Raw genomic sequence first — 57,018 nt, forward strand, 5'->3', positions numbered from 1 at the left:
TATCTCACCACAGCGCGAACCGAGTACGAAGTCGTCCTCGACCTCCAGCGAAAGACGCTAAGCGAGGACCACCCCAGCACCCTTGCCACCCGACACAGTCTCGCCAGGGTGCTGCAGCATCTGGGCGATCTCACCACAGCGCGAACCGAGTACGAAGTCGTCCTCGACCTCCAGCGAAAGACGCTAAGCGAGGACCACCCCGATACCCTTACCATCCGACACAACCTCGCCGGCGTGCTGCATGAGCTGGGCGATGTTGCCGCAGCGCGAACCGAGTACGAAGTCGTCCTCGACCTCCGACGAAAGACGCTAAGCGAGGACCACCCCGATACCCTCACCACCCGGCACAATCTGGCCGGCGTGCTGCGGCATCTGGGCGATCTCACCACAGCGCGAACCGAGTACGAAGTCGTCCTCGACCTCCAGCGAAAGACGCTGAGCGAGGACCACCCCAGCACCCTTGCCACCCGACACAATCTGGCCGGCGTGCTGCATGACCTGGGCGATCTCACCACAGCGCGAACCGAGTACGAAGTCGTCCTCGACCTCCGACGAAAGACGCTGGGCGAGAATCACCCCAGCACCCTTACCACCCGGCACAATCTCGCTGGCGTGCTGCAGCATCTGGGCGATCTCACCACAGCGCGAACCGAGTACGAAGTCGTCCTCGACCTCCAGCGAAAGACGCTGAGCGAGAATCACCCCAGCACCCTTGCCACCCGACACAACCTCGCCAGCGTGCTGCATGACCTGGGCGATCTCACCACAGCGCGAACCGAGTACGAAGTCGTCCTCGACCTCCGACGAAAGACGCTGGGCGAGGACCACCCCAGCACCCTTGCCACCCGACACAACCTCGCAGTGATTTATGCAAGTTTACGTCGGTACCGAGAAGCCGAAACTGCAATGCGGGCAGTCTTAGCCGCGCGTCAACGGGTTCTGGGCGCCAGCCATCCCGATACTCACGCCACCGAAAAGCTTCTCAAAAACATCAGAGCCAATGCCGCCAAAGCCAGGCAGCCGATCCTGTCGCACGGCCCAGGAAAACGCGGAAGAAAAAGAAAGAAGAGATAGAACAATTGACCTCTTGAGAGACTGAGCACTAGCCTTTTCCATGCGTTCAGCAGAACTCCGAACACACTCACAAGCGTGAGTCGAACACATTGCGCAGGTGATTCGAGAGCAAGCGAACATCCGCGCGTTCCGCTGGCTGTACGTTGGTTTTCCAACAGACCGACGAGCTGGGCAAGCATGCAACTCGAGGAGAAGGGGCGGTCACGATGCACCTCTACTGTGCTGGGATCTGTCGCCTCGGTCGCTAGTCCGGTGAATGATCACCTCGCCCTTGGTGAATCCGTCGGCATAAAGCTGCTTGTCGAGGTTGGACAACGTGAGGCGCCGGTTCCCGGCCTGCACGGTGACCTTCGGCCCCACCGGTGCTGACGTGGCCGGGGCTGGCTTGGTAGGACGCTGAGTCGGCCGCCGACCGGGAGCTGGCGCAGTCTCGGCGTCGACGCGTTCACGGGCGCGTGCGGCGAGAACCTCGTCGGGTTTGCGGTCCTCGCGCAAGCCACGCCACGCGGTGTGGCGCAGCCGGCCGGCGCCGCGGGTGAACTGCCGGAACACCACCTCGCCGACGAGTTCGGGCTGCACCCAGTGGGCGCGGGCGGTATCTTCGCGTGGCGGTGTCACCGCGAACGGGTGCTGGCGTTGCTCGAGGACCTCCAGGCGGCTGAGCAGCTGCGCGCGGGCTGCCTCGCTGAAGCCGGTGCCTTCACCGGACTAGAGATCGACGCGCCAGACTTAACACGTCGCAGGTCGGCTGTCTGAGCGAACTCGAATGCACGACCTGCGGCTATGGATGTCCGCACGGCATGAGTCTCTCTCTTTCGGGAAGGATATGAGTGCTGCCGGTCGGGGATGTTCAGCTCCTGTGCCGACATCGCCCATGCCCGGCAACCGGGGGCGCAGTCCTGGCGGTAGAGCACCACGGGGCATCACCGGCCTGCTCCCAGGTGGTCGTGACCTGCCAAGTCACCTGTGGGCAAGATGTCGACGATGTCGGCGGCCTGGATCTCGTTGACGTCGCGCGCACCGGTTAGCCCCGGGCGACTTCAGCGGTGTGCGCGGGGGTGTAGCGCTCGCCCATCACCTGGTCGCTCAGCGGGTCCAGTGCGGCCAGCGCCTCGGCATCCGGGGTGAGCTCGAGCGCGGCGGCGTTCTGCTCCAGCCGGGCCGGGCTGCGGGTGCCCGGAATGGCCGCCACCGCGCCCCCGAGCCGTTCGGCCTGGGCGTACACCCAGGCCAGCGCGACCTGGGCCGGGGTGGGCAGCCGGTCGGCGACGTCGCGCACGGTGTGCGCGATCTTCTCGTTGCCCTCCCCCGCCTCGCCGGCGAAGCGGGGTGATTTCGGCGAGTCGAATTGGCCCCGGTTCGGCATTCTTATCTGGCCCCGGTGGCTGGGTTGCGGGATCGGTCGGCATCTTGATGTGGCCCCACCTGCTGTCGTCGGCGGAGGGCGGCACTCTGATTTGGCCCCACTTCGTTCGGGTGTTTGACTGGTCGAGCGCGTGCCCACTGGTGACGATGGTGTGGTGAGTGAGCGTGAGCCCGGCCCGATGGTGACGCTGGTGTGGGCCTTGGACGAGGTGTTTTCATCGGGTTCGCGGGCCAGCCGGTCGCGGTGGTCCGTCGTGAGCTGGAGGACGCTTGCGAGGTGTGGGACTGCCGGCTGGACGAGGACACCTTGGACGCGTTCGCGGCCGAGCTCGCCGCAGGTGAGCGGGTCGAGATTGACGCGGGAACGACCCGCGTTCCGCAGGGCGCCCTGGCCGAGGCAGACTGGCGCGAGGTGCCGTTCTGAGCTCGTTGTCTATCCTGCCCCCGGTTGTGTTTCCTTCTGCGGCAAGAGGAATGGTCGATCGAACGACCTCGGCTCAAGCGGACAAACGAGTGCTCGGCGCCCGTGAACTGCCGCTGGGTTTCAGATGGTGTGACGCGCGGGTGAGGCGTTCTTCGCAGCCAGCTTCAGGCCGGTTTCGATGAGAATCCATCCGAGGCGTTGCCGTCGCGTACCCTTCCTCCGAAGGCTTTTCGGGTGGTCTGCAGCGCGCCGCAGTTCCGTCTCGCGTTCGCGGACCAGGTCTTCTGCCATGAGAAAGTGCACCATGTTCGTCCCCCTCAGTCGGACGTCGCTGTATCTGGTTTCTCCGGTTGCGCTTGCCGAGGGAACGCTGACCAGTGCGCGATCACGTTGTGGTCGCCCGGTCGCGTGTCCCGGCGGTAGCGGTCGATCACCGCGTCGACCTCTGCGCTCATCGCCGCCGCCTCTTCGGGTGTCAGGGATAGCCGTGCGTCGGTGAAAACAGCGTGGTCGTGCCACTGGTCCATCCATTGCGCGACTTCGCTGGCGAACTGCGACTCTGCCTGGTAGCGCTGCTCGATCACCGACCGCAAGAACATGTCCAGCGGGGCGGCGAGGTCCGGGTCGTTGATGAAGTCGGCGGCTCGCATGCGGGTCGACTTCTGGACGGACCGCCACCAGCGTTCGCGTTTGTTCCCGCGTTCGCTGTCCTCTTCGACCAAGCCGGCCTCGGCCAGCAGCCGCAGGTGCCAACTGGTGGTCCCCGAACTTTCGCTGACCCGCTTCCCCAGTCCGGTCGCTGTCGCGGGGCCGTCTGCCTGCAGTAACTCGAGCATCCGCATGCGCAACGGGTGGGCCAGGGCCCGAAGCATCCGGGCGTCGAGCGGTCGCGACGCCTGATCCCGTCGGTCCTTGGTCATGCCGCCCACCCTAGACCACAGAGCATCCTTTGCAAAGAATCCTCTGCGATCCGGTCGCTCTCGCCGTACTCGGCTGACGAGAAAGTTGCGTGGTCAGCCGGCCCGGCTGGTGCGGCGGCGTTTGGTGGTGCGCAGCCGGAACGACTCGGTGCCGGTCTCGATGATGGACGCGTCGAACGTCAAGCGATCGACGATCGCGGCACAGAGCCGCGGATCGGTGAAGGTGCGGGCCCACTCGCTGAACGCCGAGTTGCTCGCGATCGCGATGCTGGAGCGTTCTTCCCGCTCGGTGAACACCTCGAACAGCAGCTCCGCGCCGCGGCGGTCCAGCTCGAGATAGCCCAGTTCATCGAGGCAGAGCAGGTCAACACGGCCGTAGCGGGCGATGGTCTTGGACAGGTGCTTGTCGTCGGCGGCCTCGACGAGCTCGTTGACCAGGGCGGCGGCGGTGACGTAGCGGACCTTGAATCCGGCTTCCGCGGCGGCGGTGCCCAGCCCGATGAGCAGGTGGGATTTGCCGGTGCCGGAGTCGCCGATCAGGCAGACTGGCTGCCAGGCGCGGATCCACGCGCCTTTGGCGAGGGTGTGCACGAGTGCGGGTGGGACGTTCGGGTTCGCGGCGAAGTCGAAGTCCTCGATGCGTTTGGTGCGCGGGAACCCGGCCTGTTTGACCAGGCGGGCTTTGCGGCGGACCTCGCGGTCCTCGCACTCGATGAACAGCAACTCCGACAGGAAGCTCTTGTAGGTGGCCTGCTGGCGGGCCGCGGCGGCGGCCTGGTCGCCGAACCGGTCGCGGATCGTGGGCAGCCGCAGGATCCGGCAGGCCTGCTCGATCGCGACGGCGGCGGCTTCCCCGGTCATCTGGTCCCGGCCGCGGCTGGTGGTGCGGGTCATGACGCGTTCCCCTTCTTCGGAGTGTTGCTGAGCAGCTGGTCGTAGGCGGCGACCGACGGTGCGGGGCGGGAGTCCGGTGGCAGGTCGGCGTCGCGGCGGCGTTCGGGCAGGGACACGACCTTGCTGCGGCTGCGCTGCGGTTGTGGCAGCTCGGTGCTGGGTTCGCCGGCCGCGGCGGCGTGTTTGCGGGCCTCGATCGCCACCACATCGGGCGAGACCGACCCGGCCTCGAGTGTGGTGCGGATCCCGGCGATCACGTGCGCGTGGCTCATGCGCCGGTGCAGCAGCAGAACCTCGATCAGCAGCCGGGTGCCGGCCTGGTCGCCGTGCTTGGCGCGGGCGGCGGCCCAGAACGCGTCGTGGGTGGCGGTGAACCAGCCCTTCTGCCGTGCGTGGACCAGTGCGGTTGCCCCGCGCAGCGCGCCGGGCTTGCCGGCCAGGACCTCGAGATAGTGATCGAGCACGAGGTGCTGGCCACCCTTGGTGGTCAACCGGGGATGCCGGGCGACTTCCGTGGATCCGTGCAGTACCACCAGCTCTTCCGCGTCGAGCTTCGCCCGGACCGTCTGCCCGATCAGCCGGGCCGGGACTGAGTAGAGCGCCTGGCGGACGGTGATCCTGGCGTAACGATCCACTCGCGGTGTCGTGGTCAGCGCGATGTCGAACTCATCCACCGGCAACGCCGCCAGCAACGGCGCCTCGAGCGCGAAGTCCTGCCCGATCGTAGTCGCCCGCGCGTCGATGTGGCGGGCGTCCTCCGCGCGGTCCGCCGCAGCGAGCCGGTCGTTGATCCCGGCCAAACCGGAGATGTCGGCGATCTTCGGGACCGGGACGAACCAGCGGCGCCGGAACCGGCCGCCTTCGCCCTCGACACCGCCCTTCTCGTGAGCGCCTTCTTTGCCGGGCATGCAATAGAAGCTCGTGACACCGTAGGCGGATTTGAAGAGGATCCATTTCTCGGTTTCCACCCGTGACCGTCCAAAGCAGACCCGCCGGACCGCCGAGGACAGGTTGTCGTAACGGATCTCCCCGGCCGGGACGCCGCCGAGTTCGGTGAACGCGGCGACGTGACCGGCGAAGAATGCCTCCTGCCCTTGCGAAGAGTAGACGCGGTGAATTGCCTTGCCAGAGAACGACATTCGCAGCGTGAACAGGAAGCACTTGGTGCCGACACTGCCGACGTTGACCCATACCTCAGCGAAGTCGACCTCGGCATCCTGTCCCGGAAGATGTGTCTGCGGAACAAATCCGTCCATCACGCCCGCCCGGTTTCTGGCTTCCAGCACGATCTCCGGCCGTCGCTTCGCGACATACTTTGACACCGTGCGGTAGGCGATCTCGGCGTCGTGCTCGTCGACCAGCCGCTCCCAGATCCGGTGCGCGGTATGCCGCTGCTTGCGCGGCGCGTCCAGATCCGCCCGCAGCATCTCGTCCATCGCCGCGCGCAGTGGACCCGTCACCGGCGAGGACCGGGCTGGTGTCTTCCGCGGCGGCGGGACAGCCGCGCCGAGCGCCTGACGCACCGTCCGGCGATGCACCCCGTGCCGTTCAGCCAACGCCCGAACAGACAGGCCTTCCACCCGGGCATCTCGCCGGATCAGCGCGAACAACTCCACCCTGGACACCATCCCGGCTCCCACGCGGACGGCCCCTCACCGGCACTGTCCACCCAGGACCCTCACCTCGAACCGCCGACTCGCACACCACGAGCAGGAATTCGCCCGATCGGTGGGGCCCGCTAGCGGTGCCGAACCGGGGCCAAATCACGATGCCACGGCCAGCGGGGGTTGGTGCGCCGGAAGTCCTTCTCGCCCAGCGTGGAGCGGTCCAGGATGCCGGTCAGGCCCCGTTACCTTTTTCGTAGTTCCTGTTCAAGGAGCTGTGGTCACCAGGTCCGGCATGACTAACGCCCCCAGTCGAAGGCATGATCCGGGGGGTGGTGTCACCGGGTCTGGTGGCATCGACCGACCGCTGATAGGGACACGGCCACCGACTGGTAGGTCTCGTCGTAACGTGGGTGCCGGCACTCGATGCCTGATCGGTGACCACATCCGACGAGCGAATGGCATGGTGGATGAGCAGCAGTTTCGGGGTGTTCCTCGGCCTGGACGTCGGCAAGGATGCCCATCACGCGGTCGGCCTGGACCCGGACGGGACGCGGCTGCATGACGGGCCGTTGCCCAACAGCGAACCGAAGCTGCGGGCACTGTTCGACAAGCTCGCCCGGCACGGAACGCTGCTGGTCGTGGTCGACCAGCCCGCCACGATCGGGGCGCTGCCGGTCGCGGTCGCCCGCGCGGCCGGACACCAGGTGGCCTACCTGCCCGGCCTGGCCATGCGCCGCATCGCCGACCTCTACCCCGGCCGCGCCAAGACCGACGCCCGCGACGCGTTCGTCATCGCCGACGCCGCCCGCACGCTGCCCCACACCCTGCGGCCGGTCGATGTCGGCGACGAGGCGCTGGCCGAGCTGGACGTGCTGGCCGGGTTCGACGACGACCTGGCCGGCGAGGCCACCCGCCTCAGCAACCGCATCCGTGGACTGCTGACCGGCATCCACCCCGCTCTCGAGCGGGCGATCGGCCCGAAGATCGCCCATCCCGCTGTTCTGGAGATCCTCTCCCGCTGCGGCGGACCGGCCGGCATCGCCAAAGCCGGCCGCCGCAAACTGACCGCGATCGCCAAGGTCCACGCGCCACGCATGGGTGAGCGACTGGTCGAGGCGATCATGACCGCGCTCGCCGAGCAGACCGTCACCGTCCCCGGCACCGCCGCCGCGGACACCGTCTTGCCGCAGCTGGCCGACAGCCTGAAAACCGTTCTGCAGCAACGCAAAACCATCGCTGAGCAGGTCGAGGGGATACTTGATGCGCACCCTCTTGCCGGGGTCCTGACCTCGATGCCCGGCATCGGAGTCAGGACCGCCGCCCGGATCCTGCTCGAAGTCGGCGACGCCTCCAACTTCAAATCCTCCGCGCACCTGGCCGCCTACGCCGGCATCGCCCCGGTCACCCGCAGCGAACACCCCGCCCGCACCGGCAACCGCCAGCTCAAACGCGCGTTCTTCCTCGCCGCCTTCGCCTCACTGTCCGACCCCACCAGCAGGACCTACTACGACCGCAAGAGGGCCGAGGGCAAGAAACACAACGCCGCCCTCATCTGCCTCGCCCGCCGCCGCTGCGACGTCCTCTACGCCATGCTCCGCAACGGCACCCACTACCGCCATCCCGAGGCACCCCTCGCCGCCACGGCTTGACAACCACATAGGGACACCCCCCGGCCGACGCGGCAACTTCCGCGGCCCCCTCCTCCTCACCTTCTGCTGCGCGAAGACGAGTGCGGCCGCCGGCCCTTACCACCGGCGAGCCGATGGTGGCCTTCCGTCATCAGCGACGTTGTGGCGAGATCCGGCACGAGTCTCCCCATCTCGAGTCAACACGCACCAGGCCGAGCCAGCCGAACACACTCAGCACTATTGCCCACATAGATGCACCCTTGATGGTGATTTACAAACGTCAGCACAGACCGCCGATCGCCAACACTTAATTGTCAAGGTCCATTTGACCCTACTATTTCACGCAAGGGAAGCTCAAAGTCTAAAGTTGATAGATGAATTTCACTGTTCTTTAGAGATAAATTTGATATCGATAATATCACCCCTGGAGCTTGGTCGCGGACGAGACGATCTCCCCAAGCGACCTCGACGAGGTGTTCGATGGGCAGGCGGCTGAACCGAGCAACGGTGCTGACAATGTCGATCTTCGCGCTGAGCGGGATCGCAGCACCCGTCACTGGGCGGATTCTGTCGAATCTGCGGGTGGACCCGTTGCATCAAAATCCCGGCGGTCAGGTAACCGTGATCGGAACCGACTTCGGCTGTAAGAACGACGACCGCGTGGTCACCGTACGACTGAGGGGAAAGGTAGTCGACACCAACCCCGCGGTCCCGAAGGCTGACAAGCAAAACGAAGTAAACTTCACCCTGAACGTCCCGAAAGACGCCAGCGCCGGTGATCAAGAACTCACCGTCGACTGCCCGGGCGGCAATGGCGCAACTACTCTGCACATCGTCTGGACAATCAGCTTCACGGCAGACCCGAACTCGGGCCGCCCAGGGGGCGACACAGACCTCGTGGGCAAGCGGTTCGACTGTGACACAAAACCGGACTCCGCCACCGGCCTGCTAGACATCTCGTGGGACGGTGACGTGATCGCCAGCGGCACCGCAAAGGACGGTGCATTTGCGACCACCATCACCGCCCCGGCGGACGCGGTTGAGGGCCCGCACGAGATCACCGCACGCTGTGTATCAACCGGGGAATCCGCGAGTGTCCGCTTCACCGTCGTTCCTGCCCCGCCCTCGCCATCCACAACGACTGCTACGCGATCGCCGTCGCCGTCCGACACGACTATCGCGCCAAGCAGCGAGCCGACGGCCACCCCACCATCACCGACGAACGCGCCGACCGTCCGCACGCCGGCCCGGATGGACCCGCAACGTGCCCACCTCACGGCATCGCTCGCCGCACCGAACGACTTCGCCCCGGGTCTGCTCCTGTACGTCATTCTCCTCGTCGTCGCCGGGGCCTTCGCATTGATGCTCTGCTTACCGTTGCTCGCCTTCCCTGCCGAAATCTTCAACAAGGCCCTTGAAGAGCGACACGAGCGGCACAATCCACCGCGCTGGCCTCCGTCTGTGCAGATCACCATATTCGGGGCGCTCTCAGCAACGTTGCTGGTGCTCGTCGAACCGGACGTCGCTTTCGACCGGAAGACGCTAGCCCTGGGCGTCGGGTTGATGATCGCGGTACTCATAACGACCTTAAGCTACTGCGTCCCCGGAGAACTACTTCTTCATCAAGTCTCCCGGCGCCGAAGCGTGTTGCGCACGCTTCCAGTGGCGCTCGCGATCGGCTGCGTGTGTGCGATCGTCTCCCGGGTACTGGATTTCCAGCCCGGATACGTCTACGGCCTGGTCGCCGGGTACGCACCTGTCGCGCGCAACTTGGGCGCCAACGCCGACGACCTGCGGCGCTACGAAGGTCACGCCGTCCTGGCAGGCGTGATCGCCACATTGGGCGCCAGCGTGCTGGCGTGGTCGGCTTGGACCACGATCACGGTGACACCCACATCGAGCTTCGGGACACAGGTGCTGGACTCGACGTTAGGCGCAATCGCGCTCATGGGCGTCGAAACCGTTCTTTTCGGGTTGATGCCGGTCAAGCTGCTCGACGGACTGAAGCTGCTGGCCTGGCGCCGTCGCGCCTGGGCGGCCGTCTACATCCCCACGACCGTCGCCTACCTAGTTCTGCTGATGCATGATCAGAAGCCGGCAACTCCTGCAGCCCTGATCCGCGCGATGACCCTGTTCATTGCCTTCGGCCTGGGTTCAATGGCGTTCTGGAGCTACGTCGTGTTTCGCCAACGTCATCGACGCGGTCCAGCCAAGTCAGACCGAGCCCGTCTGCGTCGTCGCGAGTGGTGAGTAAGACCAGTGCGTGATCCCGCGACACTGCATCTACGCGGCTTTGATCAGTGGCCGAAACGAAGCACCGTGGTGGGGAACCTGAGGCAGTAGCTCCGCAACATCGACGGCGAGCGCGCAATGGCCGATCACTTGACTTTGACTAGCTCGATCGTGTCGCGCCGGAACTTCTCGAAATACTTCGACGAACGTGACACCAGGACGCCCTCCCTCCAGACCGCCGTCTGGAATCAAGGTGCCCGCCCCCAAAGGGCAACCCCACACCGGAGATCCAGCCGACGCTCGTTCACTCCCGCAGTTGCTCGTTCAGTCGGTTCAGCAGTTCGCGTTCCGACAACGCGAGGACCGAAAGCGCCGGCGCGCTTCCGTCATCGGTCGCCTGGCACAGGAACCTGCGGACTCCGTCTCGGCCCGTCCACGTCCAGACGGGGATCGTGACCAAAATCGCCCCGTCGACCGCAAGCAGGGCGCCGAGGACGGTCCAGTCGTCGGCGGGGTGGTAGCGCTCGCCGCCGAACTCGTACCGGTCGAGGAACAAGCGCTGGAAGACGTCTCGCGACATCACGCCCTGCGTGACGATCTCGGCTGGCTCCCGAGCGAACGAGATGACGGCATAAACGGTCATGGATTCGTCCTGACCGTGGTCGCCTGGGCGACGGTGCCGCTCGGAGTGCAGTTCCACTCCGAGGTCAACGTGTGCGCCGCGCCCCCCAGGGTGCCTGCGAAGGCTGCCGGTTCCGACCTCGTGTAGGGCAGGGCCCAGGCGGGAGCCGCGTTCCGCACCGTCATACCGGGTGGCGGGGCGAACCCCACAATGCCCTTGACCTCACCGGTGACGGTCTTCCTTCCCTTCGTGCCCGGCCCGTAGTCGGACCCCGAGAAGGTGTCACCCGAGTGACGGGCGCCGCCCACGGCCGGCCCGACCCACACGTTCTGCCCGGCGGTGAACTCCCATGCCTCCCAGAACGGATACCCCGCCGGGTCGTCGAACGCCACCGGCGCCACCGGATTGCCGTTGCTGTCACTCGCCTCGAACGTCTTGGTGACCTTCTGGACGATCCAGCCGGACGATCCCGCCTCGCCGGCCGGTATCCCCCACTGGACTTTGTAGGCGTAGCCACCGCAGTCACTTATCTTGGCTCCGGGCGTCACCACCGTGATGGTGGGGTGGAACGACGAACTCCTGGCTATGCCGGGCTGCAGCGGCCCGACGAAGTCGTGCGGCACCGCCCGGGTGTCACCGGGCTGGAGCGGGCCGATGAAATCGGCCCGGAGCTCGGCCTCGCACAGCCGGCCGTTCCCGTCCGTGTCCACCACGGGTTCGGTGACGGCTTCCCCCGCCATCAGCCGGGAAACCGCTTCGTTTCCCACCACTCGCCGCAGGTCGCGAGCCAGAGGCGCGACGACGCGGCGGCTGCCAGGCGCCGTCGACGGGGTCCGTTGAGCCTTGCTCGGCTGCGGTGCCAGAGTGTGCATGGAAGGCTCCTCGCCTGAGACGGTGGGTCCAGTGTTCGCCGGGTCCGGCGGCTCGTCCACCGGACCCGGCTTTCGTGCGCTCGGTTCAGTCGTCGTGATCCCGGTCGTCGTCCTTGCCGACCTTGCGCGCGCCGACGCCGCGGATGCTGACGCCTGGGGTCTCCAGCGGCTTCAAGTCCGGGCCCCGGGTCCGCCCGCTGGTGTCGGTGATCCGGATCGCCGACGCCGACTTCAGGTGCGCCGCGCGCAGGCTGAACGACTGGGTGACGCCGATCGACGTCCCCAGTAGCACCCAGCCCTTGTGCTCGCGCGTCTGCGCCTCCACGCGGTACGAGCGCAGATCGGCGTCGGGGGTGACGAACACCGTGATGTCGACGGGACCGCCACAGTCATGGACGACCTGCTTGTGGAACGCGACGGTCAGCTGGCCGGCCGCGCCGAGCGACACGAACGTGCCCTCCGGCTTGCCGACGACCGTGCCGAGCGCGGCGCGCGGATCCGTGTGCCGGTTGGCGTCCTTGATCTGGCCCGGGTCGAACTTGACCACCTGGTCCACGTAACGCAGGTTGCCGAGGTCGGGAATCGGGGCAGGCGTGATCACCGCGGTGCCGCCGGACTGGAACCCGATGGACGGCGGCTTCTTCGGGTCGAACGTGACCGTCGTGCCGTAGCTGCCGTCGAGGTTGCTGGTCAGGGGGCCGAGCCGGGCTCCGGGCGCGAGCAGGCCGAACCCGCCCGGGGTCACCGGATCGATCTGCACCACGTTGCCGAACCGGTCACGCGGGATGATGGTTACGTCGAGCAGACCGGGCTGGAGCTGGCGGATGTCGAGGCTGGTGTGGTCCGGATCCGGACGCACCAGGACGGTGGTCTCCAGCTTCGCCTCCCGGCGGAACGCGACCCCGTCGGCGTCGATTCCGGTCGCCGTCACGTAGAACGTGTAGTGCTCCGGAACGGACGTGTCGGTGATGGTCGCGGTGTACACCCCGGTGCCGTCCTGCGCGGTCATCGGGATGGTGACCTGGCGCGTGCCGATGTCGAACACGAAACCCGCCAGGCGCGCGGCCAGCTGCCGCACCAGGAGCGGGCTGGCGTCGCGGTCGGCGAGCTGCTCCTGCGCACGGGCGAGCGCCTCGGCCGGGATGTCCAGCGCGGCCAGGAAGTTGGCCACCGAACCCTCGGGCAGCGTGGTCGACAGCGACACCGCCGCGCCGGTGACGGGCAGGCCGTCCGCCGTCAGGGCGGCGGACAGGGTGACCGGGTCGCCGGCGAAATAGGTCGGCCGGTCCTGGCTCAGCGCCAGCCGCAGGCCCGAGTCGACCATCACGTCGTAGACGTAGTGTTCGATGTCCACCGACCCGCCCTCGGCCTCGGCCTCGGCGCCGATGATGATCTGCGGCGGGCTGGTGACGCGGAAGGTCCAGGTGCCGAAGCGGTCGCGCGAGCGGCCGCCGTCCGAGCCGCCCTCGAGGTCCCCACCACCCCGCGGTCTCAGGAAATCCGGGTCGATCAGGTAGGCCTGCGAGCGGTCGCCGCCGCGGAACGTGACGTCGGCGAACCGGCCGTAGCCCGCGTTCTCCGGGGTGATGACCTCGCAGCTCGGGGTGATCAGCTCCAGACGCAGCCGGGTGGTGTCCGGGGTGTTCCAGCTCAGGACGAAAGCCGCTTTGGTGTCGAAGCGGGTGAGCACGACGTCGTGCAGCGCCTCGCCGTCGCCGATCACGAAGTCCGCGGCCGGGTCCAGCGGTGACGTGGCCGCCGTGAGCCCGGCCTTGATGGCGTCGCGCAGCGCCGTCGCCAGCTGCGTCGCGGTCGTCTTCTCATCGTCCACGTTGCGGACCTGTCCGCCGGCCAGCGAGCCGCTCGAAAGCTGTTTCATCAGAACGTGGTTGACGTCGCTGTGCCCGTCGATGCCGTAGGCCACCGCGAACAGCTCGACCTGGCGCTCGGCCAGCGAGGTCCCGGCCGCGGCGGTGCCGACGGGCGGCGCGAGGAACTCCAGCGGGTTGTGGGTGCCGGAGTTGTGCGCGCCGTCGCTCATCAGCAGCAACCAGCGCCGGTTGAACGCGTTCGGCCCGAAGTAGGTCGTGGCCGGTGCGAGGACGCGGTCGAGGCCGTCACCCATGGGCGTGCTGTTTGTTGGCACGATCAGGCTGACCGCGTTCTGCGCCGCAGCCATGCCCGCGACGGTCGGGATCTCGGTCATCGGCACGATGTCGAACGTCGACGGGTTGAGCGGGTCGCCCGCGGGGAAGCGGGCGATGCCGAACCGGCCGCGGTTGTTGCCGAAGTGGGCGAGGAGATCGAGGAACTGGTTGGCCGCCGACACGAGCTCGCCCCAGCGCGCGTGCGGATCGCCGACCCCGAGCGGGGTGCCGAGCGGGTCCCAGCCCATGCTGCCCGAGTCGTCGAGCAGCAGCACGACTTCCAGCTGCTGGGTTGTCGCGGTGACCGAGACGTGCTGGTTGTGGCCCGCGCTGGTGCCGGCGGTGGTGTCTGCCGGTGACGCGACGAGGTCGACGGCGCCGGTGGTCAGGCCGCCGGCAGGCGGGGCGGCCGGCGCGACGAACCGGAAGGCGAGGTTCTGCGTCTGGCCCGGCGCGACCGCCAGCGGCAGTGGCGTGTTCACCGAAAACCCGCCGGGCAGCGCGGGGTTCACGGACGTGACGGTGAGGGTGCCGGTGCCCTTGTTCGACACCTGGACGCTCTGGTCGATCGTCTCGTTCACCAGCGACGCGTACGGCAGGGCGGCCGGTGCGGTCACGATCCACGGCTGTGCGGTCTCGGCGATCGTCTCCGCCACCACCCAGGTGAAGTCCCTGGCGACGACGTCGTTGTTGAGGATCCCGATCTGCCAGGTCTCGGTGGTGTCCTGGTCGAACCCCATCCGGAGCTGGAACACGCCCGTGGCCTCGCCGGTGGTGACCAGCTGGATGTCGCCGACATAGCTGGTGGTACCGGGGGTCCGGTACACCGCGGTGGTGAAGTTCGTGGCGGGCACGGGGTCGCCGGTGCCCGCCTTGACGAACAGCGCCGGCGCCGTCGCCCCGCCGGACATCGCCACCCGGATGAACATCATCTTGCTGTAGAAGACCCCCGCCGGGGGTGGCCCGGTGAGCTGGGTGATCGCGGCGAACGTGGTGGCACCGGGTGCCACCGTGAGTGCCGCGGTCTGCGGGTCGGGGTACACGTGGAAGGTCATGGAAGGCTCTCCTCCTAGCCGGTGACGGTGAACGTGTCGGAACTGGTGACGGTGCCGCCGGCGGTGGTCACCGAGATCTTGATCTGTTTCGGTGTCCCGGGCGGGGTCAGCCCCGCGGGCACCTGCGCCGCGATCTGCGTCGCGGAGGGCGTGCCGACGATGGTCGCGGTCGACGTGTCGAACTTGACCGTGACCGGTGGGAAGTTGAAGTTCTGCCCGTTGAGCGTGATGGTCTGGCCGCCCACCCCGCTCTTGGGCGTGAACTGCGGCGACGGCGGGGTGACGAACACCGGGGCCGGGATGGCGAGCTCGGCGCGGAACAGGTCGTCGGACAGGATGCTGCCCGCGCTCGTGGTCACCGTGACCCGGACGTCGGAGCTGGTCCCGCCTCCGGTCACCAGCCCGGCCGGCACCTGCACCACGATCTGGGTGGCCGTGGGAGTGCCCACCACCGTCGCGTTCACCGAGGCGAACTGCACCTGCGGTGTGCCGACGTTGAAGTTGAACCCGGTGAGCGTGACCTGCGTGCCCGGCGTCCCGTTGCCGGGGCTGAACTGCCCGCCGGGTTCGGCGAACGCGGGCGCGGGCTGGACGGTGAAGATGTCGTCGCTGACCACCGCGCCCCCGGCGTTGGCCACCGTCACCTTCACCTGCGCCGGCGTGCCCGCCGGGGTGAGCCCGCCCGGCACGCGGGCCGCGATCTGGCCCGGCGACGGGGTTCCGACGATCTTCGCCGCCACGTCACCGAAGCGCACGGTCGGCGCGCCGACGTCGAAGTTGACGCCGTTGAGCGTGATCGCCTGGTTGATCACGCCGCTCTTGGGGACGAACTGCGGCGACGGCGAGACGGCGAAAGCAGGCAGCAGAAGGGTTTTCTCCACCAGGCTGAGCCGGCGTTCCATATCGGACACGGTGAGCCGGCGCTGTCGCAGATCGGAGATCGTGGCCGCGACGATGCCGTCCTGGTTCCGGCGCCGGGTCAGCTGGGCCAGCGGATAGAAGACGTGTCCGGCGGCCGCCGCCGGCACCGCGACGCCCTCGGCGACCCGGACCACGAACCCCGGTTTCAGCCGCACCGAGGTCTGCACCCCGACGTCCAGGCTGTTGGTCAGGTCGGTGTCGACCGTGCCGTCGATTTCGGTCAGCGACACGTCCAGGTAGACGGTGTCGATGCGCGGATCGGGCTGAGCCGCGCTCGGCGTGGTGAGCGCGGGCACCCCCGGCTGGCTCTTGTACGTGATCGCCGCCGGGATGGTCACCTCGATGCCACCGACCAGGCAGGTGCCGGGGCCGGTGTCCGCGGCGGCGATCCGGAAGTCCTGGCTGTTCGACGCGGGTGGCAGCGCCTGCACGGCGAACCCGTCGGCGGCGGCGGGCGCGCCGTTGCCGATGTACCGCGCGACGACCGAGCGCACGGTCGCCGCCACGAGGTCGTGCAGCAGGTTCAGGTCGCGGTCCAGGACCGGTTTGCCCTGCTCGATGTGGATCCCCACATACCCCTTCTGCTGGTTCGCCAGCAGAAGGTCCAGCGGGGTCTGCGAAAAGTCGCCCACGACTGCCTCCCTTCAGGACGTGATGAACACCGCGCGCGCGGTCACCGGGATGAACCCCGCCAGTTCGCCGGCGAGCCGCGACAGAGCCGCCTTGATTTCGGCCGGGTCGGCGGTGTCCGGCGTCAGGTAGAGCCCAACGGTGTCGCGGGCGACGCGGTCGTCGTTGGTCCGTGTGCCGCCGTGGCCCGCGTCGTAGGTGTAGGTCTGGAAGTCCTCGTACTTGCCGCGCAGCGCCGTTTTCGCCGTGTTGCCGGTGTCGAAGGTGGTCGTGCCGGCGTATCGGTCGTCGAGGATCCGGGTGGCGCCGAAGGTGTCGCTCGGATACGTCAAGCTCTGGTTCGTCCGGAAGACCAGCAGCGTTCCCGCGCCCGTGTCGACGGGCAGCGGAGCGCGCCGCGCGAAAGGCCCCGGCACGACCTGTTGGGCGGTGCCCCAGGTGAGCGGTCCGATCGCGAGCGGCGTGCGGACGACGGTCCAGCCGCCGTTCTGCGTGGAGCTGGTGAACACCTCCAGGTTGCCGTCGCCGCCTACCAGCGCCGCGGGTTGCCGGTCGTGGTGGGCACCGGCTTTCGGCAACGGCCGGATCGGCGACCAGTCCGAGGCGGCCGGATCCAGGCCCGCCTTGATCCGGTACACGACGTTCCACCGGGTCTGCCCGGGTGGCCCGCCCGGGTCCTGGCGCGCCCAGAACAGCCACAGCCGCTGGGTCGTGCTGGTCGGGTGGAACAGCACGAACAGGTCGTCCTCGACGCGCGGAGGCGCGCCGGCGTCGAGCGGCAGCGTCCCTGGAGTGGTGAGCTGCCAGTTCGTGCCGTCGTTGCGGTTGTAGCGCAGCTGACCCGCTTCGAGCCAGAACAGCCAGACTCCGCCGGTGTTGTCGGCCACCGCGGAGGGCATCCGCCGCTCGGTCGCGACGTCGCCGAAGACGGCGGGCGCCGAGAACGTCGCGCCGGTCCGGATGGTGAACCAGATCCGCCAGATCTTCTGGGCGGGGTCGTAGCTCTGCCAGAACAGCCAGAGCTTGGTGCCGGCGAGGGCGGCGCTGGGGTGCTTGTCGATGCCGGGCCGGTCCACCACCGGCCGGCTGGGCTGCCACGTCCCTGCGGCGAAGCGCTTCGACCAGATGTCCCAGCCCTGGCGGCGACGGGTGTGGAAGAAGAACGACGCCGAGCCGTCGGCCTCGCGGACCACCGCCGGACGGCCGTCGTAGGCGAAGTTCACCGAGGCGAGCGCCGGTTCGGAGAACGTCCCCGCGGTGCGGATCGAGGAGAAGAGGTTCAGCCGTTCCGGCTGGTTAGTCCGCGCCACGTTGTGCACGAACTCCTTGGTGCGGTTGGCCCAGCCGGTGATCCGCGCGACCGTGGCGTCGAGGTTGGGGACCCCGCCGACGGTCTGGTAGATCGGCGGGGCGGAGCGGATCTCGTTGCGCTGCGCGCCGATCGCCAGCCCGAAGTTGGTCCGCCAGCCGATCCAGCCGGCGAGCAGCGGCAGCAGCCGCCCGTCGACGCGGTCGAGGTCGGTGGCGGCGAGCGCGGCGCGGGTGAGGCTGTAGAGTCGGTCCAGCTCGCCACCGGGCAGGTCGAGGAACCGCCGCAGCTGCCCCTTGTCCCGGTCGGCCGCGGAAACGGCCGCCGGCGCGGGCGTGCGCTCGGCGTCGTAGCGCCGGTAGACGGCCGGAAGCATGGCGTAGAGCTGGCCGGCGAAGTCGTAGGGCGCGATCGCCATCGCACTGGCCTGGTTGTGCGGGTCCGGGCTGAACACCGGCGTCGTGCCGGTGAAGGGAAAAAGCGTGTAGTAGTAGACGGTTTCGCCCTGCAGCCCGGTGTCGGACACGCTGGTGACGCCCAGCGCGTGCGCGATGATCACGCCGTCGTCCTGGTTCGCCGGATGGGTGCCCGTGCGGCGTACAACGCGGATCCCCTGTGTCGCGGCCGGATTGCTCCAGGACAGGTCGATCCGGTTGCCGTCGCGGTGGGCGGTGGCGGTGATGTTCTCCAGCCGCATCGTCACACCCCCGCCTGGTTGAGCACGACGACGCGCATGCCCGCCGCGTAGTCCGGATCGGCGGGGATGACCGGCACCTCGTTCTGCCCGAGCGCGATCTTGCCGAGCGGGTCGACCGCCGGGACCGGGCGGTCCTCGCGCCGGAATTCGGTGATGTTGACGAACACGACGCCGGGGACCTCCTGGCTCTGCTCGTAGAACTTGCTCAGGTAGACGGTCTGGTTGAAGTCGACCCGGTCGAACGCGAGCAGGCCGGCTGCGGCGGCCCGGACGGCCGCGACGACGTCGGTGGCCACGTAGAAGCTCTGGATGGCGATCTCGGCGGTCACCCTGATCGGCACATAGTCCACATCGGACACTTCGACGAGCTGGCTGAGCATCCGCTTGTCCTCGAGGTAGCCCTTCAGCCCCGCCTCGAGCACGTCGCTGACCTTGCCCCCGCCCGAGGGCGCCACGAACAGCGTCACCTCGTTCCAGCCGGTGGCGACCGCGCGCACCTTGCCGACGCCCTTGAAACTCAGCGCGAGCGCCTCGTAGTCCTCGGCGGTGACCGCGCGCCGCAGCGAGCGGAACACGGCCGGCGCGTGCTGCACGGCGTGCTCGATGGTCTCCCGTTCGGCACCACCGGTGGCCGGGGCGGGGTTGCTGACGGCCCCGCCCAGCAAAGCCAGCTGCGCGGCGTTGACGATGGTCGTGATCGCGTTGGCGGGCACATTGCCCGCCAGCCCGCCGCCCACGCGGTAGGTGGCGCGGATGAACGTCCCCTGCGGCGGTATCGCGCCGAAGACGCCGTCGCCGAAGATCACCGACGCGCGGTTGCCGTCGTCGATCCGGATCATGTAGTCCTGCTGGCCCGCTTCGCTGAACGCCAGGGTTTCGCGCAGGGTCCACGCGGTGATCGAGGCACCGAGCTGGCTCACGACGGTGACGTCCTGGCCTGCCTGCTGCGCCGGGCCGGGCGGGCGCAGGATCAGACCGGGGTGCGCCAGCGGGAAACTCTGGTCCCGGCTGCCGTCGGACGTGCCGAGCAGCTCGCCGGAGACCAGCTGTCCCTCCTCGACCGGGATGGCCCCGAACACCTTGCGGCCGGTCGCGGGATCGGGCGTCACCGTGCCGAAATCGATGGTCAGCGGCGCCTCGCGGGTGTACTCGAACACGATGCTCGGCCGGTTCTTCTGGCTCCTGGTCGCGAACGCGTCACCCTTGGCGATCGTGACCGCGGAGGTGACGCTGCCCGGGACGGTCAGGCTCAGCGTCGCCGCCGCCGGCGCCGCGGTGCCCAGCTCGTACCCGATGAGCCGCAGGTGCTCGATCACGCTGCGCCGGGTGCGCGCGGTACCCAGGAAACTCTCGTTCGCGACCCGGTCCTGGTAGTAGCTCAGGATGTCGCCGATGTGCGCGAACAGTTCCAGCAGGACGTTGCCGAAGTCCGCCTCGTTGGCGAAGTCCTGCCATTCGGGGAGCTTGGCGGGGATCAGCTCGCGCATGGCCCGGAGCAGGCTTTCGTAGTCACGGGCCTGGTAGTCGATGACCGGCCGCCCGTCCACCTGTCTGATCTCAGCCATCACGCTGTCCCGTCTCGCGCTGGTTCATCGGAAGTGCACCCGCACGGCCTGGCGGACGAGGTCGCGGCGCCGCACGTACGCCACCTCGACGGTCACCGTTTCGTCGTGGGCCTGCACGTCGACCGCGCCGACCACGAGCTGGTCGCCGAGCCACCGGGTCAATGCCTGGCCCACGCTGAATTCCACGGCGGCGGAGAGGATCGTGTTGGCCGGGTCGAAGACGAGGTTGAACAGCCCGCAGCCGAACTCCGGCTGGTTCACCCGCTCCCCCGGCGCGGTGAACAGCACCTGGATGATCTTGCCGCGCAGGTCGGCGTCCTCGTCCGGGTCCGGCGTGATCCCGCCGGCCGCGGTGACCGCGAACGGAAACCCGAATCCGATCGCCCCGCTCATCGCACCCGTCCCGTGCCGTTGTTGTCCTGGGCGAGCGAGACCGCGACGGCGGGGGTGATCGAGACGCTGTGCACGTGCGCGTTCGGCGCGGCACTGCCGGTGCTGCCCACGACCGGGACGTTCACCGTTCCCGCCACGGTCACCCCGGTGATCTCCAGGTTCGCCACGACGTGGTCGATCACGCCCTTGGCGACGGCGAAGGCGAGACGTCGCCAGCCGACGCGGGCGGCATCCAGGGCCGCCTGTGCGGCGGGTTTCGCCTCGGCGCTCGCGCTGTCGACGGCGGCCTGCAGCGGCGGGGACAGCAAGGTGTCCATCTGCGTGAAAATCGTGTTGCTCATCCCGGCGTCCGCCGACTGCGAACCGATCGTCAGCGCCATCACTCCACCTTGTGTTTCGTCGAGAGGGGAACGGTGAGGGTCATCGGCGCCGCGGGCGGTGACGTCGGCGCGCCGAGGTTGCCGACGTGCGTGTGCGTGGCCAGCGAAGTGAGGAAGGTCTGGACGTTGGTCGCGAACTGGGTGCCGAGCACGAACGGCTCGGTCGCGCCGCTGCCGCCGACCTGGACGCCGCTGCCGCCGACGGCGACCTCGGTGCCCGTACTCTTCACCACGACCCCCGAGGACGACATGGTGATCGAATTCCCGCTGTTCTTCCCGTCCGTCACCGTGATTCCGGAGTCGTCCAGCACGATCTGGTGCCCGTGGGTGTCGGTGACGGTGATCCCGGTCTTGTCCATCGTGATCACGTTGCCGTTCGCGGCCTCGACGAGCGTGACCAGTTCCTCGGTGTCCTTATCCTCGAACTGGAGGGTGTGCCCCTTGAGCGTCTTGAGGATCTTGCGCGTCGGCGGGTCCTGGACGTCACCCTGCTCGGTCCCGTCGCCGTCCTGCGGCTTGGGCAGCTGGCTCTCGTCGCCCGGACGGCTCCAGTAGGCGCCGACCCAGATCGGGAACTCCGGATCGCCTTCTTCGAACTCGGCCCAGACTCCCGCGTCGCGCTCCGGCACGAACAGGAAGCCCTGGTCCGCGGCGCCGCCGTAGGGTGCGCACGGGGTGGCCCAGCCGGTCACCACGTCCGGCCCCAGCACGCTGGGGATCTTCAGCTTGAGCCTGCCCAGGCGCGAGGGATCCTGGTTGTCCACCACGATCGCGCGGTACTTGCCGTAGCACCGCCGCTCGAGTTTCTCCACCAGCCCGGCCACGATCCGCTCCAGCTCCATCACAGCCCTCCCGTCAGGCTGCCGAGCAGCCCACCGCCGCCTGCGGAGAAGTCCTCGTCGCCGGTGGGCATGAGCGCGTTGCGCTTGACGCGGAAGGCCTGGAGGTACCCGGCCGTGCTGAACGTGTGCGTGACGTGCGTGACGTAGTACACGCCGCTGTGGGTCTCGCCGATCCCCTTGATGGTGACGGTCGCCCGCGGGGTCAGGATGCTGCCGTACTGGTTGGCCGCCACTTCGCCCTCGCCGGTGACGAACCACTCGCCGCGATCGCGCAGACCCTGGCAGAGCGAGGTCATTTCCGCACTGCCGGTAGTCGCCGTCTGTCCGATGTGGACAAGCCCGGGATCCGTCCCCGGCGGCAGGTAGCTGTCGGCGGGCTTGGCGCCCAGCGCTGTCTCGCCTGCCGATTCCGCGTTGACGTCCAGCACTTCGCCGGTCACGTGGTCCACACCGGACATCGCGACGTCGGCGGGCGCCAGCGCGTCGACCTCCAGGGTGAACCAGTTGACGTTGGTCTCCGCGCCGAACTGCACCGCCAGCACGGGCTGCGGGGTGTCGTCCAGGCCCGGCGGGCGGAAGTAGCCGGTGTCCCCGTCGACGAAGACCTCGTACCCGTTGCGCAGGGCGAGCCGCCGCAGCAGCTGGATGTCGGTCTCCCGCTGGATGATCGTGGACACCTCCTCGTTGTGCACGACGGCGGTGTCGCTCACCTGCGGCGTCAGCCCGTAGGCCCGGAACGCCTCGGTCGCAATGTCGCTGTCCTTCTTGTTCGGCCAGTCCTTGAGCTTGTCGACGCGATCCATCAGCACCGAGGCGTCCATCCCCCAGACCTCCAGCACGCTCTGCTCCAGGCCGACGGCGAACTGCGGCCGCAGGTGGGTGATGAACCCGGTCAGCAGCGGCCGGGTCTCGTCCGCGAGGCCCGCGGTCACGACCACCCGCTGCCAGGGCACGAACCGCTCGTCGTCGAGGTAGGTCCAGGAACCGTCGGGGTTCAGCCGCAGGGCGACGGTCATCCGGAACATGCCGGCCAGGTCGTCGTCCAGCTCGATCTCCAGCCGGACCAGGTCGGGGTAGACGTCCGCGGCCTCGGCCCCGCCGATCTCGATGCGCAGGTTGTCGTGCTGCATGGCCTACCCGCTCACCGCGGGCGGGATGACGATCCCGCTGCCGAGCCGGCCGCGTTCGACGGGCGCGCCGAGGACGAACCCGGCCGCCGTGATGACCGCCGACAGCGCGGAAACCCCGACGGTGAGCCGGTTGTAGGTGACCACCACCGCCCGGTCGAACCGCTTCACGACCACGGTCACCGGGTGACCGCCGACGCTCTGCTGCTGCCGGACGAGCTCGAAGTCCTCCTCGGCCGACGCCTGCTCGACCCCCACCGTCGTCGACAGCGCGCGCAACGCGGCCCCCCACGGCGGGTCCCCGGCCGCGACGGAGACCGGGAACCGGGTGGTGGTCACCGGTTCCTTGCCCAGCAACGCCAGCGGCGAAAGGAAGTCGGGGTTGGCGTCGCAGATGTGCCAGAACTGCAACGGTTCGCTGTAGTAGGAGTAGGCGAGCTGATCGAGGCGGTCGCCGGAGTCCACGGTGTGCTGGAACGTCCCGGTGACCTCGGGCAGCGGCCGGATGTCCTTGGCGGCCAGCACCCGGCCCTTGGCGTCCGGCACCGCGATGTCCGGAACCTGCCGGTAGCGCGAAAGCTTCGTGAAGACCACCGCGCTCACCCCGGAACCGCGACGTTGGCAATGTCGGCGACCGAGGCCAGGTTCAGCACGGACATCGCCTCGGTCATGGCCTTCGAGTACAGGTACGGCACGCTGTTGCCCTCGATCACGGTCAGGTTCACCCCGACCGTGGCCCGGATCGGGTTGAGATCGGCGCTGAACTCCGTCTCGGTGATGTTCATCGAGGTGATGTTCACCGGCAGGACTCGCTTGCGGCCGAACACGAACAGGATCAGCGGCGGGTTCGTGCTGCGCGTGAAGCTGAACCCCTTGGGCTTGCCCAGCAGCCTGTCGACCGCACGGCCCAGCAGGCTCTCCGATTTGGGGTAGACCATCAGCTCCAGCGTCGAGAGCTGCGGCGCGATGCCGAACTGCTCGGTGAGGGCGTCGCCCTCGTCGAGCTTGTCCGTGGCGTCCAGCCGGATGTCGAACCCGATGGTCTGCTCGCCGACCGTGACCAGCTGCTTCTTCTGCAGGTCGAGCAGGTTGTCGACCTCGCCGTGGAACTGGCGCAGCGTGCGCGGGAGCGCGGCGGGCGCTTGCCCGCCGCCGGGCTGCTGGCCGGGCGTGCCGGGGACGGCGAACGTCAGGCCGCGGTTGCGGGTCAGCTGCACCGGGTTGAACTGGAACACCACGAACAGCGGTGGCAGGCTCAGCCCGAACTCAACGAAAGCACCCCGCAGGATCCGCGGCTTGCTGGGAAACCCGTCACTCATGACAGCAATACCGCCTCGACCTCGGAAAGAATCACGTTGACCTCGTCGCACATCGCGGATGAACCGGCGGTCGCGTGAACTCGGACGACCTCGCCCCCGCTGGTGCGCAGCCGCCACTGCCCGGATGTACCCGGCGGGTCGATCCGCAACGGCGTGACCGGGCCGGCCGGGCCGGTCATCCGTTGCGAGGCGGCCGCCATGGCCTCGTCGGCCTCGGCGGACCGGCACGAGACGTACACCTCGTACCCGCCGGTCCCCGGTACATAGGTCGCGGCCTTACCCTTGTCGCCCGGGTTGGGCACCATGTTCCGCGAAACCAGCACCTGGTCGTCCGAGAGCAGCAGGACCCGGGCACCGGCCGCGGTCTCCTGCAGCTTCCGGTGCAGTCGTGCCATCCGGTCCGTGGCCGCCATCATTTGCACCGGATCCGGCCGGGCGAGCAGTGGCCGCCGGGATAGGTCGCCGCGATCGACTGGATTTCCCACTCGCGTTCGGCGATAGGGGTCAGCCAGGCCAGGCATTGGAAGACTTTGAGCACGTCCTCCGGCGTGGCATAGGTCGGATTCATCGACACGCCTCCCGGGTAGTACCGGCGCACGCCGCCGTAGTCGAACCGCAGCGCGGCCTCGAAGTTGTTCGGGCACCCGTTGGCATCGATGAGCCCCGCGTGCCAGGTCGGGTGCGCCGGGTGCGGGCCGGCCAGGCTCATCCCGCCCTCGAGCCACGCGCTCTCCACCGGGACGAGCGGGTTCTCGGGCCGCGCCCACACCACGACCGCCTTGGTGGTACCGGGAACGCCGACAGTCTGCAGGAGGCCCTGCACGAACCGCACGATGTCGATGCACTGCGCCCCGGTCTCGATGTTGTCGGCGAGCTCCCAGGCGTTGGCATACTGGACGTGCAGGTTGTAGGTGCCCCAGAAACGCATGATCCGGCGGACCATCTCGTGGGGGTCGATCCCGCCCAGTTGCGCGGCGACGGTACCGGTGATCTCCACCGCCTTGCGCATCCGCTTTTCGGTGACCTCGGCCGGAGCGAACGGGTTCGCGGCCGTGACGAAGATCGTGTGCGCGCTCCGGCCGATCTCGTGGGTCCAGCCGCGCCACTCCACGGCCCAGACGACCTGCCGATCGTGCAGGGCCCGGATGGTGTCGGGCAGCTTGCCGACCGAGCTCATCGTGAGCCTGCGGTTCGTGCCGCCCTCGAGTGTCCCGCTGAAGTCGAAGTTCAGTGCGGCCTCCCCGCTGCGCCCGGTCACCCGGACCGGTGCCGGCGGCGCGTTCGCGGGCAGGACGTCCAGCCCGAGCTCGACCGACAGGCCGGTGTCCCGGTTCTGGCTGATCGGGTGGCTGATCACCTGGTCCCGCACGGTGAACCACTCCGGCTCGCCGTAGGGCGTGCCCGAGCTCGTCCAGTCCGCGTTGTTGTCCTTCATGATCCCGTGATCCGAGTGGAAGGTGATGCTCCGCAGCCTGGTTCCGGGCTGCTGGGCCTCCTCGGTTTCCCGGGTCCCGCCGTGGCCCAGCGCGCGGTCGTGGAGTTCACGCAGCTCGGGCCTGCGGGCGTCCGGCAGATTGTCGAGCAGCCGGTCGTAGTCGACGGCGGCGAGCGCCACGGCCAGTTGCGTCCCGGACAGTTTCTTGAGCATCTCGAGCGATTCGACGGCGTCCCGATCGGTGATGGCCCAATCGAACAGGCCATAGGACAGCCGGTCGGTGACCGCCGTGATCGTCGCCGCCGGTGGCTCGACGGAAGCCACCTGGGCTGCCAGTGCGTCGAGCTCGGGCACCCGGGCGTCCGGCAGGTTCTCCCGCAGCCGGGTGGCGTACTTGACGGTTGCGAAGAACGCGGCCTGCTGGAACCGAGGCAACGTCTGCAGGATCGCGAGCGCCCGCTCCGCCTCGGCATCCGTGATGGCCCAGTCGAACAGGCCGTAACTCAGCAGGTCCTCGATCCGGTCCAGTTCGGGGGTGATCGCCCGCTGCAGCGCGCCGGATCCGCCGCGCTGCTGCACCACGTGGGTGAGCTCGTGAGCCATCAGCCCGTGGTCCTGATCGCTTTCCCCCTGCCGCAGGTAGATGTCGTGCCCGTGGGTGAACGCCCTGGCCCCGATCCCGGCGGCGAACCGATCGGTGTCCGGGCCGGTGTGCAGCCGCACGCCGGTGAAGTCCGTCCCGAAGCGGGGTTCCATGAACGCCCGGGTCGCTGCCGGCAGCGGGCGGCCACCGCCTCCGGGCAGTGCGCCACCCGCCGGACCGCTGTCCCCTCCGGGCAGCCGCTGGATGTCCGGGACCGGTCCGCCCGCCGCACCGGTGACGTGCTCGGCGATCCGGTCCGCCTCCTGCTCGTCCGGACCTCCCGCCTCACTGATCGTGAGCTTCGGCTGCACCGTCCGGCTCAGCGCGCAACCGCCGCAGCCACCGGCGCACCCGGCGGTCCGTTGCAGGTAGCCGTTTCCGAGGCTGCGCTGCAGGACCGGCCCGGCCTCGCCACCACACCCACTCCCGCACCGTTCCCGGTCGTCGTTGCCGACACAGCGCTGGAGCACCGGCCCGCGGGTGGACGGCGACGGCGCAGGCGGGAGCGGCGACCGCTCGGCCGGCGTCCGCACCGGTAAGTCCATTGTGGTCATGGGCCCTCCCCTGTCACGAGCTCCGGCCAGAGCTTGCCGATCTTGTCGAACTCGCGGCGGGCACCGCGCAGGATGTGCGGTGCGGTAATCGTCCCGCCGTCGGCGGCGGCGAAAAACGCCGCGTTCACCACGATGTTGCGGATGTTCGCGCCGGTGACCGGGAATTCTCCGGCCAGGTGGGCGAAATCGACGTCGGCCGACAACGGCGCGGCGGGCGGGAAAAGGGCACCCCAGATCCGCTGGCGGTCCGCCGCGTCCGGGAAGGGGAACTCCACCACGAACCGGATTCGCCGCGTGAACGCGTCGTCGATGTTCTGCCGCAGGTTCGTCGCGAGCACGACGACGCCCTCGTACTCCTCGACCTTCTGCAGCAGATAGCTCGTTTCGATGTTCGCGTACCGGTCGTGCGCGTCGGACACCTCGGTGCGCTTGCCGAACAAGGCGTCGGCCTCGTCGAAGAACAGGATCGCGTTGCTGGTGCTCATCTCCGCGAAGATCCGCGCGAGGTTCTTCTCGGTCTCGCCGACGTACTTGCTGATCACCCCGGACAGGTCGACCTTGTACAGGTCCACCCCCAGCTCGTGTGCGATCACCTCGGCCGCCATCGTCTTGCCGGTTCCCGGCGGGCCACTGAACAGCGCGGCCAGGCCGGTGGCGCCGCCGAGTTTCGCGCCGAACCCCCAGCCGTTCAGGACGCGGTGGCGGTGACGCACCTGGTCGCCGATCTCGCGCAGCAGCGCGATCCGGTCGGCGGGCAGCACGAGGTCGTCCCACCCGCGCCGGATCGTTACCTTGACCGCGTGCTCGCCGAGCAGGCGGCCGGACTGGCGACGGCAGGCCGCGGCCACGTCGGGCAGGGTCAGCGGCCGCGGCTCGGGTTCCGCCGCCCGCTCCTCGTCGGCCAGCCGGACGGCGGCCCGGATGCGGGCGGGCGGCAGCCGGTAGCGGCCCGCCAGTTCCGCCGCCCACCCGGCGGCGTCGGCGGTGTGCCCGGAAAGGCTGTGCCGCCACAGGCTCTCGCTGTGCTCGGCGCCCGGCCACGGCACGGCCACCGGGTGCAGCGGCACGCCGAGGCCGGGCTCGGGCCGATCCGGCTTGCCGGAGAGGAACACCGGGCGGGAGTGCCCGGCGACTACCCCGGCGAGGGTGGTGAGCAGCGGCCCGGCCTCGTCGGCGTGCGCGACGTACACCGCGGCGTCCTGCAGCAGTGCTTCCCGGAACGCGATCCGCAGCACCTGCGCCGCGTCCGGCCCGGTCAGGGTGCGCAGATCGACGCTGACGAGCGCGTGTCCCAGCCGGTGCGCGGTGTGGCGGGCCAGCTCGCGGGTCCCGGCGCCCGCCGGGCCGGACAGGTACCACACCCGCTCCGGATGCCGGCTGACCAGCCGGAACATCCGATCGCCTGCCTCGGGATCGACGAGTTCGGGCGGCCCGGCGGGGTGCTCGACCTCCGCGTGGCCGGCGAGCCGGGCGTCCGGCTCGTTTTCGCCCAGCAGGAACCGCATGATCCGCGGGTCGAGGGTGAGCAACCGCGCCAGCCCCGAAGAACCGGACGGGCTCTGCGGATCCTCGACGACGTCGAGAATGCCGTGGCGCAGCAACGGCGCGTTCCCGGTGAACGCGCGGCCCGCGAGCCAGCGGTCGCGCTCGTCCTCGCACAGCAGCTGCAGCACGAGATCGACACTCGGCCGGATGCGCGTGATGTCGTCCTGCAGGTACGCGTAGAGCCGGTCGTACTTGCGACGCAGCTCGGGCGCGAGGCAGACCAGGACCGCCCCAAGCTCCACTGTGGACAGATCGAACAGCCGGCCCAGCGCGACCAGCGGCAGTTCGACGTCCTCGCTGTCGTGCACCCGCCGGTCGATCTCGGCCGTGAGCAGGTCCACCGCCTCCCGGTCGGCCGGGGGTTCGGTGCCCGGGTCGACCGCCAGCAGCCAGTCGACCTCTTCCCGGGTGATGTACACCGTGCGGGCCGCCTGGCCGTGCGGCGTCACCTCGTTCTGCCGGATCGTCACTGCCAGCCGTGCGGCGATCAGCAGGTCGAGCCTTTCCAGCTCATCCGCGAGGTGGTCGAGGCCGCTTCGGTAGCCACTCATGGCGTCACCTCGAACAGGAACGTGCGCCGCGCCAGTGTCGCGACGTCCACGCGCACCTCGTAGAAACCGGGCAGCACGTCGCCGGGCAGGGTCGCGGTGAACGTGTTCCCGCCCAAGGCCTGGCTCGGCAGGATCGTCCGGTCACCGAGCAGCACCCGGCCCCGCCAGCCGCTCAGTTTCTCGCCGGTGAAGGTGAGGACGGTGCCCGCCGCGCCCGCGGCCGGCGTCATGCCGGTGATCGCAGGCGGGTCGAAGGGCGCGCGGATGTCCGGCACGCCGACCTGGCGCACCCGGGGAGCGAGCGGCCGGGTGGCCGCGGGCAGCCGGTCGAGCTGGACGGTGGACACCTGGTAGAGCACGGAAAGCCGGAACGGCTGGGAGAACGTCGTCCAGATCCGGCTCAGCTCCTCGGGGTCCAGGGTGCTGCCGGCGATCTGCAGCCGTTCCCGCGCCCCGGACAGGCCGGGATCGAGGTAGACCGGTGGCACGGACGGGTTCTCGTAGAAGACCCGCATCGCCTCGCCGAGAATCTGGTGCGTCGTCGCGTTGCCCTGCAACGGGTCGTTGGGGGCGTACGGGGTCAGCAGGTAGAACAGGTTGAGCGACAGCGGCGCCGGCACCAGCTGGTTCGGGTTCCCGGCCCGGACCGTGAAGTCCTGGTTCTTCAGGAACGGGTTCTCGTGCAGCTTGTACAGGAACAGGTTCACCCGCCGCGTGCTGCCCGGTTCGTCCGGCGCGAGGATCGTCACGTCCGGTGCGGAGGACAGCCGCATCTCGCCGACGAGCAGGTTGCGCAGGGACGCGCTGACCATCCCGATCGCGGTGGCGGCGCTCATCGCAGCACCCTGGTCACGAAGCGCCCGAGGTTCCTGCGCTCCCAGAAGGCGGCGACTCCGGCGGGCGGCACCGGTGCTGGTGCCGGTACCTGGACGACGACCTGGGGCGGCGCGGGGCGCGGCACCGGCTGCTCGACAGGCGGTGGTGGAGACGGCTCGGATGGCCGCGGCCGGGCCGCTGGCCGTAGCGGCCGCGCGACCGCGCCCGGCTCGGGGTGTGCGGCCGGTGCGGTCGTCGTCGGCCGGATCGCGCGCGTGCCCCGGCGTGGCACGGCGGCGGGCTCGACGGCGTTCGGCTCCGGCGTGGCTTGCGCGTCGCGAGGTCGTAGCGCGCCCGGCTGTCCGGCGTCCGGGACCGGCCGCGCGGGTTCTGTCGAAAGCCTTGCCTCAGAGGGACTGAACACCGGCGGGTCGACCCGTGCGATCTCCGGAGCGGGGACGGCCGCCCGGCCCGGTCGCGTCGGCTGCGCGACCGGACGCGCCACGCCGGGAGGCTCCGCTTCCACGACAGGCGTGGGTGCTTCCGGAACGAGCCGGGCGCGGGGCACCGGCGGCGTGCCGGGTTCGGTCGCCGGATCCGCCGTGGGTGGTGCCGGTTCGACGATCGCCCCGGGCCGCGACGCCGCCAGACTCGCCCGCGGCCGCGCCGGATCCACCGGCGGTCGCGCGTCTCGCGCGACGAAGGTCGGCTCGGGCGTGGGTCGCGCAGGCCTTGGCGGCGAGGAACCATCGGGAACGGAGATCTCGACCGGCGACGGCTGCCTGCGTGGCGTGGCCGGTTCGACGTGCCGGGCAAGCGCGGGCGATTCGGCGAGCTCGACGTGTCCGCCCGCATCGCGGCGTCCGGGCGGCGGTGCCTTCGGGAACTCCGTGACCTGCTCGACCTCGGGCTGCGGCGGTTCACGACGCGAAAGTCTCGGCGGCTCGTCCAGGACGTCGGCCGCCGCCCAGCCGGGATCCCCGGCCGACACCACCGGAGCAGCCCAGTGGTTGACGTAGGGGAATCCGCCGCGCGGTGCGCGCGGCGCGAACGTGAACTCGACGGCGGTGTCGTCGGGAAGGCCGAGCAGGGCGCGCGCTCCGCCGCGGTACCGGAACGGGCGGGCACCGTCGGCGAGCACGGCCCGCAGCCACTTCTCAGGCGCCACCGTTGAGCACCTCGATCTCGTCGGCGAGCACGTCGATGTAGGTCTGCCGCCTGCCGCGCGTCATCGCCATGATCTCGTTCTCGCTCCAGTGGTAGTGAAAGGCGAGGTAGTGCACGTCCTGGTAGAGCGCCCGCGCGTCGGTGCGCAGTTCACCGAAGAAGAACTGCTGGATGTCGAACGACGCCGCCACCGTCCGCCCGCACTCGGTGCAGGCGGCCTCGAGCGTCTGCTCGACCTTCGGTGCCACGGCCCGCATGCGGTCCTCGATCTCGGCCCGGATTGCGGCGGGCAGCGCCGCCACGCGGTCCTCGTCCGGCGTGCCCTGGTCTCCGAGCCGCACCAAGCAGCGCGTCAGCAGGGCGGTCAGCGCTTCGGCCTCGTTCACCGCGAGGCAGGCCGACAGCTCCTCCTGGTCGGCGCCGGTCGGCAGCCGGAACGTGATCGCGGTACCGTCCGACAGCGTCGCCTCATACGACGGCGCGGGTTCGGCCACGGCCTCGACCGGGACGTCCGGGACGGTGAAGTCGACGGCCACCCGCTCCCCGCACTCCGGCCATGGGCAGCACAGGTTCGCCCGCACGAGATCGCCGAACGTGGCCTGCCGCAGCCGGAGCATCAGGTACTGCCGGTCGGCGACCAGCAGCTGCCGGGTCACCTCCGGCGGCACCGGCGCGAACGTGCCCAGCCGCCGCAGGCAGCGGCTGAGCACCTCCGTGACCAGCGCCGCGGGCCGCGCGGATGTCTTGCGGGCGAGCAGTTCCTCCTCGCGGCCGGTGAGCGTCCCGAGCTCGAACTCGCGGTGCAGCCCACCCGCGGGATCGAAGTAGCCGCCGGGAAGCACGTCCATCAGCGATCCCCTACGTCTCCTTGACCTCGGTCACCGAGGTGTCGCGGATCCAGCCCTCGTTCTCCAGCTTGATGGTGCTGATCATCACCGCGTTGCCGCCCGCGTCCAGCTGCGGCAGTGCCTGGTACTCCGATACCCAGCAGCGATACACGTTGTAGGCCAGCACTTTCTGGCCGTCGAGGTTGTAGACCTCGATGGTGATGTCCTTGCGGAAGGTGGCCAGCGACGCCGCCGCGTCGCCCTGGAAGTTGTTGACCTTGCCCGCCCAGTCCTCGAAGGTCGTGTCGTGGGTGACGCCCGCCTCCATGGTGATGGCGTCGTACTTCGTCTTGCCGGGGATCTGGTGCGGCCCGCTCTGGTCGCCGCCCTCGTACCAGGGAGTGACCTCCGTGGACTTCTTGAGCGCACCGCACTTGTTGAGGCCGGCCACGTACTGGCCGTCCACCTTGATCTTGAACCGGAAGCCGAGGTAGGGGTCGAACCGCGTGGTGTTGACCGTGAACTTGGCCATCGGCTGTGCTCCTTTCGTTGCGCTCCAGCCGTCAGCCGGAAGCCAGGCCCGCCTTCTGGCTGATCTCGACCACCACGAACTCGGCCGGTTTCAGCGGCGCGAAACCCACGAGGATGTTCACCACGCCGGCGTCGATGTCGGCCTGCGTGGTCGTTTCGGCGTCGCATTTGACGAAGAACGCCTGCGACGGCGTGGCACCCTGGAAGGCGCCCTGCCGGAACAGCGTGGTCATGAAGGCGCTGACGGTCAGGCGCAGCTGCGCCCACAGAGGCTCGTCGTTCGGCTCGAAGACCGCCCACTGGATGCCGTTGTAGATGCTGACCCGCAGCATGATCGCCGTGCGCCGCACCGGGACGTACCGCCACAGCGGATCCGCCGAAATGGTGCGTGCTCCGAACGCCACCACCCCGGAGCCGGGGAAGCGGCGGATCACGTCGACACCCTTCGGGTTGAGCGTCCCGTGATCCACATCGGACAGTTCGGCGGCCAGGCCGACGACGCCGTTGAGACTCGCCTCGGTGCCGGCGGGCGCCTTCCACACCCCGCGCGAGGAGTCGATGCGGGCGTAGAGGCCGGCCAGGTAGCCCGACGGCGGAAGCAGGATCGGGTCCCGCGACTGGCCGCTCGGGTCGAGCGCCTTGACCCACGGGTAGTACAGCGCGCCATAGGAATTCGCGGTCGTGAGCTTCGCGCGGAACGCCGCCGCCTCGGCCGCCGTGTCGTCGTGCGACCCCGTCTCGGCGATGTAGAAGACATCCTGCAGCGGACGGTTGGCGCAGTAGGCCATGCCCAGATCCGCCATCGCGGGTGTGCTTTCGCCGGGCACGGCGAGCAGGCTGAAGTCGGTCACGTGATCCAGCAGCGGGAAGGTGCCGCTGAACGTCGTTTCGGTGATCGCCGCGACACCGTCCGATCCGGCGGTGGCCGCGGTGACCGGCGCGACGACCGCCGCGTCACCGACCTGCACGACGTCGGACTTCGCCGGGCGCCGCACCGCGATTCCGTCCTCCGAGCGGCCGCCCCCGGCGTCGCCCAGCTTCAGCAGCGCGGTGGCGTCGTTGACGGGTGCCGGCTGCACCCGGACCGAGGAGACCAGGCTCGTCGTGCCCGACTGCAGCGCCAGGCGGGACTGCGTCCCGACGGTTTCCACCGAGCAGGCGAAACTGGAGAACGCGGCGGGGTCCGTCGAGGTCTTCTTCCTCGTCAGAGCGCCTACGGCCGTCTTGATCGCGGTCGCCACGTCGGCGAGGGTGGTGACCGTGGCGACCGTGTTCGGCAGGACCACCGTCTGGTAGCCGTCGCCGTCGAGGGAGATCCGGAAACCGAGGTTGGTGGTCAGCGGCAGGGTCGGGCCGAGCCCGCCGCGGTGCACCCCACGCTGGACGCTCGTGTTGGCGGAGAGCACCTGGACGTCGACCAGGCCCGAATCCCGACCGAGGACCGCGGTCACGAAGTCGGGCGAAGACGGGTCCATGCTGAGGTTGTCGAACACCTCGATCGGCGTGATGTCGAGTGGGTTGTCCGGCAGCGTGGTGGCGTCGACCTGGCGGCGGACGCTCAGCTTGAACAGGTTGCCGGGGTCGAGCGTGCCGTCCTCGATCTGCAGCAGCAGCGTGTTGCCCCAGGCGCCCTTGTTCTTGGCGGAGAACACGAACCCGGCGACCGGCGTGGCGGCGCGGTTGGCCATCGTGACGTTCGCGACCACCGCGTCCGAGCGGGTGACCCGCACGATGTAGCACAGGCGCCCGCCGTTGTTGAAGTACTGGAACACGCTGTGGGCGAGAAAACTGTCCGCGGTGAACGAGCCGAACACGCGCTGGAATTCGGTCCAGCTCGTGACTCTGGTCGCCGCGGTGTCGGGCCCACGCTCGCTCAGTCCCACGAACGCCGCCGTCGACGTGCTCGCGGCCTCCAGCGGGCGGACCCCGCCGGACACCTCATGGACGTAGACACCCGGATAGCTCAGCGCAGGCATGGTCGTCTCCCATCGCGATCGAACTTGGCGGTCATTCGGCGGAGCCCGAACGCTTGCGAGAACGGGAGGGGGCGGCCGGGGCGCTCTCTTCGGTGGTTTCGTCGACCGCGATGACGCCCTGGCTCACCAGCTTGTCCACCTTGACGTTGTCCGCCACCTCGACGTCGTGCAGTTCGGCCGAGCTCTCCCCCGGCGACAGGCGCACGTTCCGCCCGGTGTTCAACGGGATCACGACGGGCCCGGTCACGAGCAGGCTCCTGATCCGCACTGGCATGGTGCTCCTCCTCGGTCGCATTTCAACCGCCACCCGGCATCGCCGCCGACCGGATCGACTTCAGCAGGCACTCCGGCCACGACAGGCCTGCCGCGCCGACCTGACCCGGGCGAAGCTTCTCGCCTCGGAACGACCGGACCAGACCGCGGCGGTCCGCCAGGTCGACCACCACCACCCCGAGCCGCGAATGCGTCCACATCAGCCCCAGGTACCGCTGCACAGAGCCCAGTTCGGACGCCGACACCAGCACGACGTCGACACCGCGGACGTCGTGCTCGGCCTCGCCCGGACCCGATCCACCGCCCCGGACGACCGTCATGTCCGGCTGGCCTTCGACGATCCGTTGCACGATGTCGCGGTTGAGCTCGGCCATGTCCACTACGAGAACTCGGATCGGGCTCATCGGCGTCCACCGCCTCACCGCTTCACCCTCGCGGAATCCGACGGCGACGGCATGAATCCCCGGGATCGGGATTGGATCCGTTCCGGGATCCGGATCCTCGGCACGTTCGGGGAGGGCACCGACGAACGAGCCGCTGCTCACAGCGGTGCGACGAAGATCCTTCCCCTATCCGAGCGGGTGCGGCTGAGCCGCCAGGATCCGGAATCGGTCCACCGCGGATCCGGATCCTCCGGCCAGTGCCGGAGGGATCAGCTGGTGCCGGCGCGCCACCGCCGCCGCCTCGTCCCGGCCGCGGACTCCCAGTTTCTCCAGCACGTTGTGTACGTGATTCTTGACCGTGGTCAGCTGGATGTGCAGGAGGCGCGCGATTTCCTTGTTGGGGCAACCGGATTCGATCAGCGCCAGGATCTCCAGCTCGCGATGGGTCAGGGCGGGAACCGCCTGCACCCGGCGCTCCGCGGCCAGCGCGGCCAGCCTGCCCACGAGTCCCGCCGCAACACCCGCGCCGCAGCTGAACTCTCCGCGTGTCGCCGCCCGGAGGGTGCCCAGCAGGTCGGTGAACGAATGGTCGTTGGTGACATATCCGGCGATGCCGGCCTCGGCGTACGCGACCACGTCGGCGGCCCGGTCCGGGATGCCGAGCACGACGCACGGCAGGCCGGTCGCCAGGACCAGCCCGCGCAACGCGTCCAGACCGCGTTCGCCGGCCATGCCTCCCGTCATGTCGACCAGCACGACGTCGACCTGCGCCGGCTTGAGCAGCGACGCCGCCGCTTCCACGGCCGAGGCGCTCTCCACCAGCCCCACGCCGTCCTCGGCATTCAGCAGTTGGGCCAGCCCCTCGAGGTAGATTCGGACCGGTGACACGACCGCGACTCGGAGCATCATCGCCCCCTCCCACGACGTAGCCCACCCGGGCCCGCCCTGTGCTCTGCAGGCGTCTGACCAGAGCCGCCCGTGCCGCGCGCCGGGGCAGCGGCGCATCCCGCAAGTCGTCTCGATCAAAATACTCGTTACCCAACTTGCGGTGCGCCTGTCCATGGAGGCGTGAGGTAGGCCCGACCTGGAGTTCACCGCCTGGACGGAGCAGGCTACCGGCTCGACGGCCAGGCACCACGCGCTCGACGACGCATAATGCATGCTGGCCCGGCCGCCCGGATGGTCGCGACCCCGAGTTGCTCTCCGTCAGAGAGGATGGCCCGACCGGCGTATCGGCTCGCCGACCGGACGTCGTGGCACGCCGTCGCCGAGCGCGAGTTCGGCAAGTCACCGAGATGGCGGTGGCCGGGATCCGGCACGGACCCGGCCGGATCCCGGGCTAAGTGCGCCGTCGAGGTGGAACATCTGAAGGACGTCCTCGCCACCCAGCCGGTCATCAAGCAGGCAAAGGGCGTGATCTGTTGCTGCGGAGCTGGCAGTTCCGAGCAGGCGTTCAGAGCACTACGCGAGGTATCCCACCGCTGCGGCTGCCGAAAATCACGTCCACGCATGTCAAACGGCATATCCGTACTCGTGGAGGACTCCCCCGAGTCGATCCTGCCGGCGTATCACGAGGCGTTCGATCCGGTCGGGTTCAAGCGCCTGGGGCCGGGCTCGCAGCGAGAAAAGCAAGGACGAAGCACACCCACCGAAGTCGTCCGAGGTCACGACCCCGCCTCCGGCGCCGCCCGCCCCACCTGCAACGACGACGCCTTCGGTGCCGACGCCCACCGAAGTACAGCCCAGCGCGAAAATCGATCCACCGTCCACGTCGACACGCTCGACAACCCCACCGACTACGAGCCCCACATCGAAGTCGTCGAAAGGCACCCAGACGGGCGGCGGCAGCAGCAGCGCGGGCAATGCCGGCACGAATATCGCTGGTGAACTGATCGCGATCCCTTCGGCGGTACTGCAGCAACTCGTGCGCTGATCATCCCCGGCCGGTGGGCAAAGCGGTTCTTACCGCCAGGTTCGGAGATGCCGGGCGGGTCCCCGAACCGGACGCTTGACGCCGCTGACGCTGCAACCAAAAGGTAGCCCCGGCGAAGACGCCGGGGCCTACCTCGGCAGCGCGGATGGATCTTTAGCGTCTCGATGTCCACGTCAGTACACGTTCAAGCCGTGGTACCGAGGCGATAATGCGCCCGACCGTGCGCGCCTGAGCTCCCGCGCCCGCGACGTCGGATTCCAAGCCAAGTCTGTTCTCATTGCCGCCGCCCAGGACGTCAAAGCTCTGACCTGGGAAGTCACCGGCATCGCGGCTCTATTCGTCGCTACTCGTTCAGAGACGGTTTACGTAGTTCAACCTCTGCGCCCGGCGGACACCGGGCTGCAGGTGAGTCGGTGCCGCTCAAAGGTGCGACTCCCGCTTCACTCGATCGGCTGTTCTGAATTCCTCAACTTCAGAGTTACGTTCGGTAGTCGTGGTCTGCAGGCGGGAGGGCCGATGACCCAGCTACCAATATTCGGGCAGCCGATCGAACCCACCGAGAAGCCAGCCGGCGACCAGGCCGTCACCTTGAAGGTCCTGATCACGGTCAAGGCGACGCCGAACCCGTCGGACAAGTACGGCGAGACCGTCTGCGTCGCCGGGCTGAGCCTTGACCCCGTCCGCCCGGGCTGGATCCGCCTCTACCCGATCAACTTCCGCGAACTCGGCAGCCAGGAGAGCTTCAAGAAGTACGACATCGTCACGGTCAAGGCCGTTCCCGCACGTCAGGACAGCCGACGCGAGAGCTGGCGACCGCAGATGCCGACGCTGAAGGTAACCGGGCACCTCAAGCCGTGGGCGCCCCGCCGATCATGGCTGGACCCGGCCATCAGCACCGACACGACGATGTGCAAGCTCAACCGCGGGGCAACGATGGCGACCCAGTCACTCGCCCTCCTCCGGCCACGCCGGATCACCGACCTGCGCATCGTCCGCCACCCCCGGCTGGACCAAGCAAACAGAAAGCCAAGATCGACGCCTACCTCGACCAGCTCAGCCTCTTCGGCAACGAAGACCGCACACCGCTCCGCGCGCCGCGGTTCTCCGGCACCTACCACTACGAGTGCGAGGAACCCGACTGCGGAGGCCACAAGCAGGGCTTCATCGACTGGGAATTCGTCGCCTTCCAGCTGCTGCGCCTGCGCGGCATGGACGACGCTACGGCCACCGGGCACCTTCGGCGAAAGTTTCTGAACGAGATCTGCGGTCCTGATCACGATGTCGCGTTCTACGTCGGCAACGTCGCCGCTCACCCCGGCACCTTCAGCGTCCTCGGCGTCTACTACCCGCCTCGGACTCGCTCAGCTGCGCGGTAGCCGGCTGGCGATCTCGTCGAGCACGACGTCGCGGTGGCACCGCCGCTGGTCGGCTTCGAAGCACAGGACGGCGATCGATTCGCTCGCAGCCAGGCGCGCCAGCTCGTCAAGACTCTGCTGAGCCTGATCCGTCTCCAGGACCGCGGCATACCGGGCTTTGGCTTCCGCCAGCTCCAGCTCCGAGCCGCCGAACCCCGCGCGATTGACCTTCGGGTTGCCGAGCTCCCGACGATGGTCGTATTCGATCCCCGCCTCGACCAGCGCGTCCCGCAAAGCGGTCTTGCTGAACCCGCGCTTGCGCGAGATCGGCGTCAGCCGAACGTCCACCAGCCTGCGCACACCTCGACGGGTCAGGTCCGCGACGAAGTCCCGGATGTCCTGCCCCTCGTAGCCGACTCCGACCGCACCATCTTGAACACGAACATCAGCTGCGCTCGCCCTCCTCATGGCGACACCCTTTCACGGGCACCTCTGGGCCAATACCCCAGCCGCGCATCCGGGCCTCCGCCCGGCCGCAAAAGATCAAATGCACTCCTCGTCGAGAGACCCGTGACGTTCGGCTACGCGTACAACATGACCTGCCTAAGCCGCTCATGCCTCACGTTTCTCGCCGACGAGGACTACGACCTGCCGGACTACGAAGAACGCATCGCATGCGCTCACTGCGACGCCGGCAGCTACGTCGGCCGGGCCGTGGTCGCACGGTCCCCCGCAACTTGATCAATTCGCGAACACAGGAAGTCTGGCGGTCCAAACGCCGCGTCCTGGTGCCTTACGCGGAGATACTGTGCTCTGCACGTACCAGCTTCACCAACGTGCGCGACCGCTCCGCACCTACCCCCAGCGCCTTCCGGAGACTCTCCGCGGAGACCGGACGCTGATACAACTCACGATGCCGCCGATCCTCACATCGCGCCCGCTCCAGCAACTCGGCATCCACGTTGACACTTTCTGACTGCTCCGCTGAAGTGCTGTACGAGTCGGCGCTCTGGGCAACGAGGCTCGCACGCCCGGTGGCTGAAGCGGAGGCCAGCGCCTGCAGCAGGACCGGTCCCACCTCCGACCAACCGATCAGCAACAACGGACCCACCGCGTCGAACAACGCCTTCCCCGCCTCACCAGCGATCAGCGGTTCCGCGACGTTCAACGCCAACGTCACCACGCTCGAGGCCAACAGCAGCCGCCGCGCCGGCCGGATCACCTCACTGGGAGCTCCTCTCATCGACAGGGACCGAATGGCGATCAGCAGGCCGACCACCGACAGATCCACTGCAGGCGCCACCAGCGGCGCGACCCAGGCCGGTACCCCCAGCCGGAGCGCCAACGTCAGCACGTTCCCGAAACCGAACAAGAAGGTCAGAGCCACGATGACCCCCACAATCAGCGTCACTGCCGAAAGCACCGGATCACGTCCCTCGCTCGGGCTCAACACAGCAACCACCCTGCTCCGCCGTCCAACACCACGAACCACGATCGACCTGCACGAACAGCTCGACAGAATCCGACACGGACGTGCCCGAGAAGTGCCCGAGAGGTCTCGCACACGTCGACAGAACACGGTATAGTCCGACACAAGTGATTGCCGTTGACCAGTCGAAAAGGTCTTGTCCGACATCACTCGACACCACCCGACACCCCAAAACGCGTTCTCTTAATCAGCGGGTTCAGATTCGATCGGTATCTGACTCGCTTCGCGTGCTCGTCGCTGATCGCACCAACTACTTCCCTGCCGACGTCATGTCAGCGGGTGGGGCTCTCCGGTGAGCGCGGCCAGCGCGGCAGCGACTTCCTGAACGCTGGCCCGCACGTACGTGGTGGTGGTTCCGGCGTCGCCGCCTGAGTCGGCGTGTCCGGCGTAGGCACGGGCGACGGCGTAGCCGAAGTTGCGTTCCACCCAGGTCAACGTGGTGTGGCGCAGCCAGTGGGTGGAGATCTGCTGGGTGGCGACCCATGGCAGGTGCTTGCCGAGCCGGGCCCAGAGGTGGTCGTAGCGGCGGGTGGTGATCGGCCGGCCGTCAGCGTAGCGCAGCAGCTGGCCGTCGCGTGGGGCGCCGCGCTCGGCGGCGTGACGAACCAGGTGCGCCATCAGCGTCGGCGAGACCGGTTGCCAGCGAACCGTCTCCCCTTTCTCACGCAGGAAGATCAGGCACTGGTCCGGGTCGAGGTCTTGCGGCCGGAGCGCCAGTGCGCCACCTCGGCGGCAGGCGGTCTCGGTGTGCAGCCGCAGCAGCAGGCTGTCCAGCGCTGGGTCGTTGCCGGTGGTTGCGGCGGTCTCGTTGATCTCGGCCAGCCGGGTATCGGCCACCGCACGACGGGTCGAGGGCAGGCGGCGGGGTTTGGCGACCTTGCGGGCCGGGTTGTCGGCCGCGACGATCAGCTCGTCGTCTTCGGCGTGCCGGTAGAGACACCGCAACGCGGCGATTAGGTGCTCACCGGCGCTGCGTCCGCCGCGGGCGTTGCGCCGGGCCACGACGTTGACCTTCACGTACTCGACCAGCTGTTTGATCTCCGACGGAGTCGGCTCGTCGAGGTGGCGATCGCCCCAGTGCTCGGCGATGCGGTTCCAGTAGGAGCCATACACACGGCGGGTGCCATCGGTGACGGCATCCGAGACGGTCGGGATGTACTCCGCGAACGTCGGCACCGGCAGCCGGTCGGCGGGGGTCGCGAGGAGGTCTTCGACCGAGACGCCCATCCGGGCCAGCAGCAGCCGCGCGGCGTCCAGCTCGGCGCCGCTCGCTGCCGATCCCGATGTCTGCGCGGTCATCCGAGATCACCGCCGAGCAGCTCCGCGTGGCGTGCGGCGAGCAGGTCATCGAGCACGGCAGGCGGATGCACGATCAGCACATCACGCCGGGGATCGGCGGCCAGCAGAACGCGGTCCCCGGGAATCAGACCACAGCAGTGACGGACGGCAGCGGGTAGCCGGAGGTGGCCTTGGTTGGTCACGCTGAAGACGCCGTGCCCGTCGGGCCGGACAACGAGAAGGCTGTGACACTCACGGATATCCAGGCGGGTGCCGGGCAGCCAGCCGAGCGCGGCAAAGACCGCGCGATCGGCAACGCGGCCCCGGCAGTCCACAGCAGCCAGCCCGTACACGGTGCTGCTCGCGCGCGGCACCGGAACAACAGGCAGTGGCAACGTCCGGCGACCGGCCACCTGGCCAGAAGGTGCGCCCGCGGCATGACCGCCGTCAGGAAGAGCCGGGAAGACCAGCGGCTTGATCACGGCACCGGTCACGACGACCACCCCCCACCGAATACGGTGGGACGGCCAAGAAGACGCTTGATCAGCGTGTTGAAGTGCGTTCGAGCACTGATACGTCAGATGTGGCAGGCTTGCCACGAAAGTGTGTCCGAGGACCGAGTTGATCTATAACCCCACGCTGACGTTCGCGGCCGACCTGCAGCTTGAGTGACCACATCTACGTGGGAGATCTCCCACGTCTGCGTGTCCCCAAGGGGACTCATCTTGAACCCTGTCCTCGCGCGATACGTCCGCGAACACGCAGCTCAAGGCTAAAGCGGAGTTGGTGGCTGCGGCCACCAGATCGGCAATCACGGCCAGGGCCACGCGGCCCGGCCACGCCCCGGCGTCCTCACCGGGACGTCGGGGCACCCCTCAACAACTAAACAGAGAACCCATCCATGCAACCACCTACACAGATAGGAGGTGATCTTCAAGGCGGCCCGCAGCCAGTGGACGCCACAAGACTCCCCCGCAACACCATCCTCATCGGCGATGTCCGTGAGCGCCTGGCCGAACTACCGGCCGCGTCCGTGGACACCATCATTACCAGCCCGCCGTACTTTGGCGTCCGCAACTACGGTCATGAGCAGCAGCTCGGAGCCGAGCCGGACGTAGAGGGCTGGGTCAACGGCCTCCGACTCGTTGCCCGCGAGCTGGACCGCGTTCTGCGCCCGACCGGCTCCCTCTGGCTCAACCTGGGCGACAGCTACTCCCGCCGTCCGGCTGAGGGCGCGGCTACCAAGAGCCTGCTTCTTGGCCCCTCACGAGTGGCGTTGGCCTTGGTCGAAGACGGGTGGACGCTGCGCAACGAGGTCATCTGGGCCAAGACCAACCCCATGCCGTCGTCCGTGACCGACCGGCTGACCACGACGCACGAGCTGATGTACTTCTTCACTCGTTCGCCCCGCTACTACTTCGACCTCGATCTCATCCGGCAACCGCTCGTGTCCGGCAAGCGCGAGCACGCCAGCAACGCGCCGCGTAGCTATCCACCAGCGGGCATCGGAGCGGCGAACCGCAAGGGCTGGACCCTCAACGACAACCGCGGGCTTTCCCGTCTGAAGGCCTCCGGCCTGTCCGGGCATCCACTCGGCAAGAACCCCGGAGACGTCTGGTCGCTGCCGACAGCCGGATTCCGAGGCGGCCACTTCGCCGCCTTCCCGCTGAGCTTGGCCGAACGCCCGTTGCTGGCTACCTGCCCGGAGCGGGTCTGCGTGAACTGCGGCGAGCCGTGGCACCGCGCGTTGGAGCGCCGGGACGGCCGCCTGCTCGCCGTTGGCGACCTGGAGCCAACCTGCATGTGTGGCGCTGATGGCACGCCCGGTGTTGTGCTCGACCCGTTCATGGGCACCGGCACGACCGCACTGGCCGCCGAGAAGCACGGCCGCGACTGGATCGGCGTCGAGTTGAATCCGGCTTACGCCGAGATGAGCATGGAGCGCATCGCCGCAGCCAGGCGCAAGCAGGACCGCGCGGCCTGACACCTCATCGGTGTCATGCGGCCGCCAACCGTCATCCCAGCTCAGGGATGGCCGGCCGCACCAACACCGAGGAGGCTCCGCCATGTCGGAACCCAAGAGCGGCGGCGTGAAGACCCTGGGCATCAAGGTGCCCGACGCTCTGCACGCCCAGTTCGCCCTCGTCGCGCAACTCGACGGCATCTCCCTGGGAGATGCGGCCCTGCGCGCCGTAGAGCTGTACGTCTCCACCAAGAAGGCCGAGCCCGACTTCGCGGCTCGTGCTCAGGCCGCGCTCGAGGAGATCGAGCGCGAAGCAGCCGCCCGGCGCGGCGCAATCCAAGGACTGTTCGGGGACGATGCCCCGGCGGCCGACGCTGGCACGACCACAAGTCGGAGTCGGCGGCGCAGCGGTGAGGCTTCCGACTGAGGTCGGACGCCCACGCTAACCCCGGAGCGGAGCGGCGGTCACTTCGACCGCCCTCCGCTCCACAAACCAACTTGCACATCAGACCGTTCCCCGGCTCCTTGGCGAGGAACGGCCTGGTGTGGAACGGACCCGCCCACCAGGCAAAAGCCTCACAGGGTCCAGAAGCGAGCGATGCGCAGTGATTACCGCCATCGTTATACCTGTCAACCTGGATCAACCGATCCGGTGTCAGCAGATCGAACTCCACGACGTGGACGCCCTCCGGCAGATCGTCGGCGGCAACCTCCAGATCATCGGTCTCGACCGGCCGCCGGCCGGGATGTACCTCAACGAGGAGGGCAAGCTCAACCGGATGCGCGTCAACCACCGAGCGACCACGCTCGCGTGGGTGCACAACTCGGCCTTCCGAGGCAACGACGTCATCGTCGGCTCGGCACTCATCGTCGGCCCGCCCAACCGGCACGGCGACGACACGTCGGCTCCCGAGGACCTCGTCGACTTGCTCATGAACACCAATCGCTACCGCGTCCAACTGTGGACCAGCAGCGAGCCACGGTGGAGTAGCGACAACCAGACGTTCACGGACTGGTCGGAGGCGTACCGCTACGCCGTCCAACTGACCGAAACGTGGAACCTCATCGAGAACGTGCGCGTCGTGCCTGAGCTGGACGAGCAGCTGCGCGAGCAGTGGTACCGCTTGGGCATCGAGAATCCGTGGATAAGTTCTGCGGACGATCCGCCGTTCACTCGGAACAGCTTCGTCGGCTGCTACAGCATTGACGAACTGGAGGAGAACATCGGGCACGGGAACTGGGCAATCGGCACGGCGTTCTACTACCGAGACCTGTGCTTCATTAATCAGGTCGAAGGTGGTGACGAGTGGTTGACCATCCGGCACGGGATCGCGTTCGAGTCCATGACGCTGGAACCGAGCATCGAGGAAGGCAGGTTCGCTCGGCTTATTCGTAGGCTACTGACCGCGTCCAAGGCGCAGTGTCAGGCGCTCACGTACTGAGCAAGTCCCCTCGTCAGGGCCGTAATAGGCCTTGGCGAGGGGGCCGCAAATCAGAGCGTGGACGCACTTGCGGAGATCAGGTAAGGCGTGGTCGCGGATAGTGCTGCCGTTATTGCCAGGATTACGCCAACCTTCACGAGCTTTATACGTAACGGAGACCCAGGTCGGCCGAGAAGTCGATGAACGACCAAGTAAGACACAGCGAGAGACGCCAAGGAGATGAACAGCCATACAGGCTGACCACCGGCTAAAATAAGTGCCCCCACTACACTCGTCAGCCAAAAGCCCTCCAGAGCGCCAACAGGGCCAATGAGGTCAGCGTTGGCCACCTTCTTATACCGAAGCAGCAGAACACTTGGGAGTCCAGCAACTAAAGCAGTAAGCACTGCCACCATCCAACTCACAAGGATGGACAATGGATGATCTAGGCTCGATAAAATGGAGAGCGACACAGGTAATATCAGCCGATGCACGACTTCCAGGACTAGCGCCGTAAGGAATGCTGCAAATAAGAGCGAAGTTAAGTCTTTGTTCTGATTCATGCTATTTTCCTGGCGGCAGAGGGCAAATTTTAAAGAAGGAATCGTTAGTACAGCCCCAGTAAGATGCCCCAACATGGACGCCATAGATGTACTCGCCAGGGAGCAGAGGGCCAACCTTGCCCGATGTGATTAGCGTCTGAATTTTACCACCAACATCGTGAGCAGCATCCTTATAGTAATCTAAAGAAGCGCCCATACCACGCAGACCGTACGGGTTCAAATAGGAGATGGACTGGTCGTCTTGGCCGCTCAGAACGAAGTCTAGGTCATTCCTATTTTTCGTATTAAAAGTTCGCTTCCAGCCCGCCCCTATGATCTGCGCATCAACGTTCTTAAGGTTTGCAGCTAGAGGGTCACTGGACTTGAAGTATTTATAGCCTTGAAACGAACAGCTAGTATCCGTTCGAAGACCAACCGTATTCGACTCACAACCCGCATCAAGGAAGCTTGAGTACACCTCGACACCCTTTGGATGTACTACATTCAAAAGCTGCCTGGCATCTTTCTCGACAACACCCTTGTCAGGCGAGTAAGCGTTGTACTTAAAGATGAGCCACCATCCGGCGTATAAGATAGCGACCACGGTGACGACCATTGCTACTACTATCAATGCCTTGCGTCTACTCGCCCATTTGACACCACGCTTTGAACTTTTTCTATTCGCCATAATTTCTTTCATTCTAAATACTTCTACAAGTAAAAACAAGGCCTCATTGAAATGAAGAACCCTCGGGCCGCCCCACTGTTAGGTGGTTTGGCCCGAGGGGGCTCTTCAGTCATGCGTAAGTCCCGACGGACTCAGAACTGGGTCAGGAGGAGTTGCCGGTAGGCATCCTGGCCGAGTTGGTTGGGGTGGAACGAGTAGGGCTGGTTCACGACATCCAGCCCGTTGAAGTACGGGTTGGCCGTACACAGCTCGCGCCCCGTGAAGGGCGATCCGGCTGCCGTGGCGTCGACGTACTTCAGCCGTGAACTGGCCTTGGCGCTGACCGTAGCGCTGATCTTGCTGTCCAGCGACGTGGTCAGGTTGCGGCCGGCCGTCATCTCAGCCGACGTGAACGTCACCTGACCCGCGTCGATCAGGGCGTTGATCAGGCTGTCAGAGACGCCCAACCAGTGACCGACTGCCCCGACGGATGCCGCTGCCGTAGAGTTGCCCAGCTTCGCCGCCCCTACCAGGGCATTGAACGCCGTGATGCCCGCACCTAAGGGGTTCGAGCAGTTCGACGGGTCCGGCAGAACCTGCGGATAGCCGACGACGTACACCGCGGCGTTGGGTGCCTTGGCGAGGATGTCGTCGTAGGTGGTACTGAGTGTGCTGCCCAGGTTGTTGATCGCGGTGAAGTACGGCTGGTTCATCGCCGAGTCACTACAATCCACGAACAGGCACAGCTTGACGAAATCACTGAAGCCGATGTCGTTCCCGCCGATTGAGACGGTCACGACGTCGGTGCTTGAACTCAGCGCCTCATCCTGCCTGTGCTCTCCCAGGTTCACCGGGTTGGGAACGTCGGGATCCCAACCACCGGTGATGTGACTGGTTTTCGCACCGGAACACGCCCTGAAGCCGGTTAGGTTCAGGCGAGTGCCCGGGTTGCCACTCAGCAGCTTGGAGTACGCGCCTTCACTTCGGTGGCACACGTTCGGGTTTGACCCGCTCGTGTTGGTTCCCGAAATGAATGGTTCGACGCCCTCGCCGGAGCTGAACGAGTCGCCCATGGCGACGTAGTTCTTCCACGACTCGTCATGCCTCAGGATCGCCCCTCGCGGGTAATCCATGTCCACACCCGGAACCTTGAAGGCGTAGAGCTTGGTGGTGCTGACGTCGCAGTACGTACTGTTGGTGCACTGCCGTGCCGTGACATACACGGTGTTCTTGGCCAAGGCCAGGTCACCGCTGCCGCCCCACTTGTAGCTCGGCCCATTGACCGTGTCGTGCTCGCCCCTAAGGGCTAACCCCGTCAGGACCTCCCCCGTTGCTCCGCTGTACAGCGTGAAACCGATCTCGGGGAACTGCCAGCTTGACCCGTTGACATTGAATGTCGGCGCGGTGTTGTTGCGCAGAGCGATGTCACCGTTGAGGTCCACCGCCATGTGCGCGCCAGCCCAAAGGCTAGGGCTGCCAATCGACTTGATCCAGCCATTGGCGGAGATGCGCTCGACCTCACCGTTTGTGGTGACGTCGCTGAACGCGTACCGCATCGCCGGACCACCGCGTGGTGTCGGATGCATCTCGTGCATCGTGAAGCACCCGTAGAGCGTCAACGGCGTCGGCGGATTGCTCGGCGAGTTGGCTGGCGTGACCGCCAGGTATCCGCCGGTCAAACCACCCTGTCCGTAACAGTTGTTCACCTGCGCCGTTGTTGCCGGGACCGGCAAGAACACCGTGCCGTTCGGGTCCGCCTCGAACCAGCGATCGTGCGAGCCGATGTACGAACCGGTGACGCTCACCGGTATCGCACTCGGCAGATCGTTGGTGCTGGTAGCCGAGTACGGCACGTACTGCAAGGCGTTGCTGTACGTGAACAGCACTAGGCCGTCGTCGTAGGCCGCCAAGCCTTGCTCGTATACACCCGACGTGTTGAGCACCGGGATGTTCATGACCACTTGCGGCACAGGCGGATTGGTGCCCGACTGCGCTGTCGGCGACAGACCGATAATCCGGCCGTTGGAGCAGGAGCCGCCCTGCTGAACCGACATGTACACGTTGCCGTTGGCGCCCATAACCATCGAGGTGGGGTAGGCGTCGGACGAACACGGGATGACGTACTGCCAGACGAGGGAGTTGTTCTTCCACGCCTGGACGTAGTAGTGCGTCGGGACGTTCAGCGAACTGACAGTCATGTAGACCGTGCCGTCCTTGCCGACTGTGCCGTTGGTGTTGCAGAACTGGCCGGCGGGAGTGCCGTAGGCCGGGCTCTGAACCACGCCACCCGAGGAGCTGAACGACTTGAACATGACCGCGGGGCTGTTGTTGCTCGACCAGCAGCCAACGGAGGCGCCGCCGGACGGGTCCGTCACCACGTAGCTTGCGCCCGGGATGTCAGAGCCGATCGCGACCGGGGCCCAGTTGGTTGGTGGAATGGGATCTGCGCTAGCGGGTGACCCGCCAACCAATGCGAGAAGCGAAGCGAGCATCGCCACGGCCGAAAGCCGGGCAATGGCTGAACGCCATCTACGCATGGTCTCACCTACTTTCGTTTCTAAGGCTGTAAATGTGCGAAAGGGGTTGGCGCGTCTTGCGCCAACCCCTTGGACTGAAGAGCCACTTTAAATATGAAACATTTTACCCAAAAAGTAAATAATTCGCTTGACAAATGAACGCAAAGAATTTAGAGGTCCAAATCCCTCATTGATGGCTTCATCGTCGGCGACCACGATTGGCTGCCTCGCGAGCAGCGCTGTTGACGACCTGCCGCCCCTCGGTCACCATGAGCGAGAACGGTTCGCGAAGTTTCTCGCAAGGAGGTCGCCATGCGCGCTCAGTTCCTCGGCAAGGACCCAGAGTCACAGGAGGGCCAGTCGCCTACCCTGTTCGCCACCGACCGCACGGACCGCGTGACCTACATCGCGCAGGGCTGGAAGGTCACCGACGCGCAGGCCCTCGCCGACGTCGGCCCAGTGCCCGACCACGAGACCCTGATCGAGATCCCGGAAGACGTCCTCAGGATGTACGCCCGTCGCTACCTCGACCAGGAGGGCCAGAGCTGAGCCGCATGATCGAGCCCGGCCCCGAGTTCGGCCAACTCTTCCGCACGTTCGAGCACACAGCCTTCCGCCTGGAGACTCGCGACCACTACAAGTCAGCGAATGAGTCGGAGGCGCTGCGTCAGTTCGTCGCTGGTGAGCCGGTAGACATGGGCTGGTTCCAGAACTGGTTGAACATGATCCGGGAGGCGACCGCGGCGGGCCGGCGGTTCTCACGTGTTCGAGTCGTGAGCACACCTCTCACTGACTACAGCCGATTCGGCGTCTTCTGCTCAGAGCACACCAACGCGGCCGGCGAGGACATCCGGTACTTGAGGCGTAACGATGCCTCTGACTTGCCTGACTACGACTACTGGTTGTTCGACTCGTCCAAGCTGGTGCGAATGCACTTTGATGACGATGAGAGCTTCCTGGGCGGTGAACTCATCGAAGACCCCGCCGTGATCGTAAAGCACAACTACTGGCGTGACGCCGCATGGCATCGCGCCGTACGACGGGACGACTTTGCCACCGAAACGAACGACAGGCATCACAAGCGTTCACGAAGCACGTGACGCACTGGGCAAGCGACTCCGCGAGCTTCGCACCGCCGCAGGGCTAAGCGGGCGTGTACTCGCGGAGTCGTTGTCATGGCCGCCATCCAAGGTCAGCAAGCTAGAAAACGGCCGCCAGACGCCGACTGACGACGACATCCTCGGCTGGACGCGGGCGACGAACAGCGAGGGTGAGACGGAAGCCTTGCTAGCCTCCCTGCACACCCTCGAAGTTCAGCACGCCGAGTGGCGACGGCAGCTGCGCGTCGGTCTGAAACCGCATCAGCAGGAGATTGCCGACCTCGACGCCAAGACCAGACTGTTCCGGGCGTTCGAGTCCACGTTCATTCCCGGCCTGCTTCAGACGGCCGAGTATGCGCGCCACCGCTTCGCGCAGAGCATCACCGTCTTCAAGGTGCGCAACGACATCGACGAAGCAGTGGCCGCCCGAGTGCAGCGCCAAGATATCCTATATCGGCCAGACAAGCGGTTCCACTTTGTTCTCACTGAAGCGGCCTTGCGCTACCGGTTGTGCCCGCCTGAGATCATGCTCGGACAGCTTGACCGGCTCGTTTCACTATCTGCCCTGCCCAACATGAAGCTCGGCATTATCGGGTTCGAAACTGCCTACGTCGTCGCACCAGCTCACGGCTTCTGGATTCTGGACACCGACCGCGTGATGGTCGAGACGTTTTCGGCCGAGTTGAATCTTGCTCAGCCGCAAGAGCTGTCCCTGTACAGCAGTGTCTTCGACAGCTTGGCCGGGGTTGCGAGCTATGGTCGAAGTGCGCGAGCGATCATCAATCGGGTGATAGACGATCATGACGTGGAGTGATGCCGTTAGAGGAACAGAATCGCATCGGCCTGCTTATTCTTGTAAGATAGTAGACGTTACTAATCGCCCAGCTAGGGCCCGGAGGAACCGTTGAGCGAGAGCTTCAAGACGCTGCGCACCTGGAACGGCGAGCAAAGCCGGGCCTTTGAAGAGCTTTCGTTTCAACTACTCAAAGACAAGGTCCCGTCCGGGATGCGCGCGATCCGGACCGGCAATCCTGACGGGGGCGTGGAGTGGTACGCCACACTTCACGACGGCACCGAGTGGGGCTGGCAAGCCAAGCATGTCCACGGCATAGACGCACTCTTGACCGCGATGACTGGCTCGGTTGAGCGAGTTGCCAAAGAGCGTCCTAGCCTGCGTAAGCTGACTTTCGTCATATCTTGGAACTTGGCCACCAGCAAGGCGGGAAAAGGTGGTCGCGAGCGAAAATCCCAACGGCAGAAGTACGAAGACAAAATCAAGACCTGGCAGCAGACTATCCCAGGCGCCGAAAAGATCGAATTTGACTTGGTGCAGGAAAGTGATCTGCTAGATGAGTTGGCCAAGCCGGCGCACAACGGCCGACGCTGGTTTTGGTGGGGCGATCTCGTCTTTGGCCGTGACTGGCTCGAGACTCGCTATAAGCAACAGGCTGCTGCGGCCAGCGAGAAGTACCGGCCCGACTTGCAGGTCGACGTTCCTATCGAGGAAGATCTTCTAGCACTTGGCTTCGACCAGTCGATCCGCACCTTCTTCGATCGACACGTCCGCGACATCATCTCGGCCGTAGCCGACGTGCGCGTCTGGACGAAAGATGACGATGAAACGGCCACGTTACTTTATCAGACTATCTCTGAAGCGGCCACGACACTTAGGACCACAGCAGAAGCGCTTGCGCTGCAAGCAGGCGACCCGCCTGCCGCGCTTGAGCCCCTTCTCGCTGCCGTAGCAGAATGCCAGAACGCTATCTATGCCGCCGAGGAGTATGAGCGCAAGCTTGAGGCAGAGTGGCGGGAGTTGGCCAATGATAATCCGCAGAAGGCCAATAAGCCATCGGAGAGGACGAGCAGCTATAGCGTCCGCGGCTTGGCCTCCGCCATGAACGAGTTGGTTTCTTGGCTTGAATCGTCCGTAGGCCGCTCGTTCCGACGTCGAGCGTACTTCCTTACTGGCCAGGCTGGCTCCGGCAAGACGCACCTGCTGCTCGACGCCACTCGGCGAGCTCTTGACAGTGGCCGCCCCGCGGTCTTCCTGGCAGGTGCCCAGTTCGGTCAGGGCAATCTGTGGGCCAGCATCGCGGATCAGCTCGGTTTGGAAGCGGTCGGAGCGGATGTTTTGCTACGCGCCATGGATGCGGCGGGCGAGGCCGCTTCGACACGCGGAAGCCGGTTCGTCATCTTCCTGGATGCGCTCAACGAGACCACGCCACCCGACTTCTGGCGTGTTCATCTGCCAACACTCAGGGCGGCCATTGCGCCGTACCCGCACGTCGCGCTTGCCGTCTCCTGTCGTGACACCTATAAGGACCTAGTCCTGGAGGGTGCTGAAGGCACTCATTACGTCCGCCGAACGCACCCCGGATTTGCCGAGCGGGAAGTTGAAGCGACCCAGCGCTACTTCGCTCACTACCAGCTCGAAGCGCCTAAGATTCCTCTACTGACTCCCGAGTTCACGCTTCCACTGTTCCTGCGGCTCTACTGCGAGAGCCTCTCGCAGGCGGAGACCGGTGTCCCGATACCGGACGGCCATCAAGGGCGGATTGCAATCTTTGAACGGTATCTGGCCGTCAAGATCGCGACAGTCGCCAGGCGCTTCCGGCCGGCCGCAAGTTCCAGCTATGAGCTCAACGCGGCGAAGTTCGAAGTACGCCGTGTCCTCGACGGCTTGCTTGACGAACTGTCCCAGCTCGGCCGCGAGAGCATGAGCACTGGTGCGGCCGAAGCAGTTGCGCGCGCATCGCTGGGCGATACGAGTGCCGAGGGGACAAGAATCCTAGGGCTACTGCAGGAGGAAGGAGTCCTCACCCGCGAACGGCTTTACTTGGGCAGCGGCAACTTCGCCGAAGGTGTCCGAATCGTCTTCCAAGCCTTCGCGGACTTCCTGTTGCTCAAGCGTCGACTGGCGCTGTCTGATGACCCGCTCAACGATCCTGCGCTCAGGTCGTGGTTGACCGAGGAGTGCAGCTGGGGCATTAGCGAGGCAGCCACCATCCTGTTCCCCGAGGTACATAGCATCGAACTGCCAGACCTTCTAGGCATCAAGCTGGGCGCCGAGCCGAAGCAGCACGAGGACGAGGTTACTTGGGATCGACATCACCGGGCTCGCAATCTCTACCGCTCGCTGGTAGAAATGTTGCCATACCGTGAATCGCAAGCGATCTCTCAACGCACTATTGATCTCCTGAACGAGGCACAGCGCTACCTGTCCCGTGATGAGTTCTATCGAATACTATTCACACTGGCTCCGCAGCCAGGAAACCGCCTAAACGGCGACGGATTGCACCGATACCTCCTCAAACAACGTATGCCACGGCGGGACGCCGACTTCGGGTTCGCCACATATCACGAGTTGTTCGAGACGTTCAGCCCAGCCGCTCGCCTTGCCCGCTGGGCGGCGGCTGGCCCATATCCGGAGTATGGCGCCGAAGTGATCGAACTGGCATCCATACCTCTGTGCTGGCTCTTGTCCTCTCCCAACCGCTTCATGCGTGACTGGGTCACCAAGGCACTCGTGCAGCTGTTACGTGGTCATCTCGATGTCATGCGTGCGCTCGTTGAGCGCTTCTGGACGGTAGATGATCCCTATGTGGTACAGCGAGTGATCGCCATCGCCTATGGTTCGCTCCTCCGGAGCACGTCGGCACAGGCCGAACAAGCGAAAGCTCTCGCCGAGGCTGTAAATGCATGTGTCTTCGCTCGCCCAGTCCGCCCCGACGAGCTGCTGTTGGATGCTGCGCGGGGTGTCGTCCGGTGGGCGGTGGCTCACCAACTGCTTCCCGGCTCGGCCCTAGACTCGGCTCAGCGTCCCTACGGGTTGAAGCCACCTGGATCGCCGCCGACCGAAGCCACAATCAAAGCTAAATATGGCTGGCACAAGGACCAGCCGGACGACGAGAGCTACTCATCCATCAGCTTCTCATTGCTGAGCATGGGAGACTTCGGCCGCTATGTTGTCGAGTCGGGGCTGCATCACTTCTCTCGCTACCGCATGGGGCAGGAGTACCCAGAGCGCGAGTATCGCAAGCCACGGTTCATCAAGAGCCGGTGGACGAAATTTGTTGCGTCTCTCAGGGATGACCAAAAGGAGGCATTAGCTGACTGGCTGCGCGATCCGGAGGAGAACAAGATGGGACGCATCAGCTTCCTACTCCGGCGCGAGGATGACCCGCTCAGTGATGAGCAACGCAAACTACTCGACGCTGTCTTCGTGTACCCAAAGCCGATCAACGACGAGTATCCGGCTGACCGCGCTTGCCGCTGGGTTTTCCGCCGGACGCTGAGCCTGGGCTGGACACCGAAGCTCTTCGGCCATAAAGACCGCACTATTGGGCATGGTCGCGGGCGGGAAGGACACAAGGCCGAGCGTTGGGGCAAGAAGTATCAGTGGATGGCCTATCATGAGCTGCTAGCCCGTGTCGCAGACAACTACCAAGCTTCCCGTAGCTTCGGCGACAGCGAGCCGTACGAAGGACTGCATCAGATCATCGGTGAACGAGAGATCGACCCCAGTCTCCCGCCGATCGACTTCCGAGCCTTCAGCGAGAGCGATGGCAACGGCGTGACGGCCTGGAGCCCGCCGCTGATCCAGCTAGAGGAGTGGCCACCAGCGCGCCTCGACTTCGGTCGCTACCGGGGAGACATCAGGCGTTTTCTGGCCGACACGACGTCGGAACCAACCGTCTCTGGCTCCATGTTCGTGCGCGACTGCGGCGGCAACGACTGGGTGGTGCTTGAAAGCTTTGTGAAGAAGGTCGATCCGCTGGCTTACAAGGGCTGGCGTGGTCTCCAAGAGCATAGTGCTATCGACACGCTGCTCGTTACAGCTGCTGACTCTAAGGCGTTGCTAGCCGCCCTTCCGGACGAGCCTCGTCATGAGATCCGCGATCTCATCGACTCTCACGGCCATACTGATTGCTGCTACGTCGGTGAAGTCGGCCGCGTTGGGCCAACCTGCTATCACCGGCATGACCAACTCCGCCAGGTAAGCGTCGGAGACAAGTCTTTTCAGGTAGTGGCTACTGTGGAGCAGTACGCCTGGGAGGGTAACATCCTCGATTGTTCCATTGGCGAAACAGCGAGCACTGTCTTGCCCTCGACGTTCATTCAACAGGCCGCAGGATTGAGCTTCGACATGCGCGGACCGAGTTGGCTGGATGCCGGCGGCGCTCCCGTTTTCACCTACTACGAGGAGGAGGGGAATGGCAGTCGGGCACTATTGGTAAGGGCGACGTTCCTCCGAGAGTTCCTTACAACTCACAAGCTTGATCTCGTAGCGCTGCATTGGTTCGAACGAATGGAGCTTAGCGACAACCACGACGGCAAGCACCCTTACGTGGAGTCGACCAGCGACGCTAGGCTTGCATCAGATCTAACTATGCACATAGACAAAGAAAGGAGAACGGAACGCGACCTAAGCTGACAGCAGGCGCGAATTCGGACACCCCTAAGGGACCTCGATCCCTGGGCACAGCCCGTGATCGTGCTGCTGATTTCGATCCCCTCTAGTCCTTTCGGACCGTTTCGAGAAATACCGAGAAACTTTCTATCCAGGACTGTCTCACCTCCCTACGCTCCCGTCAGGGACGCCGTAGCGGCGTCCATCCCCCATCGACTCGGGAGAGGACCAGGTGACGACTCGCGTCGCCCTGCTGAGCAGGGATCAGATCGATCGACTACCCGAGCGTGCCCGCGAGGTGGTCGAGTACCGCAAGAGCGGCCTCAGCCTGAACCACATCCAGGGCTGCCCGCTGGATTGCGCGTACTGCATCCGGCACACCTACGGCCTGTGGGATCAGCGGGTGCCGCGGGCGCTCATGTCCGACGCCCAGGCCGTCGAGGAGCTGGTCACTCACCGATATTTCCAGCCGCACGTCACCCCGTTGCAGGTGTTCAACCGGGCCACCGACCCCTTCCTCCCGGTTGTCCGGCCGCACACCTTCGCCGTGCTGGAAGACCTGGGCGAGCGCGGCCTGACCAATCACGTCTTGGTCATCACGCGGCACCAGATGAAGTCCGAAGACATCGAGCGGTTGAACCAGCTCAAGCACATCAAGTTGACGCTGCTGTTCACGTACAGCGGCATCGACAACAAGGAGATCGAGCCGTACCCGTCGCACGTGGCGGCTGAGTCGCTGAAGCTCATGAGCAGGCCGGCGCGCCGCCGGTACCGGACAGTTCTTTACTGGCGTCCGCTGGTACCGGGCCTCAACGACTCGCCGGAACACCTCGAGGCCGCATCCCGGCTCGCCCAGCACGCCGACGCCACGGTGTTCACCGGCCTGTTCTACCGGGGCGAGATCGCGGCGTACTACAAGGCCAACGGTCTGCCCGAGCCGTACGAGGACACCGCGCGCCGCAAGATCGTGCCCGAGACGCTGGAACAGCGGGTACTCGCCGCGTTCGACAGCTCGACCCCGTTGTTCCGCAAGACCAGCTGTGCGGTCGCCTACGCGCACGGCCTGCCGGACTACAACGGCCACTACGGCATCCGCGAGCTCTGCGACATCTGCCCGCTGAGCCAGCTCGAACTCTGCGCGAGCGCGCACCGCGCACCATCACCCGGCCGACTTCGGGAGGTCGCGGCACGCCTGCCCGAGGCTCGTGGTCTCGCGGTCGTGGACATCACCGAGCGGGCGGCCGTCGTGTCCGGTCTGGAAACCGAGCAACCGCGCTACTACCTGCAACACGCCCTCGGCTTCCAGGTGCACGACGTACGTCACCCCCATCATGAGCGGCGGCACGGCCGTGCCGACATCGGATGGAAGGGCGAAACGCAAGATGACTGACTGGAAGAGCCTCAGCTTCGTGGTCGTGGACGTCGAGGGCAACGGCCAGCAGCCGCCCGACCTAGTGGAGCTGGCCGCCGTGCCGGTGATCAACGGGCTCATCGGGAAGCCGGTCAGCTGGTTGGTCAAGCCGGAGACGCCCATCAAGCACTTCGCCACGCGCATCCACGGCCTGACCAACAAGGACGTGGCCGACTGCCCGTCGTTCGAGGACATCACGGCCGACGTGCTGGCCGCTTTGGACGCTGACGCGCTCGTCGCGCACAACGCGCACGTTGATCTCGGCGTTCTGACCCGCAAGCTCACTGGCTGGGAGCCGCCGGAGGTCTTCGACACGCTCAAGCTCGCCCGCCGGCTAATGCCAGGTCTGGGTGGCTACCGGCTCGGCAACCTGGTCGAAGCGTTCAGCCTGGCCGAAGGCTTGCCGGAAGACCTCAACCCGCACCGAGCGACGTATGACGCGCTGGTCGCCGCGCGGTTGTTCGTGCTGGTCGCCACCAAGGCACACAGCCTCGAAGAGCTGCGCGGCCAGCCTCCCGAGAAGGTGGATGAAAATGCTCTCTTCTAGCGGCAGGCGCATCGGCTTCGGCTCCATGCAGCTCACCGGCCCTGGCCATTGGGCCGCACCGGACGACCCGGGTCGTGCCATGCAGGTACTCCGCGATGCTGTCGACGCGGGTGTGACGCACATCGACACCGCCGACGCCTACGGCCCGTTCACTGCGGAGAAGTACATCCGCAAGGCGTTGCACCCCTACCCCGACGGCTTGGTCATCGCCACCAAGGGCGGTCTCACTCGCCAAGGTCCCAACCGGTGGGCACCGTGTGGGCGGCCGGAGTACCTGCACCAGTGCGTCGAGATGAGTCTCCGGCGGCTCCAGGTCGAACGGATCGACCTGTACTACCTCCACCGCATCGACCCTGCCGTTCCCTTGGAAGACCAGCTCGGGGTGCTGCGGGACATGCAGGCTGAAGGGAAGATCGGCAATATCGGGCTGTCCAAGGTGAATCTGGAACAGCTCCGCACGGCCAGCGAGCTGGTTGAAGTCGCGGCCGTGCAGAACAAGTACAACGTCACCAACCGGGCATCAGAAGACGTGCTCCGACACTGCGAGATGGCTGACATCTCCTTCGTGCCGTACGCGCCTCTCGCGGCCGGAGCGCTCACCACGCCCGATGCTATGGGTCAAATCGCTCAGGACTACGGCGTGACACCTGCTCAGCTCGCGC

General features: G+C 66.8%; 51 protein-coding genes and 1 pseudogene (1 of these 52 running past the window's edge). 17 read left to right on the forward strand and 35 right to left on the reverse strand.

The features are described 5' to 3' along the window. Positions 1-1,074: tetratricopeptide repeat protein (locus AB0M82_RS00020; protein WP_364715869.1), on the forward strand; the 1,074-nt coding region annotated here is incomplete at its 5' end. A gap of 201 nt (positions 1,075-1,275) precedes the next feature. Here the strand turns inward: AB0M82_RS00020 and AB0M82_RS00025 are convergent. Together AB0M82_RS00025 and AB0M82_RS00030 are read right to left on the reverse strand one after the other, a co-directional pair. Beyond that, positions 1,276-1,761, reverse strand: a pseudogene (locus tag AB0M82_RS00025) (hypothetical protein); the annotation flags it as partial. A gap of 337 nt (positions 1,762-2,098) precedes the next feature. Then, positions 2,099-2,440 carry an aldo/keto reductase gene (locus AB0M82_RS00030; protein ID WP_364715871.1) on the reverse strand — a complete coding sequence of 114 codons (342 nt, stop codon included), beginning with the start codon at positions 2,438-2,440 and terminating at the stop codon, positions 2,099-2,101. 192 nt (positions 2,441-2,632) lie between these two features. On the opposite strand from AB0M82_RS00030, the gene AB0M82_RS00035 reads away from it, so the two are divergent. Beyond that, entirely contained in the window at positions 2,633-2,863 is a 231-nt protein-coding gene (locus tag AB0M82_RS00035) for a hypothetical protein (protein ID WP_364715874.1), read from the forward strand. A gap of 120 nt (positions 2,864-2,983) precedes the next feature. On the opposite strand, the gene AB0M82_RS00040 is transcribed toward AB0M82_RS00035, so the two are convergent. From AB0M82_RS00040 to istA, 4 genes are all read right to left on the reverse strand, one after another. Further along, positions 2,984-3,154, reverse strand: coding sequence for a hypothetical protein (locus AB0M82_RS00040; RefSeq protein WP_364715876.1), 171 nt, complete (start codon positions 3,152-3,154; stop codon positions 2,984-2,986). A gap of 26 nt (positions 3,155-3,180) precedes the next feature. Next, positions 3,181-3,783, reverse strand: a complete 603-nt coding sequence (locus AB0M82_RS00045) for a helix-turn-helix domain-containing protein (RefSeq protein WP_364716691.1) — start codon at positions 3,781-3,783, stop codon at positions 3,181-3,183. Positions 3,784-3,876: 93 nt separating this feature from the next. Beyond that, positions 3,877-4,677 carry an IS21-like element helper ATPase IstB gene (gene istB, locus AB0M82_RS00050; protein WP_364715879.1) on the reverse strand — a complete coding sequence of 267 codons (801 nt, stop codon included), beginning with the start codon at positions 4,675-4,677 and terminating at the stop codon, positions 3,877-3,879. Then, a complete protein-coding gene (gene istA / locus AB0M82_RS00055; RefSeq protein ID WP_364715882.1) occupies positions 4,674-6,305 on the reverse strand; it encodes an IS21 family transposase in 1,632 nt (543 codons plus the stop codon). The genes istB and istA overlap by 4 nt, the downstream gene beginning before the upstream one ends. 446 nt (positions 6,306-6,751) lie before the next feature. On the opposite strand from istA, the gene AB0M82_RS00060 reads away from it, so the two are divergent. Beyond that, a complete protein-coding gene (locus AB0M82_RS00060; RefSeq protein ID WP_364715885.1) occupies positions 6,752-7,933 on the forward strand; it encodes an IS110 family transposase in 1,182 nt (393 codons plus the stop codon). 495 nt (positions 7,934-8,428) lie between these two features. Further along, positions 8,429-10,162, forward strand: coding sequence for an FGLLP motif-containing membrane protein (locus AB0M82_RS00065; RefSeq protein WP_364715886.1), 1,734 nt, complete (start codon positions 8,429-8,431; stop codon positions 10,160-10,162). A 286-nt stretch (positions 10,163-10,448) separates the two neighbouring features. On the opposite strand, the gene AB0M82_RS00070 is transcribed toward AB0M82_RS00065, so the two are convergent. The 23 genes from AB0M82_RS00070 to AB0M82_RS00180 all read right to left on the reverse strand — a co-directional run bounded on the left by AB0M82_RS00070 (position 10,449) and on the right by AB0M82_RS00180 (position 35,633). Next, on the reverse strand, positions 10,449-10,787 hold the full coding sequence (locus AB0M82_RS00070; RefSeq protein ID WP_364715889.1) for a hypothetical protein: 339 nt from the start codon (positions 10,785-10,787) through the stop codon (positions 10,449-10,451). Beyond that, entirely contained in the window at positions 10,784-11,638 is an 855-nt protein-coding gene (locus AB0M82_RS00075; RefSeq protein ID WP_364715890.1) for a hypothetical protein, read from the reverse strand. Before AB0M82_RS00075 ends, AB0M82_RS00070 begins: the two co-directional genes overlap by 4 nt. Before the next feature lie 85 nt (positions 11,639-11,723). Then, a complete protein-coding gene (locus tag AB0M82_RS00080; RefSeq protein WP_364715892.1) occupies positions 11,724-14,840 on the reverse strand; it encodes a hypothetical protein in 3,117 nt (1,038 codons plus the stop codon). A 14-nt stretch (positions 14,841-14,854) separates the two neighbouring features. Further along, positions 14,855-16,393, reverse strand: coding sequence for an IPT/TIG domain-containing protein (locus tag AB0M82_RS00085; RefSeq protein WP_364715895.1), 1,539 nt, complete (start codon positions 16,391-16,393; stop codon positions 14,855-14,857). A gap of 12 nt (positions 16,394-16,405) precedes the next feature. Then, positions 16,406-18,397: a hypothetical protein gene (locus AB0M82_RS00090; protein ID WP_364715897.1), complete on the reverse strand. Its 1,992-nt coding sequence runs from the start codon at positions 18,395-18,397 to the stop codon at positions 16,406-16,408. Positions 18,398-18,399: 2 nt separating this feature from the next. Then, the gene (locus tag AB0M82_RS00095) at positions 18,400-19,962 is read right to left on the reverse strand and encodes a baseplate J/gp47 family protein (RefSeq protein ID WP_364715900.1); all 1,563 of its coding nucleotides are present in this window, start codon (positions 19,960-19,962) and stop codon (positions 18,400-18,402) included. A 24-nt stretch (positions 19,963-19,986) separates the two neighbouring features. Further along, entirely contained in the window at positions 19,987-20,355 is a 369-nt protein-coding gene (locus tag AB0M82_RS00100) for a GPW/gp25 family protein (protein WP_364715902.1), read from the reverse strand. After that, complete coding sequence (locus AB0M82_RS00105; RefSeq protein ID WP_364715904.1) at positions 20,352-20,735, reverse strand: hypothetical protein; 384 nt, start codon at positions 20,733-20,735, stop codon at positions 20,352-20,354. The genes AB0M82_RS00100 and AB0M82_RS00105 overlap by 4 nt, the downstream gene beginning before the upstream one ends. Further along, positions 20,735-21,577, reverse strand: coding sequence for a phage baseplate assembly protein V (locus AB0M82_RS00110; RefSeq protein ID WP_364715906.1), 843 nt, complete (start codon positions 21,575-21,577; stop codon positions 20,735-20,737). The genes AB0M82_RS00105 and AB0M82_RS00110 overlap by 1 nt, the downstream gene beginning before the upstream one ends. Then, positions 21,577-22,707 (reverse strand): hypothetical protein, encoded by a 1,131-nt coding sequence (locus tag AB0M82_RS00115; RefSeq protein WP_364715909.1) that lies wholly within the window; start codon positions 22,705-22,707, stop codon positions 21,577-21,579. The genes AB0M82_RS00110 and AB0M82_RS00115 overlap by 1 nt, the downstream gene beginning before the upstream one ends. 3 nt (positions 22,708-22,710) lie before the next feature. Continuing rightward, positions 22,711-23,307 (reverse strand): hypothetical protein, encoded by a 597-nt coding sequence (locus tag AB0M82_RS00120; RefSeq protein ID WP_364715911.1) that lies wholly within the window; start codon positions 23,305-23,307, stop codon positions 22,711-22,713. Continuing rightward, positions 23,304-24,023 (reverse strand): hypothetical protein, encoded by a 720-nt coding sequence (locus AB0M82_RS00125; protein ID WP_364715914.1) that lies wholly within the window; start codon positions 24,021-24,023, stop codon positions 23,304-23,306. The genes AB0M82_RS00120 and AB0M82_RS00125 overlap by 4 nt, the downstream gene beginning before the upstream one ends. Continuing rightward, a complete protein-coding gene (locus AB0M82_RS00130) occupies positions 24,020-24,418 on the reverse strand; it encodes a hypothetical protein (RefSeq protein WP_364715915.1) in 399 nt (132 codons plus the stop codon). The genes AB0M82_RS00125 and AB0M82_RS00130 overlap by 4 nt, the downstream gene beginning before the upstream one ends. A 17-nt stretch (positions 24,419-24,435) precedes the next feature. Further along, positions 24,436-26,655 (reverse strand): DUF4157 domain-containing protein, encoded by a 2,220-nt coding sequence (locus AB0M82_RS00135; RefSeq protein WP_364715918.1) that lies wholly within the window; start codon positions 26,653-26,655, stop codon positions 24,436-24,438. After that, positions 26,652-28,751, reverse strand: coding sequence for an AAA family ATPase (locus AB0M82_RS00140; protein ID WP_364715920.1), 2,100 nt, complete (start codon positions 28,749-28,751; stop codon positions 26,652-26,654). Before AB0M82_RS00140 ends, AB0M82_RS00135 begins: the two co-directional genes overlap by 4 nt. Further along, on the reverse strand, positions 28,748-29,587 hold the full coding sequence (locus AB0M82_RS00145; protein ID WP_364715922.1) for a Pvc16 family protein: 840 nt from the start codon (positions 29,585-29,587) through the stop codon (positions 28,748-28,750). The genes AB0M82_RS00140 and AB0M82_RS00145 overlap by 4 nt, the downstream gene beginning before the upstream one ends. Next, positions 29,584-30,735 carry a hypothetical protein gene (locus AB0M82_RS00150; protein ID WP_364715924.1) on the reverse strand — a complete coding sequence of 384 codons (1,152 nt, stop codon included), beginning with the start codon at positions 30,733-30,735 and terminating at the stop codon, positions 29,584-29,586. Before AB0M82_RS00150 ends, AB0M82_RS00145 begins: the two co-directional genes overlap by 4 nt. Further along, positions 30,725-31,582 (reverse strand): hypothetical protein, encoded by an 858-nt coding sequence (locus AB0M82_RS00155; RefSeq protein ID WP_364715926.1) that lies wholly within the window; start codon positions 31,580-31,582, stop codon positions 30,725-30,727. Before AB0M82_RS00155 ends, AB0M82_RS00150 begins: the two co-directional genes overlap by 11 nt. A 10-nt stretch (positions 31,583-31,592) precedes the next feature. Next, entirely contained in the window at positions 31,593-32,093 is a 501-nt protein-coding gene (locus AB0M82_RS00160) for a phage tail protein (RefSeq protein ID WP_364715928.1), read from the reverse strand. Positions 32,094-32,124: 31 nt separating this feature from the next. Further along, complete coding sequence (locus AB0M82_RS00165) at positions 32,125-34,068, reverse strand: phage tail sheath subtilisin-like domain-containing protein (RefSeq protein ID WP_364715930.1); 1,944 nt, start codon at positions 34,066-34,068, stop codon at positions 32,125-32,127. Positions 34,069-34,099: 31 nt separating this feature from the next. Then, positions 34,100-34,342: a hypothetical protein gene (locus AB0M82_RS00170; RefSeq protein ID WP_364715932.1), complete on the reverse strand. Its 243-nt coding sequence runs from the start codon at positions 34,340-34,342 to the stop codon at positions 34,100-34,102. Between the two features lie 22 nt (positions 34,343-34,364). Further along, entirely contained in the window at positions 34,365-34,745 is a 381-nt protein-coding gene (locus tag AB0M82_RS00175) for a hypothetical protein (RefSeq protein ID WP_364715935.1), read from the reverse strand. 165 nt (positions 34,746-34,910) lie between these two features. Then, positions 34,911-35,633, reverse strand: coding sequence for a response regulator transcription factor (locus AB0M82_RS00180; RefSeq protein ID WP_364715936.1), 723 nt, complete (start codon positions 35,631-35,633; stop codon positions 34,911-34,913). Between the two features lie 306 nt (positions 35,634-35,939). Between AB0M82_RS00180 and AB0M82_RS00185 the strand changes: the two genes are divergently transcribed. Further along, on the forward strand, positions 35,940-36,611 hold the full coding sequence (locus AB0M82_RS00185; protein WP_364715938.1) for an ANTAR domain-containing protein: 672 nt from the start codon (positions 35,940-35,942) through the stop codon (positions 36,609-36,611). 562 nt (positions 36,612-37,173) lie between these two features. After that, complete coding sequence (locus AB0M82_RS00190; RefSeq protein WP_364715939.1) at positions 37,174-37,911, forward strand: hypothetical protein; 738 nt, start codon at positions 37,174-37,176, stop codon at positions 37,909-37,911. Positions 37,912-38,018: 107 nt separating this feature from the next. Here AB0M82_RS00190 and AB0M82_RS00195 read toward each other — a convergent pair whose 3' ends face one another. Next, positions 38,019-38,480: a DUF488 domain-containing protein gene (locus AB0M82_RS00195; protein ID WP_364715940.1), complete on the reverse strand. Its 462-nt coding sequence runs from the start codon at positions 38,478-38,480 to the stop codon at positions 38,019-38,021. 102 nt (positions 38,481-38,582) lie between these two features. On the opposite strand from AB0M82_RS00195, the gene AB0M82_RS00200 reads away from it, so the two are divergent. Next, positions 38,583-38,753, forward strand: coding sequence for a hypothetical protein (locus tag AB0M82_RS00200; protein ID WP_364715942.1), 171 nt, complete (start codon positions 38,583-38,585; stop codon positions 38,751-38,753). Between the two features lie 52 nt (positions 38,754-38,805). On the opposite strand, the gene AB0M82_RS00205 is transcribed toward AB0M82_RS00200, so the two are convergent. From AB0M82_RS00205 to AB0M82_RS00215, 3 genes are all read right to left on the reverse strand, one after another. Further along, the gene (locus AB0M82_RS00205; protein WP_364715943.1) at positions 38,806-39,474 is read right to left on the reverse strand and encodes a hypothetical protein; all 669 of its coding nucleotides are present in this window, start codon (positions 39,472-39,474) and stop codon (positions 38,806-38,808) included. A gap of 294 nt (positions 39,475-39,768) precedes the next feature. Then, a complete protein-coding gene (locus AB0M82_RS00210) occupies positions 39,769-40,800 on the reverse strand; it encodes a site-specific integrase (RefSeq protein WP_364715945.1) in 1,032 nt (343 codons plus the stop codon). Next, complete coding sequence (locus AB0M82_RS00215; RefSeq protein WP_364715946.1) at positions 40,797-41,273, reverse strand: AbrB/MazE/SpoVT family DNA-binding domain-containing protein; 477 nt, start codon at positions 41,271-41,273, stop codon at positions 40,797-40,799. The genes AB0M82_RS00210 and AB0M82_RS00215 overlap by 4 nt, the downstream gene beginning before the upstream one ends. Before the next feature lie 458 nt (positions 41,274-41,731). Between AB0M82_RS00215 and AB0M82_RS00220 the strand changes: the two genes are divergently transcribed. The 3 genes from AB0M82_RS00220 to AB0M82_RS00230 all read left to right on the forward strand — a co-directional run bounded on the left by AB0M82_RS00220 (position 41,732) and on the right by AB0M82_RS00230 (position 44,184). Beyond that, a complete protein-coding gene (locus AB0M82_RS00220) occupies positions 41,732-42,763 on the forward strand; it encodes a site-specific DNA-methyltransferase (protein WP_364715947.1) in 1,032 nt (343 codons plus the stop codon). 82 nt (positions 42,764-42,845) lie between these two features. Beyond that, complete coding sequence (locus AB0M82_RS00225) at positions 42,846-43,169, forward strand: hypothetical protein (protein ID WP_364715950.1); 324 nt, start codon at positions 42,846-42,848, stop codon at positions 43,167-43,169. 178 nt (positions 43,170-43,347) lie between these two features. Further along, entirely contained in the window at positions 43,348-44,184 is an 837-nt protein-coding gene (locus AB0M82_RS00230) for a DUF3846 domain-containing protein (protein ID WP_364715952.1), read from the forward strand. Positions 44,185-44,727: 543 nt separating this feature from the next. Here the strand turns inward: AB0M82_RS00230 and AB0M82_RS00235 are convergent. Then, the gene (locus AB0M82_RS00235) at positions 44,728-45,321 is read right to left on the reverse strand and encodes a hypothetical protein (protein WP_364715955.1); all 594 of its coding nucleotides are present in this window, start codon (positions 45,319-45,321) and stop codon (positions 44,728-44,730) included. Positions 45,322-45,524: 203 nt separating this feature from the next. Further along, on the reverse strand, positions 45,525-47,909 hold the full coding sequence (locus AB0M82_RS00240) for an SGNH/GDSL hydrolase family protein (RefSeq protein ID WP_364715957.1): 2,385 nt from the start codon (positions 47,907-47,909) through the stop codon (positions 45,525-45,527). A gap of 291 nt (positions 47,910-48,200) precedes the next feature. On the opposite strand from AB0M82_RS00240, the gene AB0M82_RS00245 reads away from it, so the two are divergent. From AB0M82_RS00245 to AB0M82_RS00275, 7 genes are all read left to right on the forward strand, one after another. After that, on the forward strand, positions 48,201-48,437 hold the full coding sequence (locus tag AB0M82_RS00245) for a hypothetical protein (protein WP_364715959.1): 237 nt from the start codon (positions 48,201-48,203) through the stop codon (positions 48,435-48,437). A gap of 5 nt (positions 48,438-48,442) precedes the next feature. Continuing rightward, positions 48,443-48,988, forward strand: a complete 546-nt coding sequence (locus AB0M82_RS00250) for a DUF6879 family protein (protein WP_364715962.1) — start codon at positions 48,443-48,445, stop codon at positions 48,986-48,988. Continuing rightward, positions 48,900-49,802: a helix-turn-helix transcriptional regulator gene (locus AB0M82_RS00255; RefSeq protein WP_364715964.1), complete on the forward strand. Its 903-nt coding sequence runs from the start codon at positions 48,900-48,902 to the stop codon at positions 49,800-49,802. Before AB0M82_RS00250 ends, AB0M82_RS00255 begins: the two co-directional genes overlap by 89 nt. A 90-nt stretch (positions 49,803-49,892) precedes the next feature. Next, entirely contained in the window at positions 49,893-54,422 is a 4,530-nt protein-coding gene (locus AB0M82_RS00260; RefSeq protein WP_364715966.1) for an ATP-binding protein, read from the forward strand. 208 nt (positions 54,423-54,630) lie between these two features. Further along, positions 54,631-55,788, forward strand: a complete 1,158-nt coding sequence (locus tag AB0M82_RS00265; protein WP_364715969.1) for a radical SAM protein — start codon at positions 54,631-54,633, stop codon at positions 55,786-55,788. A gap of 25 nt (positions 55,789-55,813) precedes the next feature. Continuing rightward, positions 55,814-56,356 carry a 3'-5' exonuclease gene (locus AB0M82_RS00270; protein WP_364715971.1) on the forward strand — a complete coding sequence of 181 codons (543 nt, stop codon included), beginning with the start codon at positions 55,814-55,816 and terminating at the stop codon, positions 56,354-56,356. Next, positions 56,343-57,018: the 5' portion of an aldo/keto reductase gene (locus AB0M82_RS00275; protein ID WP_364715974.1), read on the forward strand. It continues 179 nt past the right edge of the window; the window shows 676 of its 855 coding nt (coding positions 1-676); its start codon is at positions 56,343-56,345; its stop codon lies off the right edge, out of view. The genes AB0M82_RS00270 and AB0M82_RS00275 overlap by 14 nt, the downstream gene beginning before the upstream one ends.

Origin of the sequence: Amycolatopsis sp. NPDC051128 (assembly GCF_040682715.1) — a bacterium.
In the GTDB taxonomy this organism is placed as follows: domain Bacteria; phylum Actinomycetota; class Actinomycetes; order Mycobacteriales; family Pseudonocardiaceae; genus Amycolatopsis.

What these genes read in the sequence shown, in the direction of transcription:
- AB0M82_RS00030 (WP_364715871.1), bottom strand. Translation starts at nt 2,440, where the DNA reads ATGCCGAACCGGGGCCAATTCGACTCGCCGAAATCACCCCGCTTCGCC.
- AB0M82_RS00040 (WP_364715876.1), bottom strand. Translation starts at nt 3,154, where the DNA reads ATGGCAGAAGACCTGGTCCGCGAACGCGAGACGGAACTGCGGCGCGCT.
- AB0M82_RS00045 (WP_364716691.1), bottom strand. Translation starts at nt 3,783, where the DNA reads ATGACCAAGGACCGACGGGATCAGGCGTCGCGACCGCTCGACGCCCGG.
- istB (WP_364715879.1), bottom strand. Translation starts at nt 4,677, where the DNA reads ATGACCCGCACCACCAGCCGCGGCCGGGACCAGATGACCGGGGAAGCC.
- istA (WP_364715882.1), bottom strand. Translation starts at nt 6,305, where the DNA reads ATGGTGTCCAGGGTGGAGTTGTTCGCGCTGATCCGGCGAGATGCCCGG.
- AB0M82_RS00060 (WP_364715885.1), top strand. Translation starts at nt 6,752, where the DNA reads ATGAGCAGCAGTTTCGGGGTGTTCCTCGGCCTGGACGTCGGCAAGGAT.
- AB0M82_RS00065 (WP_364715886.1), top strand. Translation starts at nt 8,429, where the DNA reads ATGTCGATCTTCGCGCTGAGCGGGATCGCAGCACCCGTCACTGGGCGG.
- AB0M82_RS00070 (WP_364715889.1), bottom strand. Translation starts at nt 10,787, where the DNA reads ATGACCGTTTATGCCGTCATCTCGTTCGCTCGGGAGCCAGCCGAGATC.
- AB0M82_RS00075 (WP_364715890.1), bottom strand. Translation starts at nt 11,638, where the DNA reads ATGCACACTCTGGCACCGCAGCCGAGCAAGGCTCAACGGACCCCGTCG.
- AB0M82_RS00080 (WP_364715892.1), bottom strand. Translation starts at nt 14,840, where the DNA reads ATGACCTTCCACGTGTACCCCGACCCGCAGACCGCGGCACTCACGGTG.
- AB0M82_RS00090 (WP_364715897.1), bottom strand. Translation starts at nt 18,397, where the DNA reads ATGCGGCTGGAGAACATCACCGCCACCGCCCACCGCGACGGCAACCGG.
- AB0M82_RS00095 (WP_364715900.1), bottom strand. Translation starts at nt 19,962, where the DNA reads ATGGCTGAGATCAGACAGGTGGACGGGCGGCCGGTCATCGACTACCAG.
- AB0M82_RS00100 (WP_364715902.1), bottom strand. Translation starts at nt 20,355, where the DNA reads ATGAGCGGGGCGATCGGATTCGGGTTTCCGTTCGCGGTCACCGCGGCC.
- AB0M82_RS00105 (WP_364715904.1), bottom strand. Translation starts at nt 20,735, where the DNA reads ATGGCGCTGACGATCGGTTCGCAGTCGGCGGACGCCGGGATGAGCAAC.
- AB0M82_RS00110 (WP_364715906.1), bottom strand. Translation starts at nt 21,577, where the DNA reads ATGGAGCTGGAGCGGATCGTGGCCGGGCTGGTGGAGAAACTCGAGCGG.
- AB0M82_RS00115 (WP_364715909.1), bottom strand. Translation starts at nt 22,707, where the DNA reads ATGCAGCACGACAACCTGCGCATCGAGATCGGCGGGGCCGAGGCCGCG.
- AB0M82_RS00125 (WP_364715914.1), bottom strand. Translation starts at nt 24,023, where the DNA reads ATGAGTGACGGGTTTCCCAGCAAGCCGCGGATCCTGCGGGGTGCTTTC.
- AB0M82_RS00130 (WP_364715915.1), bottom strand. Translation starts at nt 24,418, where the DNA reads ATGGCACGACTGCACCGGAAGCTGCAGGAGACCGCGGCCGGTGCCCGG.
- AB0M82_RS00135 (WP_364715918.1), bottom strand. Translation starts at nt 26,655, where the DNA reads ATGACCACAATGGACTTACCGGTGCGGACGCCGGCCGAGCGGTCGCCG.
- AB0M82_RS00140 (WP_364715920.1), bottom strand. Translation starts at nt 28,751, where the DNA reads ATGAGTGGCTACCGAAGCGGCCTCGACCACCTCGCGGATGAGCTGGAA.
- AB0M82_RS00145 (WP_364715922.1), bottom strand. Translation starts at nt 29,587, where the DNA reads ATGAGCGCCGCCACCGCGATCGGGATGGTCAGCGCGTCCCTGCGCAAC.
- AB0M82_RS00155 (WP_364715926.1), bottom strand. Translation starts at nt 31,582, where the DNA reads ATGGACGTGCTTCCCGGCGGCTACTTCGATCCCGCGGGTGGGCTGCAC.
- AB0M82_RS00160 (WP_364715928.1), bottom strand. Translation starts at nt 32,093, where the DNA reads ATGGCCAAGTTCACGGTCAACACCACGCGGTTCGACCCCTACCTCGGC.
- AB0M82_RS00165 (WP_364715930.1), bottom strand. Translation starts at nt 34,068, where the DNA reads ATGCCTGCGCTGAGCTATCCGGGTGTCTACGTCCATGAGGTGTCCGGC.
- AB0M82_RS00170 (WP_364715932.1), bottom strand. Translation starts at nt 34,342, where the DNA reads ATGCCAGTGCGGATCAGGAGCCTGCTCGTGACCGGGCCCGTCGTGATC.
- AB0M82_RS00175 (WP_364715935.1), bottom strand. Translation starts at nt 34,745, where the DNA reads ATGAGCCCGATCCGAGTTCTCGTAGTGGACATGGCCGAGCTCAACCGC.
- AB0M82_RS00180 (WP_364715936.1), bottom strand. Translation starts at nt 35,633, where the DNA reads ATGATGCTCCGAGTCGCGGTCGTGTCACCGGTCCGAATCTACCTCGAG.
- AB0M82_RS00185 (WP_364715938.1), top strand. Translation starts at nt 35,940, where the DNA reads ATGGCCCGACCGGCGTATCGGCTCGCCGACCGGACGTCGTGGCACGCC.
- AB0M82_RS00190 (WP_364715939.1), top strand. Translation starts at nt 37,174, where the DNA reads ATGACCCAGCTACCAATATTCGGGCAGCCGATCGAACCCACCGAGAAG.
- AB0M82_RS00195 (WP_364715940.1), bottom strand. Translation starts at nt 38,480, where the DNA reads ATGAGGAGGGCGAGCGCAGCTGATGTTCGTGTTCAAGATGGTGCGGTC.
- AB0M82_RS00210 (WP_364715945.1), bottom strand. Translation starts at nt 40,800, where the DNA reads ATGACCGCGCAGACATCGGGATCGGCAGCGAGCGGCGCCGAGCTGGAC.
- AB0M82_RS00225 (WP_364715950.1), top strand. Translation starts at nt 42,846, where the DNA reads ATGTCGGAACCCAAGAGCGGCGGCGTGAAGACCCTGGGCATCAAGGTG.
- AB0M82_RS00235 (WP_364715955.1), bottom strand. Translation starts at nt 45,321, where the DNA reads ATGGTCGTCACCGTGGTCGCTATCTTATACGCCGGATGGTGGCTCATC.
- AB0M82_RS00240 (WP_364715957.1), bottom strand. Translation starts at nt 47,909, where the DNA reads ATGCGTAGATGGCGTTCAGCCATTGCCCGGCTTTCGGCCGTGGCGATG.
- AB0M82_RS00245 (WP_364715959.1), top strand. Translation starts at nt 48,201, where the DNA reads ATGCGCGCTCAGTTCCTCGGCAAGGACCCAGAGTCACAGGAGGGCCAG.
- AB0M82_RS00250 (WP_364715962.1), top strand. Translation starts at nt 48,443, where the DNA reads ATGATCGAGCCCGGCCCCGAGTTCGGCCAACTCTTCCGCACGTTCGAG.